This is a genomic window from Streptomyces pseudovenezuelae (genome assembly GCF_001513955.1).
GTDB lineage: Bacteria > Actinomycetota > Actinomycetes > Streptomycetales > Streptomycetaceae > Streptomyces > Streptomyces pseudovenezuelae.
This window is the reverse complement of the sequence record NZ_KQ948144.1, coordinates 925,201-980,130: the sequence shown is the minus strand read 5'-3', so window position 1 is coordinate 980,130 and position 54,930 is coordinate 925,201. Positions and strand designations below refer to the sequence as shown.

The window sequence follows — 54,930 nt, the reverse complement described above, 5'->3', positions numbered from 1 at the left end:
TATGTAGGCGACGAAGTTGGTCTCGCGCCCGCGGTCGGTGACCTCCGCGAAGTGCCCGTCCTGGTACGCGGCGTACCAGGAACCGTCCTCGTTCTGGTGCCGCGCGAGCCACTCGTAGGCCCGCTCGGCCGCCTCGTGCTCGCCCGCCGCGTCCAATGCCATCGCGGCCTCGGTGTGGTCCCACGGGTCGAGGTGGTGGCCGCGGAACCACGGGATCGCCCCGTCCGCCCGCTGCACGGCCAGGATCCCGGCGACGGTCGCGGCGGCCTGCCCGGCGGTGAGGACCCCGGGCAGGACGAGGTGTTCTGTCCGGGAAGTGGTCACGAGCCGGCCACCCGCGGCAGGTGCGGCTTGGTCGCGTAGGCCACGAAGCTCTTGCCGATCAGCGGGTTGAGCGCCTGTTCGGCGACCCGGGTGGCCAGCGGTTTCTTCATGATGTCCCAGACCAGCAGCTTGTGGTACGCCTGCACCGGCAGCGCCTTGTCGTTGTCGACGCCGAACGCGCACTTCAGCCACCAGTACGGGGAGTGCAGGGCGTGCGCGTGATGGGTGCCGTAGGGCTTCAGGCCGGCTTCGCGGATCTTCGCGAGCAGTTCGTCCGCCTTGTAGATGCGGATGTGGCCGCCCTCGACCTCGTGGTAGGCGTCGGACAGGGCCCAGCAGACCTTCTCGGGGCCGTAGCGCGGGACGGTGACGGCGATCCGGCCGCCGGGCCTCAGCACCCGGACCATCTCGGCGAGTACGCCCTTGTCGTCCGGGATGTGCTCCATGACCTCGGAGATGATCACGACGTCGAAGGACTCGTCGGGGAAGGGCAGGGCCAGCGCGTCGCCCTCCATGGCCGTCGCGGTGGCGCCCTCGGGGGCCTCCCCGGCCTCCTTCATCGCCGCGAACCACTTGGCGACCTCGCGGATTTCGTCGGCGTTCTGGTCCAGGGCCACGACCTGCGCACCGCGCCGGTAGCACTCGAAGGCGTGCCGGCCGGCCCCGCACCCGAGGTCCAGGACGCGGTCGCCCGGCGCGAGCGGGAACCTGGAGAAGTCGACGGTCAGCACGTGGCCCTGCTTTCGGGATAGACACCGGTGTCTGTGGTGGGGAGTGCGGGGGCGCCGCCCTGGGCGGCCGCGGAGCGGTCGGGAAGCGGGGCGGCGGAGCCGGTGATCGCCTCGCGGTACCTGGACACCGTGCCCTCGGCGGCCTTCGCCCAGGTGAACCTCGTCAGTACGCGCTCACGGCCGGCCCGACCCAGGCGGACCCGGAGTTCGGGGTCGCCGAGCAGTCGGCTCAGGCCCGTCGCCAGCGCGCCGGAGTCGCCCGGCGGCACCGCGAGGCAGGTCTCGCCGTCGCGGCCGGCGACCTCGGGGATCGCGCCGCCCGTGGTGGCCACCAGCGGGGTGCCGGTCGCCATGGCCTCGGCGGCCGGCAGGGAGAAGCCCTCGTAGAGCGACGGTACGCAGGCGACCTCCGCCGAGCGGACCAGGTCGACCAGTTCGGCGTCCGAGATGCCCTTGACGAAGTCGACGGCGCCTTCGAGGCCGTAGCGCTCGATGGCGACGGCGACCGGGCCCTCGGCCGGACGCTTGCCCACGACGACCACGTGCGCGCCGGGGTGTTCCGTGCGCACCTTCGCCAGTGCCTCGATCAGGAAGACCAGGCCCTTGAGGGGGACGTCCGCGCTGGAGGTCGTGACGATCCTGCCCGGCACCACCGGCACCGAGGGATCCGGCTTGAACAGGTCCGTGTCGGCGCCGACATGGACGACGTGGATACGGTCCTCGCGGACGCCCAGGTGGTCGACGATCTCCTGGCGGGAGGTGCCGGAGACGGTGAGGACCGAGGGGAGGCGGCGGGCCACCCGCTTCTGCATCCGGGTGAAGGCGTACCAGCGGCGCTTGGACAGCCGCTGCTGCCAGCCCTCGGCCGCGTCCAGCTCCAACTGCCGGTCCACGGTGATGGGGTGGTGGATGGTGGTCACCAGCGGCGCGCCCACGTCGCCCAGCAGGCCGTAGCCGAGGGTCTGGTTGTCGTGGATCACGTCGAACTCACCGCTGCGGGCCCGGAGATGGCGTCGGGCCCGCAGGGAGAAGGTGAGCGGTTCGGGGAAGCCGCCGGTCCACATCGTGGCGACTTCCACCGCGTCGATCCAGTCCCGGTACTCGTCGCGGTGGGGGGTGCGGAAGGGGTCCGGGGAGCGGTACAGGTCGAGGCTGGGCAACTCCGTGAGCGGCACGCCCTCGTCGAGGACGGGGTACGGCTGGGAGCCGATGACCTCGACGCGGTGGCCGAGGCGGGCCAGTTCGCGGGAGAGGTGCCGGGTGTAGACCCCCTGGCCCCCGCAGAACGGGTTCCCCTTATAGGTGAGGAGCGCGATACGGAGCGGTCGCTCGCCGTCGGCGGCCAGGTCCTCGGAAGACCCCGCCTGACTGGCCTCAGCGGTCACTCTGGGCCCCCTTCTGCCTGCACTGTCCCGCGAGATTACGACGAGACGGTAATCTAGAACAAGTTTCAGACTTGATCGTTCAGGAGGCTCTGAATCTACCGGCAGGTAGGGGCCCTGTGAGCGGTGGATCGGGTGATTCACGCCACGGCCGGCGCCCTGTCATGCTGAGTGATCACACCCCCTCACTGACTGTCACGGAACCCAAGGTGGACAAGGTGGCCAAGCCGCCCAGAGTGGAAGCCGGTCCCGCGCGACACGACGCGCCGCCGCTGACGGAGCGGCAGGAGGCGCGGCGCCGCCGCATCCTGCACGCGAGCGCGCAGCTGGCGAGCCGGGGCGGGTTCGACGCGGTGCAGATGCGGGAGGTCGCGGAGTCCTCTCAGGTGGCGCTCGGCACCCTCTACCGCTACTTCCCGTCCAAGATCCATCTGCTGGTCGCCACCATGCAGGACCAGCTGGAACACATGCACGGCACGCTCCGCAAGAAGCCGCCGCAGGGCGAGACGGCGGCCGAGCGGGTCGCGGAGACCCTGATGCGGGCCTTCCGCGCCCTGCAGCGCGAACCGCATCTCGCGGACGCGATGGTCAGGGCGCTGACCTTCGCGGACCGCAGCGTGAGCCCGGAGGTCGACCAGGTCTCCCACCAGACGACACTGATCGTCCTCGACGCCATGGGCCTCCAGGACCCGTCCCCCGAGCAGCTCTCCGCGGTCCGCGTCATCGAGCACACCTGGCACTCGGCCCTGATCACCTGGCTCTCGGGCCGCGCCTCCATCGCCCAGGTGAAGATCGACATCGAGACGGTGTGCCGCCTGATCGACCTGACGGAACCCCGGCCCTGACCGACGGCCACGAGACGGGCCCTTCTCGCCGGACATGGTCCGGATCAGGTCCCGGGGGCCACCGCCGGGCCGGCCCACCGGGGTTCGGTCACCGGGCCTTCCCACCAGGCTTCGGTCGCCGGGCCGACCCACCGGGCTTCGGTCACCGAGCCGACCCGGCGCGTCACGCTCGTGGAGAGCGATGAACAGGTCACCGTCCTCGACGCGTCGGTGCACCATCTGCCGGCCCGCCGGGACTGGGAGATCGACCGCGTCTTCGTCCGCAAGGGCGGCAAGGGCGGGGCGTTCCGGCGCAAGGGCGAGGCCCTGACCGTCGAGTGGTCCGCCGTCACCGGCTTCACGCTGGAGGAGCACGGACAGGGCGCGGAGAGCAACTTGTTCCGGGGAGTGATCCCCAGAGACAGCCCCGAAAGCCCCCGCTGCCGTCCTCCCAGCTTCCCCGCGATCCCCCGCAGCGCGGCCCCCGCCGGGGAGTCCGGGTCGCTCAGGACGACCGGCTTGCCCTCGTCGCCGCCTTCGCGCAGACGTACGTCGATCGGGATGGAGCCGAGGACCGGGACCGTCGCACCCGTCGTGCGGGTGAGGCCGTCCGCGACCGTCTGGCCGCCGCCCGTGCCGAAGACGTCACCATCTCGCCGCAGCGCGGGCAGGGCAGCACCGGGCTTCGATCACCGCGCCGACCCACCGGGCTTCGGTCACCGCACCGACCCACCGGGCTTCGGCCACCGCACCTCCCCACCCAGCTTCGATCGCCGCGCCTCCCCTCCGGGCTTCGGTCACCGCGCCGACCCACCGGGCTTCGATCGCCGCACCGGCCCACCGGACTTCGACCACCGCACCTCCCCACCCGGCCTCGGCCTCGCAGCCCCGCCGTCGGCGTCGACCCCCGTGGATCGCGGGCCCGGGGTCCTACTCCTCCGGCGGGAACACCGGTTCCTCGCTCCCCAGGAGCGTGATCATGATGGCTTCCACCGGGCAGTTCTCGGCCGCGGCCAGGACCTTCTCGCTGGCGTCGGTCTCCGGGTCTGCGGGGTGGGACTGGCGGGCGGCGTCCAGCCGGAAACCGTCGGGGGCGGTGTGGACGCACTGGGCGGAGCCGATGCACAGGGAGCGGTCGACCTCGACGTGCCAGCGGTCCCCCGCTCCCACGCCCGACTCGGCTCGCACGGGATGTACCTCCATCCGCTCACGCCTCCCAGCCGGCCGGAAGGTGGATCATCTTGTGCTCCAGGTACTCGCCGTATCCTTCCGGGCCGAACTCCCGCCCCACACCGGAGTTCTTGTAGCCGCCGAAGGGGCCGAGCATGTCGAGGCTGAAGGTGTTGACGTTGTACGTGCCGGTGCGGACCTGCTTCGCGACCTCGATGCCGCGCTCGACGTCGGCCGTCCACACGCTGCCGGAGAGGCCGTAGTCCGAGTCGTTGGCGATCTTGACCGCCTCGGACTCGTCGCCGTAGGGCAGCAGGCAGATCACCGGGCCGAAGATCTCCTCACGCGCGATCCGCATCGAGTTGTCGACGTCACCGAAGAGCGTCGGCTCCACGTACCAGCCCCGGTCCAGGCCGGCCGGACGGCCGCCGCCGGTGAGGATCTTGGCGCCCTCCTCCTGACCGATCCTGATGTAGTCGAGGTTGCGGCGCTGCTGGCGCTCGGCGACCAGCGGGCCGACCTGGGTGGCGGGGTCGAGCGGATCGCCGACGACCAGTGCGCTCGCCGCCGCGGCAAGGGCCTCGGCGAACTCGTCGTAGCGGGAGCGGGGCAGCAGGATGCGGGTCTGGGCCACGCAGGCCTGTCCGTTGTTCATCCAGGCGGACGGGACGATCCCGGCGACGGCCGCCTCGACGTCCGCGTCCGGGAGGACCACGGCCGCCGACTTGCCGCCCAACTCCAGTGTCACGCGCGTGAGGTTGCGGGCGGCGACCTCCATCACCCGCTTGCCCGCGCCCACCGAGCCGGTGAAGGAGACTTTGTCGATCCCCGGGTGCCCGACCAGGTACTCGCTGACCTCGCGGTCGGCCGGGAGGATGGACAGGACGCCCTCCGGCAGCCCGGCCTCCTTGGTGATCTCGGCCAGGATGTAGGCGTCCAGCGGTGACTCGGGCGACGGCTTGAGCACCACCGTGCAGCCGGTGAGCAGCGCGGGCGCGAGCTTGGCGGCGGCGACGAACTGCGGGACGTTCCAAGGGACTACGGCCGCCACGACCCCGACCGGTTCACGGCGCACGAGGATGCGGCCGAGGACTCCGTCGCGCGTCTCCTCGTAGGTGAAGTTCCGGGCGACCGTGATCGCCGAGTCCCAGACCATCATCGCGCCGAGGGCCTGCGCGAGGACGCTCCAGGAGTACGGGGAGCCGTTCTCGGAGGAGATCACGCGGGCGATCTCCTCGTGCCGTACCGCGATCGCGTCCTTGATCCTTGTGACGACCTCGATGCGCTCGTCGAGCGACATCCGGGGCCAGGGCCCCTCGTCGAAGGCGGTGCGTGCGGCGGCGACCGCCGCGTCGACGTCCGCGCGCGAGGCGTGCGGCACCCGTCCGATGACCTCCTGGGTGTGCGGGGAGATCACCTCGATGACGTCCTCGCCCAGGGGGTCGGTCAACTCCCCGCCGATGAACAGCTGTCCGTGTTCCACGAGCTCGGCCATGGCGAACGCCTCCCAGGGCGGCTTGCTGACGAACCATCAGATATGGAACTGATACCAGTTCCCCCCGGAGGAGTCCACGGGCCGTGCGCCACGGCTCTTGGTCACCTCGGGCTACCGTCGAAACGCGTTCTAGTTATAGTGACGTGGACGCGGTGATTGGGGAACTCATGGCGCAGGTGCACGACCACGGCGGCGGTGTCCGGTCCGTCCGGGTACCGATCCCCGACAACCCTCTCGGCCACACGCTCGTGTACGTCGTCGAGACCGACCGCGGCCCGGTGCTGGTCGACACCGGGTGGGACGACCCGGCCTCCTGGGACACCCTCGCCGAGGGACTGACGGCGTGCGGGACCGACGCCGGCGAAATCCACGGGGTCGTCATCACCCACCACCACCCCGATCACCACGGCCTCTCCGGGCAGGTGCGCGAGGCCTCCGGCGCCTGGATCGCGATGCACGCGGCGGACTCCGCGATCGTGCGGCGCACCCGGGAGACCCGGGCCGAGCGCTGGTTCACCTACATGGCCGCCAAGTTGGCGGCCGCGGGCGCCCCCGAGGAGCACACCGCTCCCCTACGCACCGCCCGCCGCCGTGAACTCCCGGGCTTCTCCCCCGCGTTGCCGGACCGCGAGATCGTCCCCGGCGAACTCCTCGACCTCCCCGGCCGCAGACTCCGCGCGATCTGGACCCCCGGACACACCCCCGGCCATGTCTGCCTGCACCTGGAGGAGGAGCATCCCTCCCGGCTCCCGGGGCACGGGCGGCTGTTCTCCGGCGACCATCTGCTGCCCGAGATCACGCCGCACATCGGCCTGTACGAGGACCCCGACGACGCCACCGTGACCGATCCCCTCGGCGACTACCTCGACTCCCTGGAACGCGTCGGGCGGCTCGCCCCCGCCGAGGTCCTCCCCGCCCACCAGCACGTCTTCACCGACGCGAGTGCCCGGGTGCGGGAGTTGCTCGCCCACCACGAGGACCGCCTCACCGGCCTGCGCTCCCTCCTCGCCCGGCCCCTCACCCCCTGGCAGCTCGCCGAGCGCATGGAGTGGAACCGGCCCTGGGACCAGATCCCCTACGGATCACGGAACATCGCGGTCTCGGAGGCGGAGGCGCACCTGCGGCGGCTGGTGAAGCTGGGGCGGGCGGAGGCGGTGACGGGCAGCGATCCGGTGACGTACGTGGCTGTCTGACCTGGTCGGGGGGCGTCGCCGTTGCTCCACAGGCGGCCACGGCCGCTTTCCTACGGGCGAGTACAGTAGCCAGGTCGTCATCACACCCGTACAGGGGAAAGCCGGTGCAATTCCGGCGCTGACCCGCAACCGTGATCCGCTCCCGGCAGAGCGGTGAGCCGGACTGCCCCGTACGGTTCGTGACCGGCTCACGCGCATCGGCAACCGGCCGGTGTGCGGCACCGTCGAGGTATACGGAGCCGAGCCGCCCGGGGTCCTCCCGTGCTGCCCGGCTCTCCGCAGCGAGAAGGGCACCCGCCGATCATGAACGTCCGCCGCAGCGCCGCGGTCCTGGCCGCCACCGCCGTGATCGGCGCGGCCGCACCCGCCGTCGCCGCCTCGCCGTCCCCGTCGCCGTCCCTGCCCTCGGGGCTGTACGGCAGCGGCGACCCCACCTACGACGGGGTCTGGCGGCAGTCGTTCGCGCTCATCGCCCTGCACCGGGTGCACGCGGAGCCCGCGGCCTCGGCCGTCGACTGGCTGGCCGGGCAGCAGTGCGCGAACGGGGCGTTCCCGGCGTACCGCGCGCAGCCGGCCAAGGCCTGCGACGCCAAGCTGATGGTCGACACCAACAGCACGGCCGCGGCCACCCAGGCCCTGTCCGCGGTCGGCGGGCACGGCGGCGCGGTCACGAAGGCGGTGAACTGGCTGAAATCCGTCCAGAACAAGGACGGCGGCTGGGGCTACACCCCCGGTGGGGCCAGCGACGCCAACTCGACGTCCGTGGTCATCGGCGCGCTCGCCACCCAGGACGTCCCCGTCCCGCAGGTCCGCACCGGCGGGAAGTCGCCCTACGACGCCCTGTTGAAGCTGTCCCTGCCGTGTGCCGACGGGGGCGCCTTCGCCTACCAGCCGGACAAGAAGGGCAAGCTCAGGGCCAACGCGGACGCGACGGCGGCGGCTGTCGTCGCCGCGCGCGGAACGGGCCCGCTGACGGCGAGGGCCGGCACCCCGAGCGAGAGCACCTGCGCCGACGCCCCGGACCTCACCCCTGCGAAGGCCGCGGCCAACGGCGCCTCCTTCCTCGCCGCGGCGGTCGCGAAGGACGGCTACCTGAAGTCCGCCCTCCCCGGTGCCGAGAATCAGCCCGACTACGGCAACACGGCGGACGCGGTCGTCGCGCTCGCCGTACAGGGCGGTCCCGAGGCCGCGCGGGGGCCCCTGACGTGGCTGGAGCGGAACTCCGCGAAGTGGGCCCGGCAGAACGGCCCGGCGGCCTACGCCCAGCTGATCCTCGCCGCCGAGGCGGCCGGCACCGATCCGGGCGACTTCGGCGGCACGGACCTGGTGAAGCAGCTGACCGCGACGGGACCGGCGCCGGTCACCGCCTCCCACGACGACGACTCCGGCAGCTCCGTGTGGTGGGTGGTCGGCGCGGGTCTCGCCGCCGGGGCGGGCATCGGTTTCCTCCTGAGCGGCCGCAACAAGAGGAAGCGGCCGTGACCCGCCGGGCGGTCGTCCTCTCCCTCCTGACGGGCCTGTTCCTCACCGCCATGAGCCCGGCCCACGCCACCGGCTACCGCTACTGGTCGTTCTGGGACCGCACCGCGGGGACCTGGACCTACGCCACCCAGGGCCCCTCCACCACGGTCCCCTCCGACGGCGACGTCCAGGGCTTCCGCTTCGCCGTGAGCGAGGACTCGGCGGACGCGGTCAAGCCCCGCGGGACGGCGTCGTTCACGGCGATCTGCGCGCACACCCCGGCCCGGGACGGCCACAAGCGCGTGGCACTGGTCATCGACTTCGGTACGGCCGCGGACGCCCCGTCCGGCGAGAAGCCCCCGGCGAGCCGCACCGAGTGCGCGGTGACACCCCGCGAGGCGACCACGGCGGACGTCCTGGCGGCCGTGGCCGGACCCCTGCGCTACGACTCCAACGCGCTGTTGTGCGCGATCGCGGCGTACCCGGAGACGGGCTGCGGGGAGCAGACGTCAGGGAAGGCGAAGGGGGCGGAGAAGGCAAAGGAGCCGGAGGAGAAGGACAAGGGCCCGTCCGTGGGCCTGCTCGCGGGCCTGGCGGCGGTCGCCGTCCTGGGAGCGGCGGCGGTGTGGCAGACGAGGCGGCGCAGGAATGCCCCGTAGCTCGCCCCCCGGCTCGTCTGCCCGGCCCGCGCCGCTGCACCCCGGGGCCTGGTGGCTCTGGTCCCTCTCCCTCGGGATCGCGGCCACCCGCACCACCAACCCCCTCCTTCTCGCCCTGCTCGTCGTCGTCTCCGCCTACGTGGTGGCGACCTGCCGCCGCCCGACCCCCTGGTCCCACTCCTACTCGGCGTTCCTCAGACTCGCCCTCGCCGTGCTCCTGGTCCGTCTCCTGTTCACGGTCGTCCTCGGCTCCCCCATCCCGGGCACCCATGTGCTGGTCACCCTCCCCGAACTCCCCCTGCCCGACTGGTCGCAGGGCATCCGCCTGGGGGGCAGGCTCACCGCGGAGGCCCTCGTCTTCGCCCTCTACGACGGTCTGAAGCTGGCCACCCTGCTGATCTGCGTCGGCGCGGCGAACGCCCTCGCCAATCCCCACCGGCTCCTCAAGTCCCTCCCCGGCGCCCTCTACGAACTCGGTGTGGCCGTGGTGGTGGCCCTGACCTTCGCCCCCCATCTCATCGCCGACGTGCAACGCCTGCGCGCCGCCCGCCGCCTCCGGGGCCGCCCGGACACCGGCGTCCGCGGTCTCCTCCAGGTCGGACTCCCGGTCCTGGAGGGCGCGCTGGAACGCTCGGTCGCCCTGGCCGCGGCGATGGACGCCCGCGGCTACGGCCGTACGGCCGAGGTCCCGCCCGGGGTCCGCCGTACCACCACCGCGCTCACCCTCGGCGGTCTGCTCGGCGTCTGCGCGGGAACGTACGGACTCCTCACCGCCGAGGGCGGCACCTACGGCGTCCCCGTGCTCCTCGCCGGTCTCGCCGCCGCCCTCGCGGGTCTGCGGCTGGGCGGCCGCCGCACCCCGCGCACCCGCTACCGCCCGGACCGCTGGAACGCCCGGTCCCTGCTGGTCGCCGGTTCGGGCGCGGCCGTGGCGGCGGCGATGTTCCTCGCGAGCGTCACCGACCCGGTCGCCCTGCACCCCGGCGTGGTGCCGCTCGTCGCCCCCGTCCTCCCCCTCCGGCCGGCCGCGGCGGTCCTCGTGGGCCTGCTGCCGGCCTTCCTCGCCCCCGCCCCCAAGGAGCCGTCGTGATCCGCTTCGAGGATGTCTCCGTCACGTACGACGGGGCGTGCGAACCCACCGTCCAGGGCGTCGACTTCGAGGTGCCCGAGGGTGAACTCGTACTGCTCGTGGGCCCCTCGGGGGTCGGCAAGTCCACGGTGCTCGGCGCGGTCGGCGGGCTCGTCCCGCACTTCACCGGCGGCACCCTGCGCGGCCGGGTCACGGTGGCCGGCCGCGACACCCGCACCCACAAGCCGCGTGAACTGGCCGACGTGGTCGGCACGGTGGGCCAGGACCCGCTGTCGCACTTCGTGACGGACACCGTGGAGGACGAACTCGCCTACGGCATGGAGTCGTTGGGTCTGCCGCCGGCGGTGATGCGCCGCCGGGTGGAGGAGACCCTGGACCTGCTCGGCCTGGCTTCCCTGCGCGACCGCCCCCTGGCCACGCTCTCCGGGGGCCAGCAGCAGCGCGTGGCGATCGGCTCGGTCCTCACCCCGCATCCCGACGTCCTGGTCCTGGACGAACCGACCTCGGCCCTGGACCCAGCGGCGGCGGAGGAGGTCCTGGCGGTCCTCCAGCGACTGGTCCACGACCTGGGCACCACGATCCTCATGGCCGAACACCGCCTGGAACGTGTCGTCCAGTACGCCGACCAGGTGGCCCTCCTGCCCGCCCGCGGGCACGCGCCGCTCCTCGGCACCCCGGCCGAGATGATGGCCGTGTCGCCGGTGTGCCCGCCGGTGGTGGACCTGGGGCGCCTGGCGGGCTGGTCCCCTCTGCCGCTGACGGTGCGGGACGCGCGCCGCAGGGCGGGGGAACTGAGGGAGCGGCTGGCCGGGCGAGCGCCCACGGACATCGCACCCGCGGCCGCCGACGGCGGGACCGCTCCCCGGGAGAACCGGGCCGAAGGCCGGACGGCCGGACGGCTCCGCCGCCGCACACCGGCCGCCCCCGTCCCCGCGCACCCCGCCGAAGTCCGCTCCCTCTCCGTCCGCCGAGCCCATGTCCAGGCCCTGCGCGACATCGACCTCACCGTCCGCCCGGGCGAGACCGTCGCCCTCATGGGCCGCAACGGCGCCGGCAAGTCCACGCTCCTCAACGCCCTGGTCGGCCTCCTCGAACCCTCCGCCGGAACCGTCCACGTCGGCGGCGCCCAGCCCCATCGGACGACCCCGCGGGACCTCGTCCGCCGGGCCGGTCTCGTCCCGCAGGAACCCCGGGACCTCCTGTACGCCGACACGGTCGCCGCCGAGTGCCGGGCCGCCGACCATGACGCCGGCGCCGCGGCAGGCACCTGCCGCGCACTGGTCGACGACCTCCTTCCCGGCGTGAGCGACGACACCCACCCCCGCGATCTCTCCGAAGGCCAGCGGCTCGCCCTCGCGCTCGCCGTGGTGCTGACCGCCCGGCCGCCCCTGCTGCTCCTCGACGAGCCGACCCGCGGCCTGGACTACGCGGCGAAGGCCCGCCTCGTCGGCCTGCTCAGGGAGCTCGCCGCCGCCGGTCACGCGATCATGCTGGCCACCCACGACGTGGAACTCGCCGCCGAGCTCGCCCACCGGGTGATCCTGCTGGCCGAGGGCGAGGTGATCGCCGACGGCCCGGCGGCGGACGTCATCACGTCCTCCCCCTCTTTCGCCCCGCAGGTCAGCAAGATCCTCGCCCCCCAGCGGTGGCTCACCGTCGCCGAGGTGCGGAAGGCCCTGTCATGACCCGTGACCCCCTCATGACCCGGACGCCCGTCCCGACCCGGACTCCCCTCACGACCCGGGCCGTCCGCCTCGGCCCCCGCTCCCTGCTCACCCTCGCCCTGGTCAGTGCCGTGGGTGTCGCCGCCTTCGGCTGGCCCTTCCTCGCCCCGCCCACCTCCCAGGTCGGCATCCACACCCAGGACGCCCCCTGGCTCTTCGCCGGACTGCTCGTCCTCCTCGTCGCCGTCGTCGCGGCGGCGATCGCGGAGTCGGGCCTGGGCCCCAAGGCCGTGGCGATGCTCGGCGTCCTGGCCGCGACCGGCGCCGCCCTCAGGCCGATCGGCGCGGGCACCGCCGGCATCGAGCCGATGTTCTTCCTCATGGTGCTCAGCGGCCGCGTGCTCGGCCCGGGGTTCGGCTTCGTGCTCGGCAACGTCACGATGTTCGCGTCCGCCCTGCTCACGGGCGGGGTGGGGCCGTGGATGCCGTTCCAGATGCTGGCGATGGGCTGGTTCACGATGGGCGCGGGCCTGCTGCCGGTGCCCGCCCGCGCGCGGGGACGTACCGAAGTCCGGCTTCTGGCCGCCTACGGCTTCTTCGCCGCCTTCGCCTACGGCACGGTCATGAACATGGCCGACTGGCCCTTTCTGGGCGCCCTCGCCTCGGACATCGCCTTCGACCCGCACGCCGGGGTCCCCGCCAACCTGGCCCGGTTCCTCGCGTACTGCGTGGCCACGTCCCTCGGCTGGGACCTCGGGCGGGCCGTGGTCACCGTGGTCCTGACGCTCACCCTCGGCCCGGCCCTCCTCAGGGCGCTGCGCCGGGCCACCCGCCGCGCGGCCTTCGAGGCCCAGGTCACATTCGAGGCGCCCGGGCGGTGAAGCGCCCCACATGACCCAGCTCACCTACTAAGCGGAACAGTAGGAACATTTCCGACATAACACCCATCGCGCACCCCCTCCGACCTGCGCTTTGAGAGCCGGATCACAGAGTCGCCCTTTCACGGCGATTCGACCACAACTAGTAAAAGGGGTCATTGCGGACGCCTTCCGGGCCTGTTTCTCTGGACGACGTCGCACGGCGCCGACAAGCCCACGGGCCTCGGCGCCTACGCATGTCCCCCGGGACAGCGAGCGACACCACCGTCCCCGAAGAAAAGGTTCCTCGTGTCCGTCTCCCGCTTCGCCCGCCGCATCGCTTCCCCGAAGAAGGCCATCACCACCGTCGCGATGGCCGCCGCCACCGCCGGCCTGGTCCTGACCGCGGCGCCGGCCCAGGCGGCCACGACCAACTCCTCCGCCCAGGCCAAGGCCATCGCGCACAAGATGATCCCGAACGCCGCGCAGTACAACGCGTTCAGCAAGATCGTCGAGCACGAGAGCGGCTGGGACGTCGACGCCACCAACTCCTCCTCCGGCGCCTACGGCCTGGTCCAGGCCCTGCCCGGCTCCAAGATGGCCTCCGCCGGCTCCGACTGGAAGACCAACGCCAAGACCCAGATCAAGTGGGGCCTGGACTACATGAACTCCCGCTACGGCAGCCCGACCGCCGCCTGGTCCTTCTGGCAGGCCAACGGCTGGTACTGAGCCGCCGCGCGGATCACCGCCGTACGCCGTCGAAGAACCGCACCACCTGGGGGGCCGACACCAGGACCGACCCGAAGTGGTCCACGGCCCCCTGATCGACCACCCGCACCCTCGCTCCCTGACCTGCGAGGGTGCGGGCGCATGCCCGGGTGTTGCCGAGCGGCACGTCGGTGTCGCCGGCGGCGGCGTACAGCCGCACCGGCACGTCCGGCTTCCAGTCACAGGTGTGGTCCGCGGTGCGCATCGCGTCCAGCACGGCACCGGACGGGTGCCGCAGACGCTCCAGGAAGGCGGGCGTGAGCAGCTGTGCCACCGAGGGCGCGAGTCCCCTGACCACCTCCTCCTGCTCGTGGCTCCCGTCGAGCAGGCTCTCCACCCGGCTCGCGTACGGGGCGCGGAAGGCCTCGGACGGGTCCTTGTAGAGGGGGTGCAGACGGTTCTGCGCCACCAGCCAGTACGCGATGTAGAGGACCCCGCTGGTGTCGTTGACCCGGCCGTCGAACAGCGCGGGCATCTCCTGGCCCTCCAGGTCGTACGGGCCGCTGACCGGCGCGAGGGCCGCCAGCCGGAAGTGCCGGTCGGCGCCCCTGTCCAGAGCCCTCCCGAGCGCCATCGCGACCTGGCCGCCCTGCGAGAAGCCCGTCGCGTACACCTCACCGGTCAGCGGGCGGCCGAGCCGCTCCGCGGCCGTCCGGGCGGCGCGCAGCATGTCGACGGAGGCGGTCACGGACGAGGCGGTGTCCAGGTACGGATGCGGGCCCGGTCCCTTGCCGAGACCGAGGTAGTCGGGGGCGGCGACCGCGCGGCCCGCGGCGGCGTTGACGTACGACGGCACCCGCCCGAAGTCCTCGCTCACCGAGGGAGCGTAGTCACGGTCGACCATCGTGCCGTGGGTGTCGGAGACCAGGTCGAGGCGGTGACGGCCGCCCGTGGGCAGGGTCAGCAGCCCGGTCGCGGTGGTGGGCCCGCCGTACGGGTCGACGGTCCGGTACGTCAGCCGGTACGCCCGTAAGCCGTACCGCACCCCGTCGGCGTCGACGTCCCACCCGGCCAGGAACGACCTGACCTGCCCGGCGTCCCGGTCGGCGACCGGCGTGACCGCGACCAGGTCACCGCGTCGAGTCTGCGGGGTCCGCTCGTCGGCGGCCGCCGTCACCGGGGCCACGGCGAGCCCGGCGAGCAGCAGGGCCGCCGCCGCGGCGAGCCCCTTCCGCGTGCGCCGGCCCGCCCGTTCTCCTTGGGATGTGCGCGTGTCGTCAGTCATGGCCCCGACGCTACGGACGCGCAGGTCACCCCGACATCCGAGAGTCCCCCGCATCCGTGGTGGACTTGGGTGCACCCCGACCGTCAGGCCGTCCGGAGACCCGATGAGCGAACACAGCGGCACCGACACGAGGGCGGCCGGCGATCCCGAGGCGCGCGGGCTGCGCCTGGTGGCCGTGCTGCTGGGGCTGACGGTGGTCAGCGGACTGATCGACGCCGTCAGCTATCTCGGCCTCGAACACGTCTTCACCGCGAACATGACCGGCAACGTGGTCGTGCTCGGGTTCGCCGCGGCCGGGGCGCCCGGCTTCTCGGTGGCGCACACCCTGACCTCGCTGGTGTCGTTCGTGGTGGGCGCGATCGCGGGCGGCCGGGTGGCCGTACGGCTCGGCTCCGGCTCGCGCCGCACCTGGGCCCGTCTCACCCTGGCCGCCGAGGCGGTGTTCCTGGGGGTCTCGGCCGTGGTCGCCTTCGCCGCGCCCGGTGCCACGGCCACCGCCTACACGCTCATCGCCGTCACGGCCTTCGCCATGGGCCTGCGCAACGCCACGGTCCGCAAGCTCGGCATCCCTGACCTGACGACGACCGTGCTGACCATGACGCTGACCGGACTAGCCGCCGACTCCCGGGCCGGCGGCGGACCGGGCACCCACTCCCCCCGCCGGACGGCGTCCGTGGTCGCGATGGTCGCCGGGGCCGCGCTGGGGGCGTGGCTGGTGCTCCACCACGGCCTCGCCGTTCCCCTGACGGTCGCGGCGGGGCTGGTGGCCGTGCTGGCGGTGGTCGCCTCCGGGCGGGAGTGAGCCGCCTACTTCGCGAGGAAGGCCAGCAGCGCGGAGGTGACCTCCTCCGCGTGCGTCCACAGCAGGCCGTGCGGCGCGCCCTCGATCTCGACGTACTCGGCGGACGGCAGCAGCGCGTGGAAGGGCCGGCCGGTCGCGTCGATCGGGAGGATGCGGTCGCCGGTGCCGTGCAGGATCAGCGCCGGTACGTCGATCTTCGCCACGTCCGCGCGGAAGTCGGTGATCCAGGTCGGCACGCAGGCCACCGACGCGTGCGCCGAGGCACCGGCCGCCACGTTCCAGCTGCCCCGGACGGCCGCTTCGCTGATCCGGCTGCCGAGCGTCTCGTCCAGGTTGTAGAAGTCCTGGTAGAAGGCGTCGAAGTAGGCGTACCGGTCCTTGGTGACGGCCTCCAGGATGCCGTCGAACACCGACTGGTCCACGCCCGTCGGGTTGTCGTCGGTCTTCAGCAGGAAGGGCTCAAGGGAGGCCAGGAAGGCCGCCTTCGCGACCCGGCCCGAGCCGTACGTGCCCAGGTAGCGGCCCACTTCGCCGGTGCCCATCGAGAAGCCGACGAGCACCGCGTCCGTCAGGTCGAGCGTGGTGAGCACCTTGTCGAGGTCGGCGGCGAAGGTGTCGTAGTCGTAGCCGGTGGTGGGCTGCGAGGAACGGCCGAAGCCGCGGCGGTCGTAGGTGATGACCCGGTGACCGGCCTCCAGCAGCGCGGGGAGCTGCTTCTCCCAAGAGTGGCCGTCGAGCGGGTAGCCGTGGATCAGCACGACGGGCTGTCCGGTGCCGTGGTCCTCGTAGTAGAGCTCGATCGGCGCGCTGTTCTCTTCGCCAACGGTGATGTACGGCATGTCGGTTCTTCCTCCTTGGACGGGACCCCAGCACATCAGTCGCAGCCCATGGTCACCAGGCAGAAGTGCAGGCGGAAATAGAGAGCGCTTGTTCTAATTGTCGTGATGACCAGTCATGTTCCCGAAGTTCCGCAGTCCGATGTCCCCCATGGCGGCACCGCCTTCGGTGTGATGCTGCGCTCCCTGCGCCGGGCCGCCCGGCTGACCCTGGAGGAGTTGTCCGAGGCGTCCGGGGTGAGCGTGCGCGCGCTCGGCGACCTGGAGCGCGGCCGCAGCCGGGGGCCGCAGCGCCGTACCGTCGACGCGCTCGCCGCGGCCCTGCGGCTCGACGCCGAGCAGGGCGAGCGCCTGCGGCGGCTGGCCGACGCCGGCCGGGACCGCGGGGGCCCGCCGGCCTCGCCGTACCTCCTGCGGACCGTCCCGGACTTCACCGGCCGCAAGCAGGAACTGGCGGACCTGGAGGCGCTGGCCACCGGCACGCGCACACGGGCGGCGGTGCTGTTCGGGCCGGGCGGGCAGGGCAAGACGACCCTGGCGGCGGAAGCGGTACGGCGGCTCGCCGGGGCCTTCCCGGACGGCAGCGTCTGCGTCCCGTTGCACGGCATGAGCGACTCCCCGCTGCCGGCCGCCGAGGCACTGGTCCTCCTGCTGACGGCACTGGGGCACCCGGCGGACCGGATCCCGGTCGATCCTGTCGCCCGCGAGGCGGCCTACCGGGCGGCGCTCGCCGGCCGGCGGACGCTGGTCGTCCTCGACGACGCCGCCGACGAGACCCGGACCAGGCCGCTGCTGCCGGACGCCGAGGGCAGTTTCGTGCTGATCACCAGCAGGCGTCCGCTGGCCGGCCTCGAAGGAGTGCGGCGGATCAGGCTGGGCGGGCTCAGCGGCGGGGAGTCGACGAGGCTGCTGGAGCGGATCCTCGGCACCCCGCGCACCGACGGCCAGTCCGAGGCGATCACCCGGCTGAGCGAGCTGTGCGGCCACCTCCCGCTGGCCCTGCGCATCGTCGGCAACCGCCTCTCCAGCCGCCCGAGCTGGACCCCGGCCCGGCTGGTGGGCCAACTCGCCGACGAGGAACGCAGGTTGAGCGGGCTGGTCGCGGGCGACCTCGCCGTACGCAGTGCTCTTGCCCTCTCCTACGGCCAGCTCACGCCGCCGCACCGGCGGTTGCTGCGCCGCCTGTCCCTCGTGCCCGGCCACGACACCGGCCCCGACCTCGCCGCCGTACTGACCGGCGAGGACCCGCTCACCACCGAGGACTCCCTCGATCTGCTGGTCGACCGCGGCCTGCTGGAGGAGACCGCGCCCGGCCGGTACGCCCTGCACGATCTCGTACGGCTCTTCGCGCGCGAGCAACTGGGCGCGGAGGAGCCCGAGTCGGTGACCGAGAGCGTGCGGCAGCGGATGGCGGACTGGCTCCTGCGGTCGGCCTCCGCGGCGGGCCGCCGGTTCGAGGCACCCGGTGCGCCGGAACCCTGGGCGGGCGAACCCGGCGCCTTCGTCCCGGGATCCGACGCGGAGGCCGAGCAGTGGCTCACCGCGGAGCGCTCCAACTGGGCGGGCGCCCTGGCCGTGATGTTCGCGGCGGGCCGGCACACGGAGATCCTGCACGCCTCGCGCACCCTGTACTGGTTCTCCGACCGCTGGAGCCAGTGGCCCGAGTGGCGGACCCTCTTCTCGCACGGCGTCCGGTCCGCGGCCGCCCTCGGGGACCGCGCGGCCGAGGCCCATCAGCTCAACTGCCTGGCCTGGGCCCACTCGGTCGGCGCCTACCAGTACGCCCAGGCCGAGCAACTCGCCCGCCAGGCCCTCCAGCCGGCGTCGGAGACGGGTGATCTCGACCAGCAGGCGTGGGCATGGGCGTACATCAGCGGGGCCTGCATGGGGCTGGACCGGCCCGCGGAGGCGGCGGAGGCGGCCGCGCGGGCCACCCGGCTCTTCGAGACCACGGGGGACTCCACCGGCAAGGCGGTCTCCCAGCGGGTCCTCGGCACCGCGCTGCGGGCGTCCGGGCGCGGCGAGGAGGCGCTGGCCCTGCACCGGGCCCTGCTCGGGACCAGGACCGGGGACGTTCCCGGCCTGAACGAGTTCGCGGCGGCCCTGCTGCGCTGCGAGACGGCCCGGGACCTGCTGGCCCTGGAACGCTGGTCCGAGGCGGCGGACACCTTCCGGACCGTCGGCACCCCCTCCGACCACGCCGGCATCGACCGCCTCCGCGCCCACACCTCCCTCGGCCTCGCCACGGCCCTGGAACACTGCGGCGACCCCGCCGAGGCCCGCGAGCACTACACCCGGGCCCGCGCACTGTTCACCCAGTTCGGCGACACGGCGTCCGCCGCGGAGGCGGCAGCCGGCCTCGAACGCCTCGGGTCCGTCACCTGAACCTGCGGACACCGGCCACCGCGGGACGGCCCCCGGCACCTCGGTGTCCCGGGGCCGGCTCAGGCTCGCGGTGCCGTCCGGGCCGGGGCGCGGCGCGTCGTCCCCGCCGCCCCCTTGCGGCGGGCCGCGACCAGTCCGCCCGCCGCGCCCAGCGACACCGCGCCCATCGCGGAGGCGGCGATGACGCCGTCCGTCCCACCGAGGACGAAGTACAGGGTCACCGCCATGCCGCCGTTGAACAGGAAGAGGAACCACAGCGTGCCCGGGAGCGACAGGAACGCCTTGATCCCCGGCTTCCTGGCGATCCGCGAACCCGCGATCAGCGCGACGACACCACCGGCACAGGTCGCCACGTCCTGGCGCGTGCCGTCGAGGACGGATCCGGCACCACCGCTCGCCGCGAGACCGGCGACGAAGAGGGTCCAGAGCAGCAGATCGGCGAAGAGGGACTTCACGGCGGCGGGCGAAGAGGACACGGGAGCTTCCTTACGTGGGTGGTGACCTGGGCCGACGGACCGATGCGATCCGTGATCCACGATCCCGGTCCGCGCCCGCCACCACGAGGGACCGCACTCCCGGACCCTGGGTGCAGCCCGCTACACCCTCAGCGCAGCTCCACCGCCACCCGGTGATCCGGCCGCCCGTCCTTCGCCAGCATCGAGTGCGCCCCGGCCACCGCCCGGTACAACCGCATCCCCGAGTCGCCCCGCACGTCGTCGACGGTCCAGACCCGCCCCCCGTGCCCCAACGACCGCCGGGAGAAGACCTCCAGGGCCCGCTCGGCCCCGTCCACCAGCTCGGCGGCGAGGGCGGACACGTACACCCCCTGCCCGGTACCGATCTCCACCGAGGAGTCGAAGACCGCGATGCCCACCTCGGGCCGTACGGCGATGTTCCGCGAATGGAGGGCCTCCGGCGAGGACACCCAGAAGAACTCCCGGCACCCCACATGCGCGAAGTACACCGGCGTGCTCCAGGGCCGCCCCTCCGCGTCCGCCGTGGCCAGCACCAGGTACCGGCTCGCCTCGACGATCCCGCGCGCGTTCTCCTCGCTCGGCCGCATCTCAGCGGGTCCTTCGATAGGTCAGCCCGAAGTCCGTCTCCCACTCGGCCGACCCGTCCTTCGACCGCTCCCAGACCCCGTGGACGCTGTCGCCGTCCGCGCTCAGCCGCCCGGTGAAGCGCTGCCTGAAGGGCAGCGGGGAGAAGTCCGCCTCCTCACGCAGCAGCCGCCACACCTCGCCGTCGAAGGTCATGGCGTACAGCCGCACGACACCCCGCGCGTCGAAGTAGTGCTGGGTGTACGCCCCCGTCTCCGGCTCGACCGACACGATCGCCGTGCTGTCCGGCGCGGGGTTCGGGGCCTCGGTCCGCTGCACCAGGAACTGCCCGTCCAGCGTCCACTCGAACACACTCCGCCCGGCCATCGCGTCCTGCCCGGGGAACTCCGCCTCCACGACCCACTCCCCGGCCAGAACATCCAGCCGCTCCAGAGCTTCCTGCCGTGCCGTCGCGTCCATCGCGAACACCTCCTCGGAGTGATGACCGCACCGGCGGGCCGAAGTCATCGGTGGGTCGACAGGGGCGCCGCCGGAAGCCGCCACTCCTCGGAGCCCTTCGGCACCCAAAGCCCGAACCGGCTCTCCAGGTACTCCAGAACCCGCGGCGGGCTCATGCTCCCGCCGTCCGCCGGTCAGGCGAGGGCCGACGGGTCCGCGCCGTCGTCGTACCCGGGAGTCCCGGGGTCGAAGGAGGACAACACGTGCCCGTCGACCGCGTACTCCACCCGCTGCGTGGCGTTGACGTCACAGCCGGCGGCGAGCACGCGGCTGCCCGAGGAAAGCGCGGGGAGGTAGTGGTGGGCGGAGACGTACGACGTGGAGGCCTGGACGGCGAAGGTCCAGCCCTCGATCGCCCCGGCCCGCACCACCGCGTCCACCGAGCGCCGCAGGAAGCCGAGTTCCTCCACGGCCTCTACGTCCAGATCCTCAAGGTGGTCCAGACCGAACGGCTCGTCCATCGAGTTGTGGACCTCGATCTCCTGCGCCTCGCGCCTGGTCAGCGGAAAGACGGACTCGCGCCGGGCACCGAGCCGCCGGAGCACCTCCTCCGGTGTGAGGCCCTCGCAGAAGAGGAGGCTCTAGCCGAAGGGATACGCCTCGGGCACCCATCCAAGTCCCTCTCCCATCTCGCCATCATGAGGGCCCGCACTCTGCTCCGCACTCGAACCAGACAACCTTCCCGCCCCCCGATCTCGGCCCCACACCCCACTTGTCCACGACGGCGTCCAGCAGCACGAGTCCGCGACCGTGTTCCGCCTCCGCGTCCGACTCGGCCGCCGGGCACCGAAGTTGGGGCGCCCCGTCCGCCACCTCCACCCGGACACCGCCCTCCAGCCGCAACACAAGCACCACACACCGGCGGTCCGGAACATGCCGTACGACATTGGCGACCAGCTCCGTCACACCGAGCTCGGCGGCGTCGCACAGCGCGGACAGCCCCCACTCGGCCAGCAGCGAGCGGACGATCCGGCGGATGTGACGGGCGGAGTGCTCGCCCGCGGTGAGCGACAGGCGCCACTGGGGAATGTAGGAGTTCACGGTACGAGCGTGATCTCGCACGACTACGCTGGGCTATCGAACGGACACAACTGGTAGAGCCGTGGACCCAGTTACCCGAGAGGGGACCCCGCGTGACCGGCATCCACTCCCTCGACCCCGGCGCCTCGCCCGGCGACTACTACGGTTTCGAGCTGCGCCGACTCCGAGAAGCGGCCCACCTGACCCAGCGCCAACTGGGCGACATCCTCAGCTACACCGGCTCACTGGTCGGGCAGATCGAGACCGCGAGGAAGGTACCGACACCGGAGTTCAGCGAGCGGGCGGACGCGGCGCTGGGGTCGGACGGGTTGCTGACCCGACTGGTCGATCTGGTGCTGCGCAGTCAACTGCCCTCATGGTTTCAGCAAGTTGCCGAGCTGGAGGCACGGGCGACCGAGATCTGCACCTTCCAGGCCACCATGATCCACGGACTGCTGCAGACCCCGGCCTACGCCCGCGCCACCCTCAGCGCACTCCGGCGCAACGACCTCGACGACCGCACCGCGGTACGACTCGCGCGACAGCGCATCTTCGAGAAGGACGAGCCGCCGGTCTTCTGGATGGTCATCAGCGAGGCCGCGCTCTACCAGGAGATCGGCGACAAGGAAACAATGCGCGGCCAACTGACCCGTCTGTTGTCCTTCGAGAATGATCCCCAGATCAACATCCAGGTACTGCCGTTCTCCGCAGGGGCGCACGCCGGACTGACTGGCTCGTTCAACCTCTACCGGTTCGTCAGCGACCCGACCATCGTCTACACCGAGGGATACGGCAGCGGACATCCGACCGCGAATCCGGACACCGTCAAGGACTGCTCGCTCCGTTACGATCATCTTCGAGCCGCCGCTCTGTCCCTCAAGGACTCGGCGGAGTTGATCCGGCGCGCGAGGGAGGACCGCTATGGAGAGCAACTGGCGTAAGTCCAGCTACAGCAGCGACCAGGGCGGTGATTGTGTGGAGATCGCCGAGACGGTCATGGCGGTCGCCGTCCGCGACTCCAAGACCCCCGCGGGACCGATCCTCACGATCGACCCCGCCGTCTTCACCGCCTTCGTGGACTGGACGTCTACAACCGCTGAATGATCGTGCCGGTGGCCAGCGCCCCACCCGCACACATCGTGATCAGCGCGAACTCCTTGTCCGCGCGCTCCAGTTCATGCAGGGCCGTGGTGATGAGCCGGGCCCCGGTGGCCCCCACCGGGTGTCCGAGTGCGATCGCGCCGCCGTTGACGTTGACCTTCTCCAGGTCCTGCTCGAAGACCTGGGCCCAGCTCAACACCACGGAGGCGAAGGCCTCGTTGATCTCGACGAGGTCGATGTCCTTCAGGGACATGCCCGCCTTGCCGAGGACCGCGCGGGTCGCGTCGACGGGACCGTCCAGGTGGAAGTGCGGGTCGGCCCCGACCAGCGCCTGCGCCACGATCCGCGCCCGCGGCCTCAGTTTCAGCGCCCGGGCCATCCGCTTCGACGCCCACATGATCGCCGCGGCGCCGTCGCTGATCTGGGACGAGTTGCCCGCCGTGTGGATCGCCGTCGGCATGACCGGCTTCAGGCCCGCCAGCGCCTCCATGGACGTGTCGCGCAGCCCCTCGTCCCGGTCGACCAGCCGCCACATGCCCTGCCCGGCCCGCTGTTCGTCCTCGGTGGTCGGCACCTGGACGGCGAACGTCTCCCGCTTGAAGCGCTCCTCGGACCAGGCGACGGCCGCCCGCTCCTGGGAGAGCAGGCCGAGCGAGTCGACGTTCTCCCGGGTCAGCCCCCGCCGCCGCGCGATCCGTTCGGCCGCCTCGAACTGGTTGGGCAGGTCGACGTTCCACTCGTCCGGGAAGGGCTTGCCGGGCCCGTGCTTCGATCCCGAGCCCAGCGGCACCCGGGACATCGCCTCGACACCGCAGCTGATGCCGACGTCGATGACCCCGGCCGCGACCATGTTGGCGACCATGTGGGAGGCCTGCTGCGAGGAGCCGCACTGGCAGTCGACCGTGCTCGCCGCGGTCTCGTACGGCAGCCCGACGGTCAGCCAGGCGGTGCGCGCGGGGTTCATGGACTGCTCGCCGGCGTGGGTGACCGTGCCGCCGACGATCTGTTCCACCGCGTCGGCGGGGATGCCGGCACGGCCGAGGAGCTCTCGGTAGGTCTCGCCCAGCAGATAGGCGGGATGCAGATTGGCGAGCGCGCCGCCGCGCCTGCCGATGGGGGTACGGACGGCTTCGACGATCACGGGTTCGGCGGCCATGGGTGCGGGTCCTCTCCTCCGAACGGATCCATGGAACTAGTACGTGTTCTAGTTGGCGCGGTGCTTGCAGTCTGCGGACGGTCCGGCCACCACCGCAAGGGTCTTGCAGGCAATTGAGGCGTCTGCACCCCTTGCCTCTTGTAGAACCCGTTACTACCTTCACGGCAGCTCTGTTCCTGATGGATCGTCAGATGTGTTGCCAGACAGCTGGAGTGAGTTGCCGATGACGTGTCCAGCACTCCCCGACGGGTTCGACTTCACCGACCCCGACCTGCTGCAAAGCCGCGTACCGCTGCCCGAGTTCGCCGAGCTGCGCCGGGCCGAACCGGTGCGCTGGATCCCCCAGCCGGGCAATGTCGCCGGCTTCCAGGACGAGGGGTACTGGGCGGTCACCCGGCACGCGGACGTCAAGTACGTCTCCACCCACCCGGAGATCTTCTCGTCGTACCTCAACACGGCGATCATCCGCTTCAACGAACGCATCCAGCGGGACGCGATCGACGCGCAGCGGCTGATCCTGCTCAACATGGACCCGCCGGAGCACACCAGGGTCCGCGGAATCGTGCAGCGGGTGTTCACGCCCCGGGCCATCCGCGCCCTGGAGGAGCGGCTGCGCAACCGCGCCCACGCGATCGTCGAGAGCGCCTCCGCCCTGCCCGGCGGCTCCTTCGATTTCGTCACCCAGGTCGCCTGCGAACTGCCCCTGCAGGCCATCGCCGAGCTGATCGGCATCCCGCAGGACGACCGGGCGAAGATCTTCGACTGGTCCAACAAGATGATCTCGTACGACGATCCGGAGTACGCGATCAGCGAGCAGGTCGGCCAGGAGTCGGCCATGGAGGTCATCGCCTACGCGATGAACATGGCGGCCGACCGCAAGCAGTGCCCGGCCAAGGACATCGTCACGACCCTGGTGGCCGCGGAGGACGAAGGCAACCTGAACTCCGACGAGTTCGGCTTCTTCGTGCTGATGCTGGCGGTGGCGGGCAACGAGACCACCCGCAACGCCATCACCCACGGCATGCACGCCTTCCTCACCCACCCCGACCAGTGGGAGCTGTACAAGGCCGAGCGCCCCTCCACGGCGGCGGAGGAGATCGTCCGCTGGGCCGCCCCGGTCAACGCTTTCCAGCGCACGGCCACCCAGGACACGGAACTCGGCGGCAAGCAGATCAGGAAGGGCGACCGGGTGGGCATCTTCTACGCCGCCGCCAACCACGACCCCGAGGTGTTCGAGAACCCGGACGTCTTCGACATCACCCGCGATCCCAACCCCCACCTCGGCTTCGGCGGCGGCGGCCCGCACTACTGCCTCGGCAAGTCCCTCGCGGTGCTGGAGATCGACCTGATCTTCAACGCCATCGCCGACGCCATGCCGAACCTGCGCGCGACCGGCGACCCGCGCCGCCTGCGCTCGGCGTGGATCAACGGCGTCAAGGAGCTTCAGGTGACACTCGGTTGAGGGCAGTCAGGGGCGCGGGGCCGTATCTCGTCTCGCCGGCGCCCGCTCCTGATCCGCCGCCTCCGCCTCCGCCACCACTGCGGCCGTCCGGCCCCGCGGCCCCTGGAACAGGTACGACAACCCGAACCCGCCCGCGACGACCACCGCGCCCCCCACCGCGTCCAGCACCCAGTGGTTGCCGGTGGCCACGATCGCCGACACGGTGAACAGCGGGTGCAGCAGCCCGAGTCCCTTCATCCACCACCGGGGCGCGATGACCGCGATCACGACCCCGCACCACAACGACCACCCGAAGTGCAGCGAGGGCATCGCCGCGTACTGGTTGGTCAGCGCGGTCAGGGTCCCGTAGTCCGGCTTGGAGAAGTCCTGCACGCCGTGCACGGTGTCGATGACCCCGAGCGCCGGCATCAGCCGTGGCGGGGCGAGCGGATAGAGCCAGAACCCGACGAGGGCCAGCAGGGTCGCGAACCCGAGCGAGGCCCGCGCCCAGCGGTAGTCCACCGGACGCCGCCAGTACAGAACGGCGAGCACGCTCAGCGGGACCACGAAGTGGAAGGACTCGTAGTAGAAGTCGAAGAAGTTCCGCAGCCAGTCGACCTTCACGACCGCGTGGTTGGCCCAGTGCTCGATGTCGATGTGCAGCAGCCGCTCCAGATCGAGGACCTGCTGCCCGTGCTTCTCGGCGGTGGCCCGCCCCGCGGAGTTGCTGCCGCCGGTCGCCGCGAGTCTGACCTGCTGGTAGGCGGCGTAGGTGACCCGGAGCAGCAGGAGTTCGAGGAGCAGGTTCGGCCGCGTCAGCACCCGCCGCAGGAACGGCAGCAGCGGGACGCGCCGGAACCGGGCGGGCGCCGCGGGGGCGAACTGCGCGGGGATCGGTGTGCGGCAGTACGGCGAGGTGCGCGACAGGAAGGGGATCACCGTGGCGGCGGCGAGCGCGGCGAGCAGCACCAGGTTGTTCCGCAGGGGGTACAGCGCCGAGATGTGCGGCAGCAGCATCGTCGTGGGCAGGGTCATCACCACGACGACGGCGACCGGCCACACATACCGGTCGGAGGCCCGCTTGCCGACCCGCCCGACGACCGCGAGCAGCACCCACAGCAGCTGGTGCTGCCAGGTGGTGGGCGAAACCGCGATCGCCGCGCAGCCGGTGATCGCGACCGCGAGCAGCAGCTGGCCGTCGCGGGCGTAGCGCACGGCCCGGCGCACACCCAGCGCCCCGACGGCCGCGCCGAGGGCCAGGAAGAGGGAGATCTCCAGCGGTCCGGACACGCCCAGGCGCAGCAGCAGGCCGTGCAGGGACTGGTTGGCGAGGTCGTCGGCGGGCCCCCCGAGGCCGGTGCCCGCGATGTGGTGCACCCAGTAGGTGTACGAGTCGTGCGGCAGCGCGGCCCAGGCGAGCGCGGTGCCGGCGGCGAAGGCCGCGACCGTGGTCAGGGCGCCACGGCGGCGGCCGGTGAACCAGAGCAGGGCCGCGAAGAGCAGGACCGTGGGCTGGAGGGCGGCGGCGAGCCCGATGAGCAGTCCGCTGACCCGCTCACCGCGGACGGCGAAGCAGGCGACGAGGACCAGCAGGACCGGGATGATGCTGGTCTGCCCGAGGTAGAGCGTGTTGCGCACGGGCAGCGACAGCATCAGGAGGCTGATCGCGACCGGCGCGGCGAGCAGGGAGGTGCGGCGGCCGACCGGCTGGGGCAGGGCACGGGCGGCGACGAGACCGAGGGCGACGACCAGGAGCAGGGTGCCGAAGGTCCAGCCCCAGCCGAGCGCCTGTTCGGCGGCGCGGGTGAGCGGCTTCAGGACGAGTCCCCCGAACGGGGTACCGGTGAACCGCGTCGAGTCGTACAGCGACCCCTTCACATGCAGGACGCCGTCCGGGCCGACCCAGGTCTCCAGGTCCGTCAGCCGCTCGCCTCTGGGGGTGCTGAGGACGACGGCCACCTCTCGCAGGGCGAGGACGGCCGCCACCAGCCACAGGGCGAGTCTGGCTACGCGCAGCCGCGCCTGGATCTCGGTGGCCCCACTGTGCTCCGCATTCGCCACGCCGCGTCGGCCTCTCGTCCCGTTCGTGCCATGCGTCCGTGAAGAGGGACGCAGGCCACCCCGGCTTCACCTGACGTCCGTCTCCTTTTGTCCGAATGACACTAGTCCGCCGGGAGGGGCGTCGCGCAGCCGGGCGCGAGATGGATCACACGTGTGCCGCGAAGACGCGTTCCCGGCCGGGCGCAGGGTACCTGCATACAGCACGTTTATTCACGGTCCGCGACCGGACTTGAGCAGGACGTAAGCCCGGCAAGTCCGCCTATGGTCGCTTTTTGCCCTTGTCCCCGTCGAAAGGCAGGCGAGCGACGTTTTGCCGAGTGCCCCCGCCCTCCCCCACCCCGTCCACCCCTCTCACGACCCCGGCACCCCCGAGGCCGTAGCCGTCGACCCGGCCCTCGTGAAGCGTGCCGTGAAGGCAGCCGCCCTGGGCAACGCCATGGAGTGGTTCGACTTCGGCGTCTACAGCTACATCGCCGTCACCCTGGGCAAGGTCTTCTTCCCCTCCGGCAATCCGACCGCCCAGCTCCTGTCGACGTTCGGCGCCTTCGCCGCGGCCTTCCTCGTCCGCCCGCTCGGCGGCCTGGTCTTCGGCCCGCTGGGCGACCGCGTGGGCCGCCAGAAGGTCCTCGCCGTGACCATGATCATGATGGCGGCCGGCACCTTCGCCATCGGCCTGATCCCGTCGTACGCCACGATCGGCGTCGGCGCCCCCCTGCTGCTCCTGGCCGCCCGGCTGGTCCAGGGCTTCTCGACCGGCGGCGAGTACGCGGGCGCGTCCACCTTCATCGCCGAGTACGCGCCCGACAAGAAGCGCGGCTTCCTCGGCAGCTGGCTGGAGTTCGGCACGCTGGCCGGATACATCGCCGGCGCGGGCCTGGTCACCCTGATGACGGCCCTGCTGTCCACCGACGACCTGGTCTCCTGGGGCTGGCGGATCCCGTTCCTGATCGCGGGCCCGATGGGCGCCATCGGCCTCTATCTGCGGCTGCGCCTGGAGGAGACCCCGGCGTTCGCGGCCGAGACCGAGAAGGCCGAGTCGAGCCGCCGGAAGGTCCCGCTGCGCGAGATGATCACCGGCCAGTGGCGGGCCCTGCTGCTGTGCGTGGGTCTGGTCCTGGTCTTCAACGTCACCGACTACATGCTGCTGTCGTACATGCCCAGCTATCTGACCAGCGAGCTCAAGTACGACGAGACGCACGGCCTGCTGGTCGTCCTCGCCGTGATGGCGCTGATGATGGTCGTCCAGCCCTTCGCGGGCGCCCTGAGCGACCGCGTCGGCCGCCGCCCGGTGATCGCCGCGGGCTGCGCGGGCTTCCTGCTCCTGTCGGTTCCGGCCCTGCTGCTGATCCGCCAGGGCAGCCTGTTCGCGATCGCGCTCGGCATGGGCGCGCTGGGCCTGCTCCTGGTCTGCTTCACCGCGGCGATGCCGTCGGCCCTCCCGGCCCTCTTCCCGACCCGGGTGCGCTACGGCTCCCTGTCGGTGGGCTTCAACGCCTCGGTGTCCCTGTTCGGCGGCACGACCCCGCTGGTGGTGACCGCGCTGATCGGCGCGACCGGGAACATGATGATGCCCGCCTACTACATGATGGCCGCGGCCGTCGTCGGCGGCGTCGCGGTGTGGTTCATGACGGAGTCCGCGGGCCGGCCGCTGCCCGGCTCACCGCCCCAGCGGTAATTCCCTGACAGCGGCCGGGAGCACGCCTATATTCATTCGCGCAACTAGTTAGCTGACCTAACTAGGCAGATGAAAGGCACAGGCGTATGAGCGAGTCGCAGTTCTGGGACGACGTCGACGACTACTTCACCGCCCACCTCGCCCCGGAGGACGAAGCACTCCGGGCGGCCTTGCGCGACAGCGAGGCCGCCGGTCTCCCGTCCATCGCCATCACGGCACCACAGGGCAAGCTCCTGCAGCTCCTGGCCCAGATCCAGGGCGCCCGCAGCATCCTGGAACTCGGCACGCTCGGCGGCTACAGCACGATCTGGCTGGCCCGCGCGCTGCCCGCCGACGGCCGCCTGGTCTCCCTGGAGTACAGCCCGCGGAACGCCGAGGTCGCGAACCGCAACATCGCCCGCGCGGGCCTCGACAAGGTCGTCGAGGTACGCGTCGGCGCCGCCCTGGAGTCCCTCCCCCGGCTGGCCGACGAGCACCCGCCCCCCTTCGACCTGGTCTTCATCGACGCCGACAAGGCCAACAACCCGTCCTACGTGGAGTGGGCGGTCAAGCTCACCGGCCCGGGCAGCCTGATCGTGGTGGACAACGTCGTGCGGGGCGGCCGGGTGGCCGACCCCGACAACCCCGCCCCCGACGTCGTGGGCACCCGCACCGCGCTCGAACTGATCGGACGGCACCCGCGGTTGAGCGCCACGGCGATCCAGACGGTGGGCACCAAGGGCTACGACGGCTTCGCGCTGGCCCGCGTGCTGCCGTGACCCGGCAGGCTCACACCTCGTGGTAGAAGCCGACGTTGACGCTGCGCGGGGCGGTGCGGTCGCGGATGACGATCTCGCCGTTGCCGCCCCGGGGCAGCGTCACGGAGCCGCCGTAGACCAGCGGCTGCGCGTAGGCCCCGGCCACCAGTTGCACCTCGGACGAGGGATCGGGCTGCGAGCCCTGGAGCCAGGTCACCTGCCAGACACCCTCGGGTCCGCACAGGAACTCCAGGTGCACCCGGGAGACGAACAGCCAGTCGTCGGGGGTCGCGAGCCGGCACACGGACTTGTCCCGGCCCACGCGCAGCACGGTGCCCGGGTCACTGGGCGCGTCGGCCATCTGCATACCGGCCGTGGCACCCTCCTCCGCCGCGGTGACGACGGCCATGGTGAGTTCGAGCACGTGCGCTCCTCCTGGAAGGTCCTTGCGCGGCAACCACGTCGGCTCGCCGCCGCCGCATGATAAATCGCCCGGCACGGCGCTGTCCGGCGCAAGGCACGCAAGACCGGCCTGCCGCCCGACTTCGGGCGGCAGGCCGGTCGTACGCATGGACGACGCGTCAGCTGTGCAGCAGCCGCTCCGTCAGCTCGCGGTAGTCCCGCAGCGCCAGCCGGAGTTGCTCGGTGTCGCCGGCGCTCGCGGCCTTGTTCTGACCGGTGTCGCCGGGCTGCCAGGAGTTGCGCAGGGTGCGCCGACGCTGCTTCACGGCATCGGCGAACCGGGTGGCGACCTCCTCCAGCACGTGGTCGGCCTCCTCGACGGCGGACCGGGGTTCGTCCACGAACCCGGCGACGGCGTGCTGGAGCCGCGTGCTGAGCTTGTCGCACTCGTCGTGCGGCAGCAGCCGGGCTTCGTGACCGGCGTGGCCGTCATGGCCGTCGTGACCGTCATGACCGCTGTGGACCTTGCGGCCGTCGCGGCCTTCGAGACCCGAGAGCCCGCCCGCACCGGTCCCGGTACCGGTCCCGACACCGCCGACGGCGTCGGCGGAACCGGTGTCCCGCCCCCGCTCGGTCTCGCGGCCGAAACCGGACGTCTTGTCACGGCCGGCGGTGGACTCACCGCCGAAGCCGCCCTCGTCACCGACGCCCGGCCCACGCCGCTCGGTGCCGGTCGTGCCCGCCGGACGGCTCTCCTGGTCCAGATCCGGCGCCTCGGTCCCGGTGGGCGTCACCAGGGGGCTGCGCGTACCCGCGGGGTCGTTGCCCGTGCCCCTGCCGGTCCGGCCCTCACCCCGGGCGCCCTCGGCCCCCGGCCTGCTGGTGGCATCCGTCATGTCGCTCAACTCCCCTTCGCGTGACGCCTGTTGAATGCCCACGGCAGATGTCCCCGGCTGTCTTCGCGACCGTCGCGGGGCTGACCGGCGCGCACGTGGGACTCGCCGGTGGGTGTACGGGACTCCTCACGGCTCCGCGACGGGCCGACGAGGTCCTCGAAGAGGGCCCGTGCCTCGACCATGGCGGAGCGCAAGTCCTCCGTGTCCGTCCGGCCGTCGCCGTCCTGCCGGGCGTTCGTGCGGGCACCGGCCACCGCGTGCACCCGCCGGTAGCCGTGCACGTGGTCCGCGTGGTGCACGGACAGCGCGTTGAACTGCTCCTCGTACTGCCCGCCGTCCGGGAAGCCCCGGGCCTTGGCGAGCTCGGCGAGCAGCCGGTCCGCCTCGACGACGGCCTCCCGGGGGGAGTCGACGAAGCGTTCCTGGGCGGCCGTCCAGCGGTCCTCGTACCGCTGACGCTCCGCCGGTTCGAGTGGCTGCTGGCGCAGCGATCCATGCCGCTCCACGCGTTCGGCGAGTTCGCGCTCGGCGGCCTTCTCGTCCCCGTCGTGCCGGGCCACGGCCCGGTCGTATTCGGGCCCGAAGCGTCGCTTCAGGCCCCGGCCGTGCTGCGAGCCCCGGCCACGCAGGGTCAGGACGGCCGCCACGACGAGGACGGCCGCCACGATCACGATCAGAGCGATGATCAGGCCTGTTGACATGTCTGCCGGGTTGCCCTGAACGTTTTGTTCAAACCGTCTCCGTATATGTGTACGCGACAATCAGGCCATGACCTGGACCATCACTCCGGAACATCCCGGCACCCCGACGGCCGCGGCCCTCTGGCGCGCCTATTACACCGAGGTCAGCGACCGCTACTACCTCCTCCACGAGAACCGCAGGACGGACCCGGCGGAGCTGGAGCGGGAGGTGGCGAGGCACACGGGCGGCGAACTGACGCCTCCGACAGGCCTGTTGCTCGTGGCCAGATATGAGGGGCAGCCGGCCGGTACCGCGGGCCTACGGCTGCGTCCCGACGGGAGCGCCGAGCTCACCAGGGTCTATCTGCACCGGGACATGCGCGGCAAGGGCGGCGCGGCTCGCCTGGTCGAGGCGGCGGAGTCCGCGGCCAGGACCCTGGGTGCCACCCGCGTGATCCTGGAGACCCGCAAGGACCTGACCGAGGCCCTGACCCTGTACGCGAGGCTCGGCTACGAGGAGATCGAGCCGTACAGCGACGACATCTACGCGGACCACACCCTGGGCAAGACGCTGTAGCGAACCCGCCCGGCAACCACACCGGCACCCCCGGACGCACCCGTCACAGCCGTGCCGCGGGCGGTCCCTCATGCGGCTGTTCCCGGTCCGAGCCGCACAGTTCCTCGTTCAGGTCCTTCACCAACTGGGCGAGGTCGGTGGGGCGGTCGGGGCCCCACCAGTCGCCCAGGAGCTCGCCCAGGGACTCCTCACGGGCCGACGCGAGGCGCGTGGCGACCTGTCGGCCCGGCTCGGTGAGCGTGAGGTCGAGGCCCTGCCGGGAGCCCAGGCCGCGTTCCTCCACCTGCCGGGCCGCCTCGACGATCACGCCCAGCGGGACGGACGTGCGCTCGGCGAGCAGCGCCGGCTCCACCCACCCGTACCTCCGCATCCGCAGCACCAGCCAGCTCGCCGCGGGCAGCAGGTCGTACCCGGCCCGCGCGGTGATCTCCCGGTAGACCTCCCGCCGCCCCTCGCGGGTCCCGAGCACCGACAGTGCCCGGCACACCTCGTCGTACGAGGACCGCTCCACCGGGTTGCTGGCCAGTGTCTCCGTGACGTCGGGTGCCGTGACCGACCCCCGCAGCCGGTCCTCCTTGAGGAACCACGCGAGCACGAATCCGACGAACGCCACGGGCGCCGCGTAGAGGAACACATCGGTGATCGAGGAGGCGTACGCGTGCAGCGCCTCGGGCCGCAGGGAGCCCGGCAGGTCGGCGAGCCCCCGGGAGTCGGCCTCGATCCCCGACACCGAGACCCCGGGCGGCAGTCGGGACCCCTGCAGGGCCGCGGCGAGCTTGTCCCCGAGCCGGTTCGCGAAGACCGTACCGAAGATGGCGACGCCGAAGGACGCCCCGATGGACCGGAAGAAGGTCGCGCCGGACGTGGCGACGCCGAGATCCTCGTACGAGACGGCGTTCTGCACGATCAGCACCAGCACCTGCATGACCAGCCCGAGCCCCAGCCCGAACACACAGAAGTAGACGCTCATCACCCAGGTGGAACTGCTCTCGTCGAGCCGGTGCAGAAGCAGCAGCCCCAGTGTGGTGACCGCGGTCCCGGCCACCGGGAACACCTTCCAGCGCCCGGTACGGCTGACGATCTGCCCGGACAGGGTCGAGGAGAACAGCAGCCCGAACACCATGGGCAGCATGTGCACACCGGACATGGTCGGCGAGACGCCCTGCACCACCTGCAGGAAGGTGGGCAGATAGGTCATGGCCCCGAACATCGCGAACCCGACGATGAAGCTGATGACGGCGGACAGCGCGAAGGTCCGCACCCGGAACAGCTTCAGCGGCAGCACGGGCTCGGCGGCCCGCCGTTCGACCGCCACGAAGGCGACGGCCAGCAGCGCCCCCAGCACCGCGAGCCCGACGATCTGGGGCGAGCCCCATCCCCAGGTGTTGCCGCCCAGCGAGGCGACCAGGACCAGGCAGGTGGCGACGGCGGCGATCAGGAAGGTCCCCAGGTAGTCGATGACGTGCTTCGTCGACTTGCGGGGAATCCGCAGCACCACGGCGATCACGGCCAGCGCGACCACGCCCACCGGAAGGTTGACGTAGAACACCCACCGCCAGCTCAGATGCTCGGTGAACAGCCCGCCCAGCAAGGGTCCGAGCACACTCGTCGCCCCGAACACCGCTCCGAACAGCCCCTGGTAGCGCCCCCGCTCGCGCGGCGGGACGAGGTCGCCGACGATCGCCATCGACAGCACCATCAGCCCGCCGCCGCCGAGCCCCTGCAGGGCCCGGAAGGCGATCAGCTGGGTCATGTCCTGGGACATGCCGCACAGGGCGGAGCCGATCAGGAAGATCACGATCGCGGTCTGGAACAGCCGCTTGCGCCCGTACTGGTCGCCGAGCTTGCCCCACAGCGGTGTCGCCGCCGTGGAGGCCAGCAGATACGCGGTCACCACCCAGGACAGGTGCTCCATGCCGCCGAGGTCGCTGACGATGGTGGGCAGCGCGGTGGACACGATCGTCTGGTCCAGCGCGGCGAGCAGCATGCCGAGCAGCAGGGCCCCGATCGAGACGAGGACGTTGCCGGACACGTGATGATCCCGCGCGTCTCGCACATCCTCCGTCATACCGTCCGCGTCCGCGGCCATGAAGACCTCCCGAGGCTCTCGTTACCCCTACATCGTGGTCGGTCTGTCCGCTTACGGCCTGTCGAGTCCCATTGGAAGCCGATATTCCGGGGGCTTCCGAAAGTCGGCTGTGGAGGGGTTCTGCATAATCTCTGGAGTTTGTGAGGGGAGGGACGAACACATGGCGGAGCCGAACGGTCATCTGTGCCCGGAGTGCGGGGCGCCGAGGGGGGCGGACAACACCCCGTCCTGCGGGTGCACCCGGCGCGCGTCGGACGCGCTGCGGGACGCGCGCACGGCGGAGGCGGCCGCGGCGGAGGATTTCGATCCGCTGCGCATACGGCCGTACGTGGAGCTGGACGACGAGACGGCACCGGTGCCGAGGGTGCCCGCGCCGGACGCCACGATGCCGCTGCGCGTACCGGCACCGCCGCCGGCCACCCCGAGCCCCACCGATCTGAGCCTGTTCGAGGCGGAGCGGGACTCCCCCGCACACGGCTCGACCGCGGACGGGCACCCGCGCCGCACCCGGCGCCGTACCGTGCTGCTCGCCTCCGCCGGGGCGGTGGTGGCCGTGGTCGCCGCGGCCGGCCTCGCCAGTGGGCTGTTCGCGTACGAGCCGCCGTCGCGGGACGAGGCGGCACCGCAGGACGTACGGCCGGCGGTACCGGACGCGACGACGACCGCCGCGTCGGCACCCCCGTCCACGGCCACGGCGTCCTTACGGCCGTCCTCCGCGCCGCCGTCCGCCTCGGCGAGCGCGAGCCCGTCGCTCTCCCCGTCCCCGTCGGCGTCCAGCGCCTCCCCCAGCCCGTCCCGGTCGGCCGAGCCCTCGGTGACCCCGACGGCGTCCGCCGCGACGAATCCGGCGGCCGGGTCCGACGCGGCGCGTGAGGGGACCCCGCCGGTGCTGCGCCGGGGGTCCGAGGGGGCGGAGGTGGTCGAGCTCGAACTGCGGCTCACCCAGGTCGGGCTGTACACGCGCAAGGCGGCCGGCCACTACAACGAGGGCGTCGAGGACGCCGTCGCCACGTATCAGTGGCAGCGGGGGATCCAGGTGGCGGAGCACGGGGTGTACGACCTGGTCACCCGCGAGCGGCTGGAGTCGGAGACCAGGCAGCCGTAAGACGAGCGGGCGAGCGCGGACGCGCCCGCCCCTGAAGGCTCTCAGCCCACGTGGAGCCGGAGCGTGCCGTCGGTCCGTGCTTCCACCCGCACCCGCGTCAGGTCCGGCACCACCACGTCCGGGCCGTGCAGACCGGCCCTCGGGCCGACCCCCACCACACGCATCCCCGCCGCCTTCCCGGCCGCGATCCCCGCCCCGGAATCCTCGAAGACCACACACTCCACCGGCGCCACTCCTCCGCGGTGACGCAACGCCCGCCCTGAAGGCTCTCAGCCCACGTGGAGCCGGAGCGTGCCGTCGGTCCGTGCTTCCACCCGCACCCGCGTCAGGTCCGGCACCACCACGTCCGGGCCGTGCAGACCGGCCCTCGGGCCGACCCCCACCACACGCATCCCCGCCGCCTTCCCGGCCGCGATCCCCGCCCCGGAATCCTCGAAGACCACGCACTCCACCGGCGCCACTCCCAGTTCCGCCGCCCCCTTGAGGAACCCCTCGGGGTCCGGCTTGCTGGCGCCGACCGACTCCGCGGTGACGCGGACGTCGGGCAGTTCCAGCCCCGCGGCCGCCATCCGGGCCGTGGACAGCGGCACGTCGGCCGAGGTCACCAGTGCGTGCGGCAGGCCCCGCAGGGAGGCCAGGAACTCCTGGGCCCCCGGTATCGCCACCACCCCGTCCATGTCCGCGGTCTCCTCCGCGAGCATGCGCGCGTTGTCCGCGAGGTTCTGTTCCATGGGTCGGCCGGGCAGCAGGACCGCCATCGACGCGTGCCCCTGGCGGCCGTGGACGACCTTCATGACCTCGTCGCCGTCCAGCCCGTGGTGTTCGGCCCAGCGGCGCCAGATGCGCTCCACGACGGCGTCGGAGTTGACGAGGGTGCCGTCCATGTCGAGCAGGAGGGCACGGGCGGTGAGCACGGTGGGGGCGGCGGTGGCCGGCATCGGCAGCTCCAGGACGTGGGACGCGGGGCTGCGGAGGTGTCTCCCCCGCACCCCCCGGAGGGACAAGGCGGCCCCGCCCGCCGGTCAGGGAAAACGAGCGGAGGCCACTTTGTTTCTCCACGGTACAAAATCGGGCCGGTTCCCGCCACCACCCCCAGGAGACCGCCCGGAACAGTTCACCCGCCGTTCAGCTCAGCCGGCCACGGCCTCCCACAGGCTCCACAGCCCGAGTCCGAGCATCAGCAGCGCCGCGATCTTGGTGATGAGCTTCAGCGGGACCCGCTTCATCAGGGCCTTTCCGCCGACGATGCCGAGACCGGCCACCGCCCACAGCGCGAGCACCGCGCCGAGACCGACGGACAGCGGGTCGTCGTACCGGGCCGCCAGGTTCGCCGTCATGATCTGGGTCAGGTCCCCGAACTCGGCGACCAGGATGAGCATGAACCCGGCCCCGGCGACTTTCCAGAAGGACTGGTCCTGCGGGTTGCGGATCTCCTCGTCGCCGTCGTCCTTCTTCAGCAGCAGCACGGCCGCGCCGCCGAGGAAGAGCACGCCCGTCACCGCCTGCACGATCTGCTGCGGCAGCAGGGTCAGCACACTGCCGGCCGCGACGGCGAGCGCGACATGCAGCGCGAACGCGGCGGCGACGCCGGCGAACACATAGGAGGCGCGGTAGCGGGTGCCGAGGACGAGGCCGGCGAGCGCGGTCTTGTCGGGGAGTTCGGCGAGGAAGACGACGCCGAAGACGACGGCCGTCACGGTGAAGCTGATCAAGGGTCCTCAATCGGTCGGGGCCGCCCCACCGAGAGTGTTCCTGCGAAACGACGCCTCGGCACGGCAGCACACAGTCAGTGCACTACTGGCCGAAGGTCTCGCTGGCCGATCCCTGAAGACCTGCCTCCGGGCGCCGGCTCAGACGAGCTGAGCAGTATGTCGACGGTCCGGCGAAGAGCTACTCCCCTTCAACACCGTCCATCGTACGTGATCGTTTCGCCGTAAACCTTGTCGTGTCATGTACACGTCACTAACTTCTCACCGTACGCACATCTCCCCGCAACACGGAGCCGCGAGCATTCGAACGCTCGCGCTCCAACGCCCCCGCCCCCCCAAGGGAGTTCGCATGCCGAAGTTCTACGCGCGTCGACGGCTCAGCATACTCGGCGCGCTCACCGCGCTCATAGCCTCCGTCGCGGTCCTCAACGGCCCGACCGCCTCCGCCGCCCTCCCCACCCCGGTCAGCGCGGCCACCGCCCGCACCTACCTCGCCTCGCTCACCGTGGCGACCGAGAACCGCACCGGCTACGACCGGGACCTGTTCCCGACGTGGATCACCATCAGCGGCACCTGCAACACCCGTGAGTACATCCTCAAGCGGGACGGCACGAACGTCGTCACCGACTCCGCCTGCGCCTCCACCAGCGGCAGCTGGTACTCCCCCTACGACGGCGCCACCTGGACCGCCGCCTCCGACCTGGACATCGACCACCTGGTCCCGCTCGCCGAGGCCTGGGACTCCGGCGCGAGCGCCTGGACCACGGCCCGGCGCCAGTCCTTCGCCAACGACGTCACCCGCCCGCAGCTCCTCGCGGTCACCGACAACGTGAACCAGTCCAAGGGCGACCAGGACCCGGCCACCTGGATGCCGTCGCTCACCTCGTACCGCTGCACCTACGTCCGCGCCTGGGTCCAGGTGAAGTACTACTACGGCCTCTCCGTCGACTCCGCGGAGAAGAGCGCGCTCACGGGCTACCTCGCCAACTGCTGACGATTCCGTAACGGAACCTCCCCGCGGACCTCCGTCGTTCCGTACCGTACGGGGCGACGGAGGAGGATCACGTGACGGATCTGCGGGTCGGACCACTGCTCAGGTACGTCGACGGCTCGTCCGCGACCGTGTGGGTCGAGACGAGCCGCCCGTGCACCGCCGAGGTGCGCTGCTCGGACGGCACCGGTGGTGAGAGCCCCACCTTCCAGATCGCGGGCCACTACTACGCCCTGGTCCCGGTCGACGGCCTCACCCCGGGCACGGAGCGGTCGTACGAGGTGCTCCTGGACGGCACACCCGTGTGGCCGCCGCCGGACTCGCCGTTCCCGCCCTCGGTGATCCACACGCCCACCGAGGAGGCGTCCGTCCGCGTCGCGTTCGGCTCCTGCCGCTGGGCCGCTCCCCCGGAGGGCGAGAAGGACCCCGTCGGCCCCGACGCGCTGGACACCCTCGCGTCCCGCATCGCCGCCGACCCGGAGGGCGAGCGGCCGGACGTCCTGGTCCTCCTGGGCGACCAGGTCTACGCCGACGAGACCTCCCCGGCCACGCAGAGCTGGCTGGCCGCCCGCCGCGACCTGAGCGACCCGCCGGGCGACCAGGTGGCGGACTACGAGGAGTACACCCACCTCTACTACGAGTCCTGGCTCGACCCCGAGGTGCGCTGGCTGCTGTCCACCGTGCCCAGTTGCATGATCTTCGACGACCACGACGTCATCGACGACTGGAACACCTCCGCCGCCTGGGTCGAGGACATGCGCGCCCTCGCCTGGTGGCGGGAGCGGCTGCTGAGCGGGCTGATGTCGTACTGGGTCTACCAGCACCTCGGCAACCTCGCCCCGGCCGAGCTCGCCGCCGACCCGCTCTACGCCGCCGTACGGCGGTCCCCCGACGGCACCGACGAGTTGCGCGCCTTCGCCTGCCGGGCCGAGGCCGACGCGGCCTCGGTGCGCTGGAGTTACCGGCGCGACTTCGGCCGGGTGCGGCTGCTCATGGTGGACTCCCGCGCGGCCCGCGTCCTGGACGAGCAGAACCGCTCGATGCTGGACCGCGGCGAGGCGGAGTGGCTGCGCGAACAGGCCCTCGCGGACCGCTCCTCCTACGACCACCTCCTGATCGGCACCTCGCTGCCCTGGCTGCTGCCGCATCTGGTGCACGACGCCGAGGCGTGGGACGCCGCGCTGTGCAGGGGGGAGCGCGGGGCGCGCTGGGCCCGGTTCGGGGAGAACCTGCGGCGCAAGGCGGATCTGGAGCACTGGGCGGCGTTCCCCGACTCCTTCACGGAACTGGCGGATCTGATCGCCGAGGTGGGCTCGGGTCCCGAGGCGCCGGCAACGGTGCTGGTGCTGTCCGGGGACGTGCACCACGCGTACGTGGCCGAGCCGAAGTGGCGCACCGGCGGACCGGACGCCCGCGTCCTCCAGCTCACCTGCTCCCCCGTCCACAACTCCGTTCCCGGCTACATGCGGTTCGGCTTCCGCTTCGGCTGGAGCGCGACGGCGCGGGCGCTCGGGCGGGGTCTCTCCCGGCACGGACGCTGTGCGCGGCCGCCGGTCTCCTGGCGGCACACCGGCGGCCCCTGGTTCGGCAACCAGCTCATGACCCTGACGCTGAGCGGGCGTTCGGCGCGGCTGCGGCTGGACCACGCCCGGGAGTCGGGCGAGGGCGGGGCCAAACTGGTGACGATCTCGGAGTCCGAACTCACCGGCGGAAGCGGACGCGAGGCGTCCCGGCTGGCCAGGCACGACACCTGATACACCGTCAACCCCGCTGGATTCGGACACACTTTCGGTCGCCGATGAGAAGCGTGGGAGCGGTTCCACGTGCGACTGCGGGTGCAACGGAAGGGGTAGGAGGGGCGTACCGATGGCCAAATGTTGAACTAGCAAGCATAAAAGAGGGGCCCCTAACGTGGAGGGCCGACTCGGTCCCATCCCCCTGGGGCGACCCCCTGTGGGACCGACCCGACCGAAGGAGTCCCCCACATGACCGGACGCCTGAACAGCGCCCAGCCATACGCCCTCGGCCTGTACCGCATCGTCGTCGGCCTGCTCTTCCTCTGTCACGGCGCCGCCTCGCTCTTCGGTGTCCTCGGCGGTGCCGCGGGCACCGGCGGCACCCTTGAGGCGGGCAGCTGGCCCGGCTGGTACGCGGCCGTGATCCAGCTCGTCTGCGGCAGCCTCGTGCTGCTGGGCCTCGGCACCCGCGGCGCCGCGTTCCTCGCCGCGGGATCCATGGCGTACGCGTACTTCAAGGTGCACCAGCCGACGGCCCTGTGGCCCATGGAGAACGGAGGCGAGGCCGCGGCGATGTTCAGCTGGGCCTTCCTGCTGCTGGTCTTCACCGGGTCCGGGGCGTTCGGCCTGGACCGGCTGTTCGCGAAGCGCTCGACGGAGGAACGGAAGCCGGCGGCCGAGCCGGTGGCCGTCTGAGGCGATCGCCTACGGTGCCCTCCCCCGCGTCCGTGGGGGAGGGCACCGGCGCGGCAGCCGGGTGAACATGCCGCGCGCATCTCATGAGCCCCCCGTGAATCTCCTGTCACGGCTCAGGCGTACGCTGTATGGCTGTCTACGGGGGAATCACGGGGAGTCGCGGTGTTGGAGAGTCTGGGGTCGGTGACCGGCAGTCCATGGATCTACGCCATGGTCGCGCTGTCGGTGCTCCTCGACGTGTTCGTGCCGTTGCTGCCCAGCGGGGTGCTGGTCATCACGGCCGCGACGGCCGCGGCGGCGGGCAGTGCGGCGACCGGACAGGTCCCGGACGTGATGGCCCTGATCCTCTGCGCGACGACCGCCTCCGTGCTGGGCGACCTGGCGGCCTACCGCCTCGCCTTCCGGGGCGGGGCACGCCTCGACCGCGCGATCGCCCGCTCGCGTCGCCTCACCACCGCGCAGGAACGTCTCGGCGAGGCGCTCTCCGCGGGCGGCGGGGCCCTGGTGGTCCTCGCCCGCTTCGCCCCCGCCGGCCGCTCGGTGGTCTCCCTCCTGGCCGGCACCGCCCACCGCCGAGCCCGTGACTTCCTCCCCTGGTCCGCCCTCGCGGGTCTCTCCTGGGCGGCCTACAGCGTGGCCCTCGGCTACTTCGGCGCGCACTGGCTGGGGGCGACCTGGCTGGCGACGGCGGTGTCCGTGGCGGCCCTGTTCGGCGCGGGCGCGGCAGCGGCCTACGTGATGCGCCCCCGCCCGTCCCCGGCAGAAGCGAGCTGACGACGTCTTGCCGGACCCGGCGGGGCCGCACCTCGACACGACCCCGTCGCAGCACGTAGGCCCACCCGAAGCGGAACCCGCCAGCCGACGGCAGAACGACCGCCGACCACAGACCGTGGCCCCGGGCAGCTCCCACTGCGGCGACACCCGCCCGGTGACAACCGCGTCGACGGCGACTCCCGCGCACCGCACACCGCACACCGCACACCGCACACCGGCCAAACGGGACCACGCCCCACCCGGCAACCACACGACCGGCCTCGACCGCGGGCCGGCGGCCCCCCGCGCACCAGCACGCCCGCCACCCCCGCAAACCCGAGCACGGCCCACCCGGCACCACACGACCCGCCTCGACCACAGACCGGCGGAACCTCGCAGCGACACAATCCCGCAGCCCCAGGCAGACCCCGCTACGGCGACACCCGCCCGGTGACGACACGGTCGGCCAGGGACCGGCGCCCGTCCGCCAAACCGAAACAGGGCCCACCCGGCAACCACACGACCGGCCTCGACCGCGGGCCGGCGGCCCCCCCGCGCACCAGCACGCCCGCCACCCCCGCAAACCCGAGCACGGCCCACCCAGCACCACACGACCCGCCTCGACCACAGACCGGCGGAACCTCGCAGCGACACAATCCCGCAGCCCCAGGCAGACCCCGCTACGGCGACACCCGCCCGGCAACGACACCGTCGGCCGCGGCCCCGCACAACGGCACGGCCCCGTGGCCCCGCGCACCCACAGCGGTGTCCGGTCGGTGGGCGAGGGTGGGCCTCGGTTGCGAGCGTGGCGGAGGCGCGCAGCTGACCTGCTCTTCGCAGTGGGCGCCGGTCTCGGGTCAGCTCGCCTCGCGGCGGGTCGCTCCTCTGACTTCCAGGCCCGCCAGCAGCTCCGCCGTCGCCTCCGCGATCACCTCCACCGCCCGTTCGAAGACCTCGCGGTTGTGGGCGGCGGGGGCCCGGAAGCCGGACACCTTGCGCACGTACTGGAGCGCGGCGGCCCTGATCTCGTCCTCCGTCGCCTCCTCGGGCAACACGGGCGGTCGAAGCGTCTTGATACTGCGGCACATACCGACAGTGTCCCTCCCCGGGCGGATCGGCGCTTCCGTCCGCCCGTAGCCAATGCCATGATCTCGCCGAGGCGGCCACCGACCCCGGGGCCGACCGACGAGAGGAACAACCCGACATGGCGCACGACTCCGCGCACCACAGACGCACCGTGGCCGTCCTGGGCCCGGGCGGCACCGGCGGCCTCCTCGCCGCCCTCCTGGCCCGCGCCGGACACCGGGTGATCTGCCTGGCCGGCGACGACACGGCGGACACCCTGCGCATGGCCGGCATCCGGGTCCGCAGCGGCACCTTCGGCGACTTCACGACTCCCGTCGAGGCCGACACCGAGCTGCGCGAACCGGTCGACGCCTGCGTGATCGCCGTCAAGCACACCTCCCTGCACTCGGCCCTCGACCGCGTCCCGCCCACCGCCCTCGGCGACGGCCTGGTCGTCCCCCTCCTGAACGGCGTCGAGCACCCGGCGACCCTGCGCACCCGCTACCGCCCGGACCGGGTCGCCCCCGCGGTGATCCGCGTCGAGTCGACGAGGGTCGCGCCGGGCGTCATCGAGCACGGCAGCCCCTTCGCCGAGCTCGACCTGACCGGCGACGACGTCCCCCGCGAGCGCCTGGACGCCCTGGCCTCGGTGCTGGCCGCGGCCGGCCCCATGACCCGCGTCCTGGACGACGAGACGGCCACCCTGTGGGCGAAGATGTCCTTCCTCGCCCCCTTCGCCCTCCTCACCACCCTGCACGCCCTCCCCCTCGGCGAGGTACGCACCCGTCACCGCGAGGAGCTGACCGCACTGGTCGAGGAGACCGCCGCGGTCAGCGCGGCCTGCGGCGGCCCCGCCGACCCCGCCCAGGCCCTCGCCCGCTACGACGCCTTCCCGCCCGCGACGAAGTCCTCGATGCAGCGCGACGCGGAAGCGGGCCGCCCGCTCGAACTGGACGCCATCGGCGGGGCGTTGCTGCGCGCGGCGGACCGGCACGGGGTGAAGGTCCCCGTCGCGACCCGGGTGGTACGGGAGGTGGCGGACGCCCGCCGCTGACGGCCCGCCCGACCCGTCACCACCCCTGGCGGCGCGCGCCCTCAGCCGTCGTCCCCGCCGGTCAGGTCGAACCGCCAGTCGTTCGACGTGATCCAGTGCCCCTTCGGATACTCGAACCCGGCCTGTCCGAGCAGCGTGAAACCCGCCCGGCGGCAGACGCCGTTCGACGCGGTGTGCTCCACGCTCGGGAACGCGTGCAGATACCGGTGTCCGCCGGCGGCCCGTGCCTCCACCACGACGGCGCGGGCCGCCGCCGCGGCCAGTCCCCGCCCCTGGAACTCCGGCAGGATCCCCCAACCGGTCTCCCATATCGGCGCGTCCCGCCACGACCGCTCCCAGAACCCCACCGAGCCGACGGTCTCCCCGCCGTCCGCGAGCGTGACGCGGTACATCCGCCCCGACGACAGACCGACGTACCGTCGGTGCCGGGCGGCGAGTTTCTCCCCGCTCTCCGGCCCGCCCAGGTGGGCGGTCATCTCGGGGCTGTTGGTCCGCTCCAGCAGCCAGAGGTCGCCCTCCGCCCAGGGCACCAGCCGCACCTGCTCCGTATCCATGCCGACCACCGTAGGCGCCGGGTCTGACAACGCCCCCGGCCTGCGGATTTGCCGAACCGGCAACAGCGCTCGCCCCACACCGTCGCCGCCCCGCATGATCGTCGTAACCCGCGATCCGTAACCGTACGGAGGACACATGCCGCAGCTCACCCACCGTCTGGTCCCCGGTCCCGCCGGCCGGATCCACCTCGTGGAACAGGGCACCGGACCCCTCGTCCTGCTGGTGCACGGCTTCCCGGAGTCCTGGTACTCGTGGCGCCACCAGCTGCCGCTGCTGGCCGCGGCCGGGTACCGCGCGGTCGCGGTGGACGTGCGCGGATACGGCCGTTCCTCGAAGCCGGAGGCGGTGGCGGCGTACCGGATGACCGAGCTGGTGGCGGACAACGCGGCCGTGGTGGAGGCGCTCGGCGAGCGTTCCGCGGTGGTCGTCGGGCACGACTGGGGCGCGACGATCGCCGCGCACTCGGCGCTGCTGAGGCCGGACGTCTTCCACGCGGTCGCCCTGCTGAGCGTGCCGTACACCCCGCCCGGCGGCCCCCGCCCCAGCGAGGTCTTCGCCGGGATCGGCGGGGAGGAGGAGTTCTACGTCTCCTACTTCCAGGAGCCCGGCCGGGCCGAGCGGGAGATCGAACCGGACGTACGCGGCTGGCTGGCCGGCTTCTACGCCGCGCTCTCGGCCGACACGATGCCCACGGCCGACGCCCGCCTCCCGGCCGCCGACCCGCACTTCGTCGCACCCGGGGGACAGCTGCGCGACCGCTTCCCCGTCGGCCGTCTCCCGGCCTGGCTCACCGAGGACGATCTCGACGTCTACGCCGGGGAGTTCGAACGCACCGGACTGACCGGTGCCCTGAACCGCTACCGCGCGATGGACCTGGACTGGAAGGACCTGGCCGCCCACGCGGGCGCGCCGATCGACCGGCCCTCGCTCTTCCTGGGCGGCACCCTGGACGCCTCCACCACCTGGCTGTCCGACGCGATCGACGCCTTTCCCACCACGCTGCCCGGTCTGCACGCCGCCCACCTGCTCGACGGCTGCGGCCACTGGATCCAGCAGGAACGCCCCGAGGCGGTCGGCCGTCACCTGACCGACTGGCTGGGAGCGGTCGTGAGCGGGCGGTAGCGCACGTTCACCGCGGCGGTGCGGTCGCCGTCGTCGAGGCGTTCGAGGTGGACGGGAGCGCCGCCGGGGTGGTCGAACAGCCGGATGCCGTCGCCGAGCAGGACGGGCACGATGTGCAGGTCGATCTCGTCGATCAGTCCGCGTTCGAGGAGCTGCCGGCCGATCGTGGGCGAGAAGACCTCCACGTTCTTGCCGCCGGCCGCCTCCACGGCGATCCGGACGGCCTCGGCGACGTCACAGCTCAGGAAGGTCACCCCGGCGGCGGGCGGCGCGTCCTCGGGATGGTGGGTGAGGACGAACAGCGGCCCCTGCCAGGCGCCGCCGTAGACGGCACCGGCGTCGGGGAAGGCGTCCCAGCCGTCACGGCCGCCCAGCACGGCCCCGGTCGTCGCGGCGTACTCCTCGACCAGGCCGGGCCGGAACGAGAACCCCGTCATCCAGTCCATCGTGTGCCCGGGACCGGCCACGAACCCGTCCAACGACATCGTGAAGTGCCAGAGCACCTTGCCCGCGGCGGTCTGCGGTGCCGTCTCCGCGCCGGAAGTCGCGTGCGTGCGCGTCGACACGGGGTGAGGTGTCTCCATGGCTGTTCCTCTCTCAAGGTGCTCCTCGCCCTCCTTGAGACCGGCCCCGCGCGCGAAAGTCATCGCAGAGCCGCCGACTCGCGGTCCTGGCGCTCTGCCGGCCGGTCGAGACGCGCGGCGACGGCCATGACGGCGACGGCGGTGAGCACCATGCCCGCGCCGACGTAGAGCGGTGCGGTGTAGCCGAGCCCCATCGTGAGGGCGAGGCCGCCGGCCCAGGCACCCAGGGCGTTGCCGACGTTGGACGCGGACACGTTGGCGCCGGCGGCCAGCGCGGCGCCGCGCGCGTGGTCGGTGACGCGGGTGATCATGCCGGGCACACCGGCGAACCCGAACACCCCCATCAGGAACACCAGCACCACCGACGCGGTGGCGCTCTCGGCGAGCAGCCCGAACACGGCCAGGGTGACGGTGAGACCGGACAGGGCGAGGAGCAGCGTACGGTCGCGGTCGTGGTCGGCGGCCCGTCCGCCGACCAGGTTCCCGACGACCAGGCCGACGCCGTACACCATGAGCAGCCAGGCGACGTCCGCCGCGGAGAAGCCGCCGACCTCGGTGAACGTGTAGGCGAGGTAGCTGAACGCGCCGAACATCCCGCCGTAGCCGAGCGCGGTGGCCACCAGGGTGAGCCAGACCTGCCCGGACCGGAACGCGCCGAGCTGGGCGCGCAGGCCCGCGGGGGGCGCCGGTCCTGTCGTCGGTGTCCTCCCGGCACGGCCCGGCACGCACGCGATGATGCCCGCGAGCGCGAGCAGGCCGACCGCGGTGACCGCCCAGAACGCGGCCCGCCAGCCCCAGCGCTCCCCCACCAGCGCGCCGAACGGCACGCCGAGCACGTTCGCGACCGTCAGCCCGGCGAACATCACGGCCACCGCGCGGGACTTGCGCTGCGGCGCGACCAGGCTGCGTGCGACCAGGGAGCCGATGCCGAAGAACGAGCCGTGGCACAGGGCCGCGACGATCCGCCCGAGCAGCATCACCGGGTAGTCCGGCGCGATCGCGGACAGCAGGTTGCCGAGGACGAACAGGACCACCAGGCCGACCAGAACCTGTTTGCGGGGCAGCCGCGCGGTCGCCGCGGTCAGGACGATCGCGCCGACGGCGACGCTCAACGCGTATCCGGAGATCAGCCGGCCGGCGGCCGCCTCGGACACCGCGAAACTCGACGCCACCTGCGGGAGCAGGCCCGCGATCAGGAACTCGGTCAGCCCGATGCCGAACCCCCCGACCGCCAGCGCGACGAGCCCGCTCGGCATCCGTCGCCTCTCAACCGCCGGGCTGTGCACGACAATCCTCAAGATCCGCGTCCATGAACCGACCCTCGCCTCCCGGCCACGGTCCGGTCCATGGACAAAGCACCGATGACGCTTGGACGAAAGCGGGGCCGATGTTCACGATCGAGGAACGGGACCGTCTGCGGGAGCGGTTGCTCGCCCGCGCCGAAGCCGACGACCACGTCGTGGGCGCCGCCTTCACCGGCTCGCTCGCCGCCGGTGAGGGCGACCGCTGGTCGGACACCGACCTGGTCCTGGCCGTGCGCGGCGATCTCCCGCAGACGCTGGAGCGGTGGACCGGCCGGCTCTACGACGATCTCGGCGCGCGGCACCACTGGGACCTGCGCGTCGGCGCGGCCGTCGTCCGCGTGTTCCTTCTGCCGGACTGGCTGGAGATCGACCTGACGTTCGCCCCGGAGGCCGAGTTCGGCCCGCGGGGCCCGCGATGGCGGACGGTCTTCGGCCGGCCGCGCCCCCTCGAACCCTTCCCCGCCCCGGACGGCGACACCCTGGTCGGCCTCCTGTGGCATCACGCCCTCCACGCACGCGTGTGCCTGGAGCGCGCCCGCTGGTGGCAGGCAGAGCACTGGATCAGCGCCCTGCGCGACCACGTGATCACCCTGGCCTGTCTGCGGCTCGGCCACCCGGCCGCGTACGCGAAGGGCGCCCATCTCCTGCCCGGCGACCTCTCGACGGCACTGGAGCCGACGCTCGTCCGCTCGCTCACCGCCACGGAACTCCGGCGCGCTCTGGACGCCACCATCGGCGTGGTCACCGCCGAGCTCCACCGCTCCCGCCCCGAACTGGCCCTCCGCCTCGCCCCGATGCTCGACGAGCTGGTGAACACGGCACCGGGCAAAAGTTGTTGAGACGGCGGCGTCGGTGGACAAGGCTCCGGGGCATGGAATTCTTCTGTTACCACCGTGACCGGCCCGGCTCCCTGCCGCTGCGTGAGGAGTTGACGGAGGCGCACTGGTCCTACATGGACGGGTTCGCGGACGAACTGATCGCCCGTGGGCCGACGTTCGCCGACGACGGGGAGACACCGACCGGCAGTGTGCACATCGTCGATCTGCCCGACCCCGCCGCGGCCCGCGCGTTCGCGTTCGACGAGCCCAACTACCAGGCCGGCGCGTACCGGGACGTGCTGCTGCGCCGCTGGCGCAACCTGCTGAGCCGCACCATGTGGGACTTCCCCGGCGGGCGGACCGGCGGCGACCGGTACCTGGTGCTCGGTCTCGGCACGGGGGAGGCCGTCGATCTGTCCGTACCGCCGGACAAGGACGACCTGATCGCGTACGGCCCCCTGCTCTCGGACGACGCCACCGCCTGGCTGGGGACGGCGGCCCTGGTGCGTGCCCCGGACCCGGACCGGGCCCGGGCCGTGCTGACCGCGGGGCGGTACGCGGACGTGGAGGTCCACGCGTGGGAGTTCGGCGGACGGCGCTGACAACCCGGTTCTCGGGGCAACCGCACAGGGACCAGCCGCCTGAGCAAGGAGCGTCCACGCCATGGGTACCGCCGTCAGCGTCCCGCAGACCCGGGACATGATCGGGGACGAGCTCTCCGGAGACGAGGCGTTCACCGCCCTGCGCCACTACGGCGGACTGCGGCTGCTCGCCGACTCCTTCGCGCGGTTCCGTTACGCCGACGGCTTCACCAACGCGCGGGCCCTCGCCTTCCAGGTGGTCCTCGGACTCGTGCCGTGCACCGTGGCGCTGGTGGGACTCGCGACCTCGGTGCACACCGAGGGCGTGGGCCGGATCATCGAGCTCACGCTCGGCCGGATCGTGCCGGGCGCGAGCGCCGACATCGTGAAGGACGCCTTCGACGGCACCCGGCGCACCGCGCACGGCAGCGTCTGGAGCACGCTCGCCCTGTGGCTCGGTCTGGGCTTCGCCCTGCTGAACCTCGCCTCGGCCATGGGGCAGATCGAACGCGGCGCGAACCGCATCTACGGCATCGAGCGCGACCGTCCCTTCCCGCGCAAGTACGCGCGCGGGATCGTGCTCGCGCTCGCCGCCGGTCTGCCCCTGGTGCTGGGGTTCGTCGTGCTGGTCGCCGGCGAGGCCGTGGGCGACGCGGTGGCCGAGTCCGCGGGCCGGGAGGGCGGGGGACCGCGCTGGTGGGGCGTGCTGGACCTGCCTGTGGGGCTCGCGCTGGCCTGGGTGGCCTCCGCCGTGATCTTCCGCTGGTCGCCGCGCCGTGTGCAGCCCGGTTACACCTGGCTGGCCTTCGGCTCGGCCGTGCATCTGCTGCTGTGGGTGTCGGCCACCTGGCTGCTCGCGCTGTACGTCGAGGAGAGCGGTGCCTTCGGCGCCGTGTACGGGCCGCTCACGGCCTTCATCGCCCTGCTGCTGTGGGCGAACCTCACCGCCGTGGCACTGTTCCTCGGCATCGCGTTCGCCGCCCAGCTGGAGGCGGCCCGCGCCGGCATCGAGTCGGCCGTGCACCCGGACCCCGGCCCGGGTGTGTGAGGCCGGGGCGCGCCGGCGGTCAGCCCTGTGCGGCGGCGGTGACCGTCGCGGGGTCCACGCCGGTCAGTTCGACGACGCGGTGCGGTGGCACGCCGGCGGCCAGGGCGCGTCCGATCAGGCCGTCCCGGCCGTCCGCGCAGTCACGGTAGGCGAGCAGCTCCTCCTCGACCCCGGCGAGGGACTCCGGTGCCAGGTGGTGGCGGACCCGGCTCAGCTCCTCGTCGCTCAGCGGCACGGGCAGCCGTTCGGCCCCCTCGGGCACGGCGGCGGTCTCCTCCGGCGGCAGCAGACGCAGGTGCGGGGAGGTCGCCGTGGTCCCCTGGGCACCCAGCCACGCGCGGACCGCCGGAGTCTCCATGCACGCGAGCTCGCCGACGGCAGCGGGGGGTACGCCGAGCCGCGCGGACGCGTCGTCGAGCAGGAACAGGTAGGCGTCGTCGGTCATCCTCGGCTCCTTCTCACCAGCTGCTGATCGACCTCCCCTTACCCCGCCTCGCCCGCCTGATGTTCGGCTCCGCGAAGTGACCCGGAACGGGTGAGAACACTGCCTCTGTCACCCCTCACCTTCTTCGGCCGTCCCCCCGTTCGCGTGAACCTCCTGAAGCCACTCGCCACCCAAAATCGAACAGGCGTAGCATTGTCGCGTGGCAAAGACCTATGACTTTCCGAGTGACCTCCTCGCCGGTCAGGAGGAGCTGCATCAGGTCCGGGCCGAGCTGTCGGCCCTGCTCAAGCGGCTTCCCTGGTCGGTCGCGCCGCTGGACGGCTTCAGCGACGACAACGGCTGGCGGAAGGTGGAGCGCCCCGCCTCCCCCGGCTGGACCCCCGACGAACAGGCCGAGGTGGAGAAGCTCCGGCAGCGCGAACACGAACTCGCGGTCTTCGTCACCACCCACCGCTTCTGGACGGACGTGGAGACCCCGGACCGCGTCGACGCCCGGTCCGGGCTGAAGCACGCGTCCCGCACACGGGAAGCGGGCTGAACGACGAAGGACCCCGGCCGAGTCGGCCGGGGTCCTTCGTGATGTGGGCGCGGACGGTTTCGAACCGCCGACATCCTGCTTGTAAGGCAGGCGCTCTACCCCTGAGCTACGCACCCGAGACGAGTCGACAGCCTACCTTGCCCGGAGCCCTGCCCTGCAAACCCTTGATCGAGGGCTCAGGGAAGTCAGGGTCGATACGGGGGAAAACCCCACCCCGGATCCGGGAGCGGCCCGGATCCCCCTCGAAAGCCCCGGTCCCTAGGGTCGAAGCAGGCTCGCGGACTGCCCGCGAACCGCCCGCCCAGGGCTAGATCAGGGGGAGATCGTCATGGTCCGTTCCGTTCCCGCACGTGCCGCCACCGCGGCCGGGGTCCTCGCGCTCGTCGTCGCGGGGGCCACCGCCTGCGGTGCCTCCGCCGGGGACGACAAGACCCCCGACCACAAGTCCTTCGCCCTCCAGGGCCGCACCCTGACCGTCGACTCCGACGACTCGGCGCTGGAGATCGTCGCCGCCGATTCGAACAAGTCGGGGACGGTCGAGGTCACCCGCTGGTTCCAGGGAACCGTCGCCGTCGGCAAGGACCCCGAGGTGACCTGGTCGATGAAGGGCGACCGGCTGGTGCTGCGGATGAAGTGCAGCGGCGTCGTGGCCGACTGCGCGGCCAAGCACCGCATCGAGGTACCCCGGGACATCAGCGTGAAGGTCGAGGACGGCGACGGCAGCGTGCGGGCCCGGGGCTTCACCCGGCCGCTGAGCATCAGCACCGGGGACGGGTCCGTGCGCGTCACCGACTCCAGCGGGCCGCTGGAGCTGCGCTCCGGCGACGGATCGCTGCGCGCCCAGGTCACCTCCCGCCGGGTCACCGCCCGCACCGGGGACGGCTCGCTCCACCTCGAACTGGGCGCCGTACCGGACCGGGTGGAGACCCGCAGCGGCGACGGCTCCGTGACCGTCGAACTGCCGAAGGGCACCTACCGCGTCGACACGAAGACCGGCGACGGAGGGGTCGACGTGTCCGTGCCCCGGTCCGAGTCCAGCGACCACGTGGTGTCCGCCCAGAGCGGAGACGGCAAAGTCACCGTGCGAACCACGAACTGACCGGCCCGTGTGTTCGTCCCTTACCGGTGGGAGAATGACACCGGGCCCCGCCAGGACGGACCACAGCACGGGAGAGGGATGTGACGGCGACACCACCGCAGTCGTACTCGTCGTCGTCGGTGCCGCGCGCACACCGCCAGGCGCTCAGGGACACCCTCACGCTCGTCGGGCTGCCCCTGCTCGCCGCCCTCGCGCTGCCGACCTCGTTCGCCGGCGGCGGCACCCGGCGCTGGTTCGGCGGGCGCGCGGAGAGCCAGCGGGCCGAGGCGCAGGCCGCGAAGGACGCCGCCGCGGCCGCCTTCTACGAACTGGACACCGCCCAGCGGGATCTGCGGATCTCGATAGAGACCATCACGGCCGTCGACGACTCCCCCGCCGCCCGGCGGGCGGTCGCCGACTTCCAGGCGATCAGCGGGCGCATCGACGAGGCCAGCAGCCACTACATCGAGGCCGTCGACGCCCATGACCTCGACCGCGACGACCTGGAGGCCTCGGTCGCCGCGCACGCGCGCACCGAGCTCACCCGGGCCAAGGACGACCTCGGCAACGTCAAGAAGGAGCTGGACCGCTTCGGCGACAGCCTCGGCCCGCTGCTCGGCAAGGCCGAGACCCAGCTGGCCCGGCTCGCCCCGGCGGTGGAGCGGGCCCGGCAGGGGCTGCTGGCCGCCTCCAACGCCCTGGACGCGGTACGGGAGTCGGGGCTGAAGGCGGACGCCCTCGCCGCCCGGCTCGCCGCCCTCGGACCCGAACTGACCAAGCTCAACCAGGGCGCCGGACAGCACGGCGTACCGCAGACCCTGAAGCGCGCCGAACGGGTCGCCCGGGAGGCCGAGTCGATCCGGGTCGAGGCCGAGCGGCTGCCCGAGCGGGCCGCCGAGATCGACCACCGGCTGGTCTCCCTGCGCACCCGCGCCGAGGCTCTCACCACCCGCACGGGCCAGGTCGAACCGGTCCTCAGCGAACTGCGCCGCCGCTTCACCGCAGCCTGCTGGCAGGACCTCCAGCACGTCCCCGACCAGGCCGCGGAGAACGTCCGGCAGGCCGAGCGAAAGCTCCGCGAGGCCCGCGTCGCGCGCGACGAACAGCGCTGGCCGGACGCGACCTCGCTGCTGTCCACGGTCCGCGCCCTGCTCAACACCACCGACGAGTCCGTGTCCGCCGCCGGGGACCGGCTGCACCGGCTGAACGCCGTGCAGAAGGACCCCCAGCAGGAGATCGACCGCACCCGTTTCGCCATCCGCGACGCGCAGCGCCTGGCCATGACCGGCCGCACCACCCCCGACCCCCGGCACGCGCGCCCCCTGGACGACTCGGTGGCCCGCCTTGACCGGGCGATCGCCGGCCTGGAGGGCCGCCACCCCGACTACTGGCACTTCCTCACCGAGACGGAAGCGGTACGGCAGACGGTGGCCCGGGTGGTCGCGCAGATCCGTGAGGAGCGCGGGGGCGCGCACTAGAACGGCTCGTCAACTACTCGCGGGCAGGCAGTTGAAGCTCGCACGAACTAGACAAATCGACCTTTTTTGCATAGATCGCCCCAATGCGGTGACATGGACTGAGACCTACATATCTCTCAAAAAGGAGATGCTGGTATGTCCTCCACCGAATTCCAGCTCGAGGACCTCACCGAGGTTCCCGGCACCGACGTCGAAGCGGCTCTCGACCCCGTCGAGGCCGACGGGTACTACCGCGACAGCCGCCAGTGCGCGGCGCTTGCTCTGACGTCCTCGACGAGCAACCTCCTGCTGTCGCCTCCGACGCCACGGCCGAAGAAGGGCTGACGGGAGAATCCGAATGGAGCAGTCAGGCACTTCGACCCGCCTCGCGGGCGCGGTGCAGGGCCTCACGTCGGAACTGGTCTCCGCTCTTCGGAGCGGAGACCGCTTCCGGCTCGCCGGCACGGTCGCCGAGGGGCACGGCCCCGAGACGGCCGCCGACCCGTCCCTCGCCGCCGTACGGGTGGTGGGAGCCGATGCCGTCCTGCCGAGCGTCCTGCTGCGCAGCCCGCCCCCCGACCCCGACGACCTCACCGTCCTCAGCAAGGCCGTGCACGCCTATCCGCCGCCCGCCGACGCGTCCCCCACCTCGATGTGGAGCCACTGGGCCATGAGGCGGGCACTCCTGCGGCTGGACGCCTCCCTCGACGGCGCGTCCGGCGCCGGCCCCGAACCCGGGGCGGCCTGGCTCGACGACGCGCCCTGGCAGCTGCTGACCCATCAACTCGCCGTGCTCGCCGCGCTCGCGCTGCCCGGCGAGGACTGCGCGGTGGCCCGGGCGGCGCGCCGCCGTCCGGTCGACGTCGCCCGGGGATTCGTCCGGGCGGTCCGCCGCCGCGACTGGCTCCAGGCGGCCGGAGCGGGACGCTGGCTGGTCCTCCTCGACGAGGTGCCGCGGACCCTGGGCCTGGACACCGGGCTGGAGTTCGTGGCGCAGATGGGCGGCGAGGACGCCCGGGTGGCGCTCCAGGTCGAGGCCGCTCAACTGCTGCGGACCGGAGTGCTGGTGTGACGGCGCACGAGATCCGGGACCTGGGCGAGGCCGCGCTGACCTGGGTGTGCGACCACCGCGACGGATTCGCGCTCGGGGACGACGCGCTCGCCGAGCACGGCAACGTGAACACCACCTGGAAGCCCCTCGGGGAGCTGGCCCAGGTGTGCGTCTGCGTACGCCGGCACACCGATCCGGCCACCCCGCTCCACGTGATGGCCTGCGACCTGCTGTCCTTCGCCTGGCACCAGACCGGGCGGGGCGCCCTGTTCCTGGAGTTGCAGCGCCTCGAACCCTTCGCGACGTATCCGCTGGAGGTGTACGCGGCCTTCGCCTCGGCGGGCCTGCGCCACGAGGGCTACGAGCGTGCCACCGCCACGATGGCCCGCACCCGCGGCTGGCAGATGACGGAGCAGGAGCCGAACCGGCGTATGAGCGTGCTCAACTCCGAGCGCCGCAGCGGCATCCCGGAACACGGGGACATGGCGCGGGCGCTGGACCGCACCTGGCTCGCCGGACTGCCGGAGCCCTGGACGTTCGAGCTGGCCGCCGGCTACACGCTGACCCATGTGATCTTCCATCTCACCGACTGGGGCCTGAACCCGCGGGCCGTGCCCCCGCCGGTCGCGGCCTACCTCCGGCACTGGCTGCCGCCCTGGCTCGACACCTGCCTGGAGGACGAGCAGTGGGACCTGAGCTGCGAACTGCTGGCTGTGGCGAGCAGCCTGCCCGGACCGCCGGAGCGCGCCCTGTTCCAGGAGGCGTGGGCGAGACTCGCGACGGCCCAGGACGACTCCGGCTTCGTCCCGGAGGTCGGCGGACGAGGCAGCCGTGCCACAGCGCCCGCCTTCGTCGACTGCTACCACTCGACGCTGATGACGGCCTTCGCCGCCGTGCTGACCGCCGACCGGCTGCGCGAGGCGGAACCGGTGAGCGACCGACAGGGAGTGCCGGGATGAACGACACGCGCCTCATCCACC

The 54,930-nt window shown here is 72.3% G+C and carries 58 protein-coding genes, 1 tRNA gene and 3 pseudogenes (2 of these 62 cut by a window edge); 34 read left to right on the top strand and 28 right to left on the bottom strand.

Annotation, left to right across the window (positions count from 1 at the left end):
* The 3 genes in view from AQI94_RS04285 to AQI94_RS04275 are tightly spaced (each overlapping or abutting the next) and all read right to left on the bottom strand, a layout consistent with a single transcriptional unit that may run on beyond the window.
* Positions 1-324: the beginning of a prenyltransferase/squalene oxidase repeat-containing protein gene (locus AQI94_RS04285; RefSeq protein WP_031050245.1), read on the bottom strand. The gene continues 747 nt to the left of window position 1, outside the view; only the first 324 of its 1,071 coding nucleotides appear in the window; its start codon is at positions 322-324; its stop codon lies beyond the left edge, outside the window.
* A complete protein-coding gene (locus AQI94_RS04280; protein WP_031050248.1) occupies positions 321-1,055 on the bottom strand; it encodes a class I SAM-dependent methyltransferase in 735 nt (244 codons plus the stop codon). Before AQI94_RS04280 ends, AQI94_RS04285 begins: the two co-directional genes overlap by 4 nt.
* A complete protein-coding gene (locus tag AQI94_RS04275; RefSeq protein ID WP_031050251.1) occupies positions 1,049-2,440 on the bottom strand; it encodes a glycosyltransferase family 4 protein in 1,392 nt (463 codons plus the stop codon). Before AQI94_RS04275 ends, AQI94_RS04280 begins: the two co-directional genes overlap by 7 nt.
* Positions 2,441-2,601: 161 nt before the next feature.
* On the opposite strand from AQI94_RS04275, the gene AQI94_RS04270 reads away from it, so the two are divergent.
* A complete protein-coding gene (locus AQI94_RS04270) occupies positions 2,602-3,282 on the top strand; it encodes a TetR family transcriptional regulator (RefSeq protein WP_051832426.1) in 681 nt (226 codons plus the stop codon).
* Positions 3,283-3,438: 156 nt separating this feature from the next.
* Positions 3,439-3,684, top strand: a pseudogene (locus AQI94_RS45470) (magnesium transporter); the annotation flags it as partial.
* On the opposite strand, the pseudogene AQI94_RS42490 reads toward AQI94_RS45470, so the two are convergent.
* From AQI94_RS42490 to AQI94_RS04260, 3 genes and pseudogenes are all read right to left on the bottom strand, one after another.
* Positions 3,657-3,937: pseudogene (locus AQI94_RS42490) on the bottom strand (P-loop NTPase); the annotation flags it as partial. The pseudogenes AQI94_RS45470 and AQI94_RS42490 sit on opposite strands and share 28 nt — an antisense overlap.
* A 254-nt stretch (positions 3,938-4,191) precedes the next feature.
* Positions 4,192-4,464 (bottom strand): ferredoxin, encoded by a 273-nt coding sequence (locus AQI94_RS04265; RefSeq protein WP_051833021.1) that lies wholly within the window; start codon positions 4,462-4,464, stop codon positions 4,192-4,194.
* A gap of 4 nt (positions 4,465-4,468) precedes the next feature.
* Positions 4,469-5,926: an aldehyde dehydrogenase gene (locus AQI94_RS04260; protein WP_031060460.1), complete on the bottom strand. Its 1,458-nt coding sequence runs from the start codon at positions 5,924-5,926 to the stop codon at positions 4,469-4,471.
* Positions 5,927-6,093: 167 nt separating this feature from the next.
* Between AQI94_RS04260 and AQI94_RS04255 the strand changes: the two genes are divergently transcribed.
* From AQI94_RS04255 to AQI94_RS04225, 7 genes are all read left to right on the top strand, one after another.
* Positions 6,094-7,119, top strand: a complete 1,026-nt coding sequence (locus tag AQI94_RS04255; RefSeq protein ID WP_031060458.1) for an MBL fold metallo-hydrolase — start codon at positions 6,094-6,096, stop codon at positions 7,117-7,119.
* Positions 7,120-7,422: 303 nt separating this feature from the next.
* Positions 7,423-8,601 carry a prenyltransferase/squalene oxidase repeat-containing protein gene (locus AQI94_RS04250; protein WP_031060454.1) on the top strand — a complete coding sequence of 393 codons (1,179 nt, stop codon included), beginning with the start codon at positions 7,423-7,425 and terminating at the stop codon, positions 8,599-8,601.
* Positions 8,598-9,239, top strand: a complete 642-nt coding sequence (locus tag AQI94_RS04245; protein ID WP_031060443.1) for an SCO2322 family protein — start codon at positions 8,598-8,600, stop codon at positions 9,237-9,239. Before AQI94_RS04250 ends, AQI94_RS04245 begins: the two co-directional genes overlap by 4 nt.
* Positions 9,229-10,329, top strand: a complete 1,101-nt coding sequence (locus AQI94_RS04240; protein ID WP_031060440.1) for an energy-coupling factor transporter transmembrane component T — start codon at positions 9,229-9,231, stop codon at positions 10,327-10,329. The genes AQI94_RS04245 and AQI94_RS04240 overlap by 11 nt, the downstream gene beginning before the upstream one ends.
* Complete coding sequence (locus AQI94_RS04235) at positions 10,326-12,014, top strand: ABC transporter ATP-binding protein (RefSeq protein ID WP_031060438.1); 1,689 nt, start codon at positions 10,326-10,328, stop codon at positions 12,012-12,014. The genes AQI94_RS04240 and AQI94_RS04235 overlap by 4 nt, the downstream gene beginning before the upstream one ends.
* Complete coding sequence (locus AQI94_RS04230) at positions 12,011-12,874, top strand: ECF transporter S component (RefSeq protein WP_031060436.1); 864 nt, start codon at positions 12,011-12,013, stop codon at positions 12,872-12,874. The genes AQI94_RS04235 and AQI94_RS04230 overlap by 4 nt, the downstream gene beginning before the upstream one ends.
* A 285-nt stretch (positions 12,875-13,159) precedes the next feature.
* Positions 13,160-13,579 (top strand): aggregation-promoting factor C-terminal-like domain-containing protein, encoded by a 420-nt coding sequence (locus AQI94_RS04225; RefSeq protein WP_031060434.1) that lies wholly within the window; start codon positions 13,160-13,162, stop codon positions 13,577-13,579.
* 13 nt (positions 13,580-13,592) lie between these two features.
* Here AQI94_RS04225 and AQI94_RS04220 read toward each other — a convergent pair whose 3' ends face one another.
* Complete coding sequence (locus AQI94_RS04220; RefSeq protein ID WP_031060431.1) at positions 13,593-14,843, bottom strand: hypothetical protein; 1,251 nt, start codon at positions 14,841-14,843, stop codon at positions 13,593-13,595.
* Between the two features lie 103 nt (positions 14,844-14,946).
* Here AQI94_RS04220 and AQI94_RS04215 point away from each other — a divergent pair, with 103 nt between their 5' ends.
* Entirely contained in the window at positions 14,947-15,645 is a 699-nt protein-coding gene (locus AQI94_RS04215) for a YoaK family protein (RefSeq protein ID WP_031060428.1), read from the top strand.
* Between the two features lie 5 nt (positions 15,646-15,650).
* On the opposite strand, the gene AQI94_RS04210 is transcribed toward AQI94_RS04215, so the two are convergent.
* On the bottom strand, positions 15,651-16,484 hold the full coding sequence (locus AQI94_RS04210; protein ID WP_031060425.1) for an alpha/beta fold hydrolase: 834 nt from the start codon (positions 16,482-16,484) through the stop codon (positions 15,651-15,653).
* Positions 16,485-16,589: 105 nt separating this feature from the next.
* On the opposite strand from AQI94_RS04210, the gene AQI94_RS04205 reads away from it, so the two are divergent.
* Positions 16,590-18,866 (top strand): ATP-binding protein, encoded by a 2,277-nt coding sequence (locus tag AQI94_RS04205; RefSeq protein ID WP_062229584.1) that lies wholly within the window; start codon positions 16,590-16,592, stop codon positions 18,864-18,866.
* A gap of 59 nt (positions 18,867-18,925) precedes the next feature.
* Here AQI94_RS04205 and AQI94_RS04200 read toward each other — a convergent pair whose 3' ends face one another.
* From AQI94_RS04200 to AQI94_RS04180, 5 genes and pseudogenes are all read right to left on the bottom strand, one after another.
* The gene (locus AQI94_RS04200; RefSeq protein WP_031042543.1) at positions 18,926-19,342 is read right to left on the bottom strand and encodes a hypothetical protein; all 417 of its coding nucleotides are present in this window, start codon (positions 19,340-19,342) and stop codon (positions 18,926-18,928) included.
* A gap of 128 nt (positions 19,343-19,470) precedes the next feature.
* Positions 19,471-19,929 (bottom strand): pyridoxamine 5'-phosphate oxidase family protein, encoded by a 459-nt coding sequence (locus AQI94_RS04195; protein ID WP_051832049.1) that lies wholly within the window; start codon positions 19,927-19,929, stop codon positions 19,471-19,473.
* 1 nt (position 19,930) lies between these two features.
* Positions 19,931-20,386: a hypothetical protein gene (locus AQI94_RS04190; RefSeq protein ID WP_031042549.1), complete on the bottom strand. Its 456-nt coding sequence runs from the start codon at positions 20,384-20,386 to the stop codon at positions 19,931-19,933.
* Between the two features lie 173 nt (positions 20,387-20,559).
* Positions 20,560-20,982: pseudogene (locus AQI94_RS04185) on the bottom strand (DUF6461 domain-containing protein); the annotation flags it as partial.
* 79 nt (positions 20,983-21,061) lie between these two features.
* Positions 21,062-21,466 carry an ATP-binding protein gene (locus AQI94_RS04180; RefSeq protein WP_037941928.1) on the bottom strand — a complete coding sequence of 135 codons (405 nt, stop codon included), beginning with the start codon at positions 21,464-21,466 and terminating at the stop codon, positions 21,062-21,064.
* Between the two features lie 92 nt (positions 21,467-21,558).
* Here AQI94_RS04180 and AQI94_RS04175 point away from each other — a divergent pair, with 92 nt between their 5' ends.
* Both AQI94_RS04175 and AQI94_RS04170 read left to right on the top strand, forming a co-directional pair.
* On the top strand, positions 21,559-22,386 hold the full coding sequence (locus AQI94_RS04175; protein WP_031042568.1) for a helix-turn-helix domain-containing protein: 828 nt from the start codon (positions 21,559-21,561) through the stop codon (positions 22,384-22,386).
* A complete protein-coding gene (locus AQI94_RS04170) occupies positions 22,367-22,549 on the top strand; it encodes a DUF397 domain-containing protein (protein WP_031042571.1) in 183 nt (60 codons plus the stop codon). The genes AQI94_RS04175 and AQI94_RS04170 overlap by 20 nt, the downstream gene beginning before the upstream one ends.
* Here the strand turns inward: AQI94_RS04170 and AQI94_RS04165 are convergent.
* Positions 22,533-23,702: a steroid 3-ketoacyl-CoA thiolase gene (locus AQI94_RS04165; protein WP_031042574.1), complete on the bottom strand. Its 1,170-nt coding sequence runs from the start codon at positions 23,700-23,702 to the stop codon at positions 22,533-22,535. The genes AQI94_RS04170 and AQI94_RS04165 overlap by 17 nt on opposite strands.
* 223 nt (positions 23,703-23,925) lie before the next feature.
* Here AQI94_RS04165 and AQI94_RS04160 point away from each other — a divergent pair, with 223 nt between their 5' ends.
* Positions 23,926-25,164, top strand: coding sequence for a cytochrome P450 (locus AQI94_RS04160; RefSeq protein WP_031042577.1), 1,239 nt, complete (start codon positions 23,926-23,928; stop codon positions 25,162-25,164).
* Between the two features lie 6 nt (positions 25,165-25,170).
* On the opposite strand, the gene AQI94_RS04155 is transcribed toward AQI94_RS04160, so the two are convergent.
* Positions 25,171-27,204, bottom strand: a complete 2,034-nt coding sequence (locus tag AQI94_RS04155; protein ID WP_037941932.1) for a bifunctional glycosyltransferase 87/phosphatase PAP2 family protein — start codon at positions 27,202-27,204, stop codon at positions 25,171-25,173.
* Between the two features lie 310 nt (positions 27,205-27,514).
* Here AQI94_RS04155 and proP point away from each other — a divergent pair, with 310 nt between their 5' ends.
* A complete protein-coding gene (gene proP / locus AQI94_RS04150; RefSeq protein ID WP_031042582.1) occupies positions 27,515-28,879 on the top strand; it encodes a glycine betaine/L-proline transporter ProP in 1,365 nt (454 codons plus the stop codon).
* Positions 28,880-28,965: 86 nt separating this feature from the next.
* Positions 28,966-29,637, top strand: a complete 672-nt coding sequence (locus AQI94_RS04145; RefSeq protein WP_031042583.1) for an O-methyltransferase — start codon at positions 28,966-28,968, stop codon at positions 29,635-29,637.
* 10 nt (positions 29,638-29,647) lie between these two features.
* On the opposite strand, the gene AQI94_RS04140 is transcribed toward AQI94_RS04145, so the two are convergent.
* The 3 genes from AQI94_RS04140 to AQI94_RS04130 all read right to left on the bottom strand — a co-directional run bounded on the left by AQI94_RS04140 (position 29,648) and on the right by AQI94_RS04130 (position 31,615).
* A complete protein-coding gene (locus AQI94_RS04140) occupies positions 29,648-30,040 on the bottom strand; it encodes a hypothetical protein (protein ID WP_020116060.1) in 393 nt (130 codons plus the stop codon).
* A 157-nt stretch (positions 30,041-30,197) separates the two neighbouring features.
* Positions 30,198-30,914 (bottom strand): hypothetical protein, encoded by a 717-nt coding sequence (locus AQI94_RS04135; RefSeq protein WP_031042588.1) that lies wholly within the window; start codon positions 30,912-30,914, stop codon positions 30,198-30,200.
* Between the two features lie 5 nt (positions 30,915-30,919).
* Positions 30,920-31,615 carry a hypothetical protein gene (locus tag AQI94_RS04130; RefSeq protein WP_031042592.1) on the bottom strand — a complete coding sequence of 232 codons (696 nt, stop codon included), beginning with the start codon at positions 31,613-31,615 and terminating at the stop codon, positions 30,920-30,922.
* Positions 31,616-31,682: 67 nt separating this feature from the next.
* Between AQI94_RS04130 and AQI94_RS04125 the strand changes: the two genes are divergently transcribed.
* Positions 31,683-32,171, top strand: coding sequence for a GNAT family N-acetyltransferase (locus tag AQI94_RS04125; protein ID WP_031042595.1), 489 nt, complete (start codon positions 31,683-31,685; stop codon positions 32,169-32,171).
* Between the two features lie 43 nt (positions 32,172-32,214).
* On the opposite strand, the gene AQI94_RS04120 is transcribed toward AQI94_RS04125, so the two are convergent.
* Positions 32,215-34,260: an MDR family MFS transporter gene (locus AQI94_RS04120; protein WP_031042597.1), complete on the bottom strand. Its 2,046-nt coding sequence runs from the start codon at positions 34,258-34,260 to the stop codon at positions 32,215-32,217.
* 160 nt (positions 34,261-34,420) lie between these two features.
* Here AQI94_RS04120 and AQI94_RS04115 point away from each other — a divergent pair, with 160 nt between their 5' ends.
* Complete coding sequence (locus AQI94_RS04115) at positions 34,421-35,365, top strand: peptidoglycan-binding domain-containing protein (RefSeq protein WP_031042602.1); 945 nt, start codon at positions 34,421-34,423, stop codon at positions 35,363-35,365.
* A gap of 41 nt (positions 35,366-35,406) precedes the next feature.
* Here AQI94_RS04115 and AQI94_RS04110 read toward each other — a convergent pair whose 3' ends face one another.
* The 3 genes from AQI94_RS04110 to AQI94_RS04100 form a co-directional block, all read right to left on the bottom strand.
* Entirely contained in the window at positions 35,407-35,589 is a 183-nt protein-coding gene (locus AQI94_RS04110) for an HAD-IA family hydrolase (protein WP_062229583.1), read from the bottom strand.
* 45 nt (positions 35,590-35,634) lie between these two features.
* Positions 35,635-36,303, bottom strand: coding sequence for an HAD-IA family hydrolase (locus AQI94_RS04105; RefSeq protein ID WP_031042604.1), 669 nt, complete (start codon positions 36,301-36,303; stop codon positions 35,635-35,637).
* A 192-nt stretch (positions 36,304-36,495) separates the two neighbouring features.
* Positions 36,496-37,077, bottom strand: coding sequence for a TMEM165/GDT1 family protein (locus AQI94_RS04100; RefSeq protein WP_031042607.1), 582 nt, complete (start codon positions 37,075-37,077; stop codon positions 36,496-36,498).
* Between the two features lie 346 nt (positions 37,078-37,423).
* Between AQI94_RS04100 and AQI94_RS04095 the strand changes: the two genes are divergently transcribed.
* From AQI94_RS04095 to AQI94_RS04080, 4 genes are all read left to right on the top strand, one after another.
* Entirely contained in the window at positions 37,424-38,068 is a 645-nt protein-coding gene (locus tag AQI94_RS04095; RefSeq protein WP_031042609.1) for an HNH endonuclease family protein, read from the top strand.
* A gap of 71 nt (positions 38,069-38,139) precedes the next feature.
* Positions 38,140-39,819 carry an alkaline phosphatase D family protein gene (locus AQI94_RS04090; protein ID WP_031042612.1) on the top strand — a complete coding sequence of 560 codons (1,680 nt, stop codon included), beginning with the start codon at positions 38,140-38,142 and terminating at the stop codon, positions 39,817-39,819.
* 231 nt (positions 39,820-40,050) lie between these two features.
* The gene (locus AQI94_RS04085; protein ID WP_031042614.1) at positions 40,051-40,497 is read left to right on the top strand and encodes a DoxX family protein; all 447 of its coding nucleotides are present in this window, start codon (positions 40,051-40,053) and stop codon (positions 40,495-40,497) included.
* Between the two features lie 210 nt (positions 40,498-40,707).
* Positions 40,708-41,271, top strand: a complete 564-nt coding sequence (locus AQI94_RS04080; protein WP_107064233.1) for a DedA family protein — start codon at positions 40,708-40,710, stop codon at positions 41,269-41,271.
* A gap of 836 nt (positions 41,272-42,107) precedes the next feature.
* Here AQI94_RS04080 and AQI94_RS04075 read toward each other — a convergent pair.
* Positions 42,108-42,338 (bottom strand): DUF2277 domain-containing protein, encoded by a 231-nt coding sequence (locus AQI94_RS04075; RefSeq protein WP_031058899.1) that lies wholly within the window; start codon positions 42,336-42,338, stop codon positions 42,108-42,110.
* Positions 42,339-42,454: 116 nt separating this feature from the next.
* Between AQI94_RS04075 and AQI94_RS04070 the strand changes: the two genes are divergently transcribed.
* The gene (locus AQI94_RS04070; RefSeq protein WP_031058902.1) at positions 42,455-43,369 is read left to right on the top strand and encodes a ketopantoate reductase family protein; all 915 of its coding nucleotides are present in this window, start codon (positions 42,455-42,457) and stop codon (positions 43,367-43,369) included.
* A 41-nt stretch (positions 43,370-43,410) separates the two neighbouring features.
* Here AQI94_RS04070 and AQI94_RS04065 read toward each other — a convergent pair whose 3' ends face one another.
* Positions 43,411-43,923, bottom strand: a complete 513-nt coding sequence (locus tag AQI94_RS04065) for a GNAT family N-acetyltransferase (protein WP_031058905.1) — start codon at positions 43,921-43,923, stop codon at positions 43,411-43,413.
* Between the two features lie 136 nt (positions 43,924-44,059).
* Between AQI94_RS04065 and AQI94_RS04060 the strand changes: the two genes are divergently transcribed.
* Positions 44,060-45,046 (top strand): alpha/beta fold hydrolase, encoded by a 987-nt coding sequence (locus AQI94_RS04060; protein WP_031058907.1) that lies wholly within the window; start codon positions 44,060-44,062, stop codon positions 45,044-45,046.
* Here AQI94_RS04060 and AQI94_RS04055 read toward each other — a convergent pair.
* Entirely contained in the window at positions 45,004-45,630 is a 627-nt protein-coding gene (locus tag AQI94_RS04055) for a dihydrofolate reductase family protein (protein WP_051832931.1), read from the bottom strand. The two genes, AQI94_RS04060 and AQI94_RS04055, sit on opposite strands and share 43 nt — an antisense overlap.
* Before the next feature lie 59 nt (positions 45,631-45,689).
* Entirely contained in the window at positions 45,690-46,886 is a 1,197-nt protein-coding gene (locus AQI94_RS04050) for an MFS transporter (protein WP_031058910.1), read from the bottom strand.
* A 131-nt stretch (positions 46,887-47,017) separates the two neighbouring features.
* On the opposite strand from AQI94_RS04050, the gene AQI94_RS04045 reads away from it, so the two are divergent.
* The 3 genes from AQI94_RS04045 to AQI94_RS04035 all read left to right on the top strand — a co-directional run bounded on the left by AQI94_RS04045 (position 47,018) and on the right by AQI94_RS04035 (position 49,381).
* On the top strand, positions 47,018-47,773 hold the full coding sequence (locus AQI94_RS04045; protein WP_031058915.1) for a hypothetical protein: 756 nt from the start codon (positions 47,018-47,020) through the stop codon (positions 47,771-47,773).
* A gap of 32 nt (positions 47,774-47,805) precedes the next feature.
* On the top strand, positions 47,806-48,354 hold the full coding sequence (locus AQI94_RS04040; RefSeq protein ID WP_031058918.1) for a YciI family protein: 549 nt from the start codon (positions 47,806-47,808) through the stop codon (positions 48,352-48,354).
* 61 nt (positions 48,355-48,415) lie between these two features.
* Complete coding sequence (locus tag AQI94_RS04035; RefSeq protein ID WP_031058920.1) at positions 48,416-49,381, top strand: YihY/virulence factor BrkB family protein; 966 nt, start codon at positions 48,416-48,418, stop codon at positions 49,379-49,381.
* A 19-nt stretch (positions 49,382-49,400) separates the two neighbouring features.
* Here the strand turns inward: AQI94_RS04035 and AQI94_RS04030 are convergent, their stop codons facing one another.
* Positions 49,401-49,826, bottom strand: coding sequence for a DUF6003 family protein (locus tag AQI94_RS04030; RefSeq protein ID WP_031058923.1), 426 nt, complete (start codon positions 49,824-49,826; stop codon positions 49,401-49,403).
* A 199-nt stretch (positions 49,827-50,025) separates the two neighbouring features.
* Between AQI94_RS04030 and AQI94_RS04025 the strand changes: the two genes are divergently transcribed.
* Positions 50,026-50,364 carry a hypothetical protein gene (locus AQI94_RS04025; RefSeq protein WP_031058925.1) on the top strand — a complete coding sequence of 113 codons (339 nt, stop codon included), beginning with the start codon at positions 50,026-50,028 and terminating at the stop codon, positions 50,362-50,364.
* Between the two features lie 44 nt (positions 50,365-50,408).
* Here AQI94_RS04025 and AQI94_RS04020 read toward each other — a convergent pair.
* A tRNA-Val gene (locus AQI94_RS04020) sits at positions 50,409-50,480 on the bottom strand.
* 212 nt (positions 50,481-50,692) lie between these two features.
* Between AQI94_RS04020 and AQI94_RS04015 the strand changes: the two genes are divergently transcribed.
* The 6 genes from AQI94_RS04015 to AQI94_RS03990 all read left to right on the top strand — a co-directional run.
* Positions 50,693-51,463 (top strand): DUF4097 family beta strand repeat-containing protein, encoded by a 771-nt coding sequence (locus AQI94_RS04015; protein WP_031058927.1) that lies wholly within the window; start codon positions 50,693-50,695, stop codon positions 51,461-51,463.
* 80 nt (positions 51,464-51,543) lie between these two features.
* Complete coding sequence (locus tag AQI94_RS04010; protein WP_031058929.1) at positions 51,544-52,920, top strand: hypothetical protein; 1,377 nt, start codon at positions 51,544-51,546, stop codon at positions 52,918-52,920.
* Positions 52,921-53,055: 135 nt separating this feature from the next.
* On the top strand, positions 53,056-53,244 hold the full coding sequence (locus tag AQI94_RS04005; protein WP_031058933.1) for a hypothetical protein: 189 nt from the start codon (positions 53,056-53,058) through the stop codon (positions 53,242-53,244).
* Between the two features lie 13 nt (positions 53,245-53,257).
* Positions 53,258-53,971, top strand: coding sequence for a hypothetical protein (locus tag AQI94_RS04000; RefSeq protein WP_031058936.1), 714 nt, complete (start codon positions 53,258-53,260; stop codon positions 53,969-53,971).
* Positions 53,968-54,909 (top strand): DUF6895 family protein, encoded by a 942-nt coding sequence (locus tag AQI94_RS03995; protein WP_037945287.1) that lies wholly within the window; start codon positions 53,968-53,970, stop codon positions 54,907-54,909. The genes AQI94_RS04000 and AQI94_RS03995 overlap by 4 nt, the downstream gene beginning before the upstream one ends.
* Positions 54,906-54,930, top strand: partial view of a DUF6895 family protein gene (locus AQI94_RS03990; protein WP_031058942.1) — the beginning only. It continues 896 nt past the right edge of the window; the window shows 25 of its 921 coding nt (coding positions 1-25); it begins with the start codon at positions 54,906-54,908; its stop codon lies beyond the right edge, outside the window. Before AQI94_RS03995 ends, AQI94_RS03990 begins: the two co-directional genes overlap by 4 nt.

Bases quoted from the DNA above. Each gene is read 5' to 3' on its own strand.
- AQI94_RS04270 (WP_051832426.1), top strand. From the start codon at position 2,602: ATGCTGAGTGATCACACCCCCTCACTGACTGTCACGGAACCCAAGGTG.
- AQI94_RS04265 (WP_051833021.1), bottom strand. From the start codon at position 4,464: ATGGAGGTACATCCCGTGCGAGCCGAGTCGGGCGTGGGAGCGGGGGAC.
- AQI94_RS04260 (WP_031060460.1), bottom strand. From the start codon at position 5,926: ATGGCCGAGCTCGTGGAACACGGACAGCTGTTCATCGGCGGGGAGTTG.
- AQI94_RS04255 (WP_031060458.1), top strand. From the start codon at position 6,094: ATGGCGCAGGTGCACGACCACGGCGGCGGTGTCCGGTCCGTCCGGGTA.
- AQI94_RS04250 (WP_031060454.1), top strand. From the start codon at position 7,423: ATGAACGTCCGCCGCAGCGCCGCGGTCCTGGCCGCCACCGCCGTGATC.
- AQI94_RS04240 (WP_031060440.1), top strand. From the start codon at position 9,229: ATGCCCCGTAGCTCGCCCCCCGGCTCGTCTGCCCGGCCCGCGCCGCTG.
- AQI94_RS04230 (WP_031060436.1), top strand. From the start codon at position 12,011: ATGACCCGTGACCCCCTCATGACCCGGACGCCCGTCCCGACCCGGACT.
- AQI94_RS04220 (WP_031060431.1), bottom strand. From the start codon at position 14,843: ATGACTGACGACACGCGCACATCCCAAGGAGAACGGGCGGGCCGGCGC.
- AQI94_RS04215 (WP_031060428.1), top strand. From the start codon at position 14,947: ATGAGCGAACACAGCGGCACCGACACGAGGGCGGCCGGCGATCCCGAG.
- AQI94_RS04210 (WP_031060425.1), bottom strand. From the start codon at position 16,484: ATGCCGTACATCACCGTTGGCGAAGAGAACAGCGCGCCGATCGAGCTC.
- AQI94_RS04205 (WP_062229584.1), top strand. From the start codon at position 16,590: ATGACCAGTCATGTTCCCGAAGTTCCGCAGTCCGATGTCCCCCATGGC.
- AQI94_RS04195 (WP_051832049.1), bottom strand. From the start codon at position 19,929: ATGCGGCCGAGCGAGGAGAACGCGCGCGGGATCGTCGAGGCGAGCCGG.
- AQI94_RS04190 (WP_031042549.1), bottom strand. From the start codon at position 20,386: ATGGACGCGACGGCACGGCAGGAAGCTCTGGAGCGGCTGGATGTTCTG.
- AQI94_RS04170 (WP_031042571.1), top strand. From the start codon at position 22,367: ATGGAGAGCAACTGGCGTAAGTCCAGCTACAGCAGCGACCAGGGCGGT.
- AQI94_RS04165 (WP_031042574.1), bottom strand. From the start codon at position 23,702: ATGGCCGCCGAACCCGTGATCGTCGAAGCCGTCCGTACCCCCATCGGC.
- AQI94_RS04160 (WP_031042577.1), top strand. From the start codon at position 23,926: ATGACGTGTCCAGCACTCCCCGACGGGTTCGACTTCACCGACCCCGAC.
- AQI94_RS04145 (WP_031042583.1), top strand. From the start codon at position 28,966: ATGAGCGAGTCGCAGTTCTGGGACGACGTCGACGACTACTTCACCGCC.
- AQI94_RS04135 (WP_031042588.1), bottom strand. From the start codon at position 30,914: ATGACGGATGCCACCAGCAGGCCGGGGGCCGAGGGCGCCCGGGGTGAG.
- AQI94_RS04130 (WP_031042592.1), bottom strand. From the start codon at position 31,615: ATGTCAACAGGCCTGATCATCGCTCTGATCGTGATCGTGGCGGCCGTC.
- AQI94_RS04125 (WP_031042595.1), top strand. From the start codon at position 31,683: ATGACCTGGACCATCACTCCGGAACATCCCGGCACCCCGACGGCCGCG.
- AQI94_RS04120 (WP_031042597.1), bottom strand. From the start codon at position 34,260: ATGGCCGCGGACGCGGACGGTATGACGGAGGATGTGCGAGACGCGCGG.
- AQI94_RS04115 (WP_031042602.1), top strand. From the start codon at position 34,421: ATGGCGGAGCCGAACGGTCATCTGTGCCCGGAGTGCGGGGCGCCGAGG.
- AQI94_RS04105 (WP_031042604.1), bottom strand. From the start codon at position 36,303: ATGCCGGCCACCGCCGCCCCCACCGTGCTCACCGCCCGTGCCCTCCTG.
- AQI94_RS04095 (WP_031042609.1), top strand. From the start codon at position 37,424: ATGCCGAAGTTCTACGCGCGTCGACGGCTCAGCATACTCGGCGCGCTC.
- AQI94_RS04085 (WP_031042614.1), top strand. From the start codon at position 40,051: ATGACCGGACGCCTGAACAGCGCCCAGCCATACGCCCTCGGCCTGTAC.
- AQI94_RS04080 (WP_107064233.1), top strand. From the start codon at position 40,708: ATGGTCGCGCTGTCGGTGCTCCTCGACGTGTTCGTGCCGTTGCTGCCC.
- AQI94_RS04075 (WP_031058899.1), bottom strand. From the start codon at position 42,338: ATGTGCCGCAGTATCAAGACGCTTCGACCGCCCGTGTTGCCCGAGGAG.
- AQI94_RS04070 (WP_031058902.1), top strand. From the start codon at position 42,455: ATGGCGCACGACTCCGCGCACCACAGACGCACCGTGGCCGTCCTGGGC.
- AQI94_RS04065 (WP_031058905.1), bottom strand. From the start codon at position 43,923: ATGGATACGGAGCAGGTGCGGCTGGTGCCCTGGGCGGAGGGCGACCTC.
- AQI94_RS04060 (WP_031058907.1), top strand. From the start codon at position 44,060: ATGCCGCAGCTCACCCACCGTCTGGTCCCCGGTCCCGCCGGCCGGATC.
- AQI94_RS04055 (WP_051832931.1), bottom strand. From the start codon at position 45,630: ATGGAGACACCTCACCCCGTGTCGACGCGCACGCACGCGACTTCCGGC.
- AQI94_RS04050 (WP_031058910.1), bottom strand. From the start codon at position 46,886: ATGCCGAGCGGGCTCGTCGCGCTGGCGGTCGGGGGGTTCGGCATCGGG.
- AQI94_RS04045 (WP_031058915.1), top strand. From the start codon at position 47,018: ATGTTCACGATCGAGGAACGGGACCGTCTGCGGGAGCGGTTGCTCGCC.
- AQI94_RS04040 (WP_031058918.1), top strand. From the start codon at position 47,806: ATGGAATTCTTCTGTTACCACCGTGACCGGCCCGGCTCCCTGCCGCTG.
- AQI94_RS04035 (WP_031058920.1), top strand. From the start codon at position 48,416: ATGGGTACCGCCGTCAGCGTCCCGCAGACCCGGGACATGATCGGGGAC.
- AQI94_RS04030 (WP_031058923.1), bottom strand. From the start codon at position 49,826: ATGACCGACGACGCCTACCTGTTCCTGCTCGACGACGCGTCCGCGCGG.
- AQI94_RS04015 (WP_031058927.1), top strand. From the start codon at position 50,693: ATGGTCCGTTCCGTTCCCGCACGTGCCGCCACCGCGGCCGGGGTCCTC.
- AQI94_RS04005 (WP_031058933.1), top strand. From the start codon at position 53,056: ATGTCCTCCACCGAATTCCAGCTCGAGGACCTCACCGAGGTTCCCGGC.
- AQI94_RS04000 (WP_031058936.1), top strand. From the start codon at position 53,258: ATGGAGCAGTCAGGCACTTCGACCCGCCTCGCGGGCGCGGTGCAGGGC.